Annotated in this window: 47 protein-coding genes and 1 riboswitch; of the genes, 25 read left to right on the top strand and 22 right to left on the bottom strand. The window is 66.6% G+C overall.

Annotated elements, in window-relative coordinates; all coding sequences use genetic code 11:
- Nucleotides 1-123 precede the first annotated feature (123 nt).
- From BM214_RS11330 to BM214_RS11310, 5 genes are read left to right on the top strand one after another with little or no spacing between them, the layout of a single operon-like run.
- Nucleotides 124-795 carry an FmdE family protein gene (locus tag BM214_RS11330; RefSeq protein WP_143096392.1) on the top strand — a complete coding sequence of 224 codons (672 nt, stop codon included), beginning with the start codon at nt 124-126 and terminating at the stop codon, nt 793-795.
- A gap of 6 nt (nt 796-801) precedes the next feature.
- Nucleotides 802-1563 (top strand): MotA/TolQ/ExbB proton channel family protein, encoded by a 762-nt coding sequence (locus tag BM214_RS11325; RefSeq protein WP_090487258.1) that lies wholly within the window; start codon nt 802-804, stop codon nt 1561-1563.
- Nucleotides 1553-1948, top strand: a complete 396-nt coding sequence (locus tag BM214_RS11320) for an ExbD/TolR family protein (RefSeq protein ID WP_090487239.1) — start codon at nt 1553-1555, stop codon at nt 1946-1948. Before BM214_RS11325 ends, BM214_RS11320 begins: the two co-directional genes overlap by 11 nt.
- Before the next feature lie 4 nt (nt 1949-1952).
- A complete protein-coding gene (locus tag BM214_RS11315; protein ID WP_090487236.1) occupies nt 1953-2384 on the top strand; it encodes an ExbD/TolR family protein in 432 nt (143 codons plus the stop codon).
- Nucleotides 2385-2386: 2 nt separating this feature from the next.
- Nucleotides 2387-3211: an energy transducer TonB gene (locus tag BM214_RS11310; RefSeq protein WP_090487254.1), complete on the top strand. Its 825-nt coding sequence runs from the start codon at nt 2387-2389 to the stop codon at nt 3209-3211.
- On the opposite strand, the gene BM214_RS11305 is transcribed toward BM214_RS11310, so the two are convergent.
- Complete coding sequence (locus BM214_RS11305) at nt 3198-3854, bottom strand: ABC transporter ATP-binding protein (RefSeq protein ID WP_090487233.1); 657 nt, start codon at nt 3852-3854, stop codon at nt 3198-3200. The genes BM214_RS11310 and BM214_RS11305 overlap by 14 nt on opposite strands.
- Before the next feature lie 174 nt (nt 3855-4028).
- On the opposite strand from BM214_RS11305, the gene BM214_RS11300 reads away from it, so the two are divergent.
- Entirely contained in the window at nt 4029-4352 is a 324-nt protein-coding gene (locus BM214_RS11300) for a high-potential iron-sulfur protein (protein WP_090487230.1), read from the top strand.
- Nucleotides 4353-4403: 51 nt separating this feature from the next.
- Here BM214_RS11300 and BM214_RS11295 read toward each other — a convergent pair whose 3' ends face one another.
- Nucleotides 4404-4925, bottom strand: coding sequence for a GspH/FimT family pseudopilin (locus tag BM214_RS11295; RefSeq protein WP_177217661.1), 522 nt, complete (start codon nt 4923-4925; stop codon nt 4404-4406).
- Nucleotides 4926-5067: 142 nt separating this feature from the next.
- On the opposite strand from BM214_RS11295, the gene BM214_RS11290 reads away from it, so the two are divergent.
- Together BM214_RS11290 and BM214_RS11285 are read left to right on the top strand one after the other, a co-directional pair.
- Nucleotides 5068-5778 (top strand): hypothetical protein, encoded by a 711-nt coding sequence (locus tag BM214_RS11290; RefSeq protein ID WP_090487228.1) that lies wholly within the window; start codon nt 5068-5070, stop codon nt 5776-5778.
- A 5-nt stretch (nt 5779-5783) separates the two neighbouring features.
- Nucleotides 5784-6029, top strand: coding sequence for a YcgL domain-containing protein (locus BM214_RS11285; protein WP_090487225.1), 246 nt, complete (start codon nt 5784-5786; stop codon nt 6027-6029).
- Nucleotides 6030-6054: 25 nt separating this feature from the next.
- Here BM214_RS11285 and BM214_RS11280 read toward each other — a convergent pair whose 3' ends face one another.
- The 3 genes from BM214_RS11280 to BM214_RS11270 form a co-directional block, all read right to left on the bottom strand.
- The gene (locus BM214_RS11280) at nt 6055-6426 is read right to left on the bottom strand and encodes a cupin domain-containing protein (RefSeq protein WP_090487224.1); all 372 of its coding nucleotides are present in this window, start codon (nt 6424-6426) and stop codon (nt 6055-6057) included.
- An 89-nt stretch (nt 6427-6515) separates the two neighbouring features.
- On the bottom strand, nt 6516-6905 hold the full coding sequence (locus tag BM214_RS11275; protein WP_090487222.1) for a helix-turn-helix domain-containing protein: 390 nt from the start codon (nt 6903-6905) through the stop codon (nt 6516-6518).
- Nucleotides 6902-7159, bottom strand: a complete 258-nt coding sequence (locus BM214_RS11270; RefSeq protein ID WP_090487219.1) for a type II toxin-antitoxin system RelE family toxin — start codon at nt 7157-7159, stop codon at nt 6902-6904. The genes BM214_RS11275 and BM214_RS11270 overlap by 4 nt, the downstream gene beginning before the upstream one ends.
- 167 nt (nt 7160-7326) lie before the next feature.
- Between BM214_RS11270 and typA the strand changes: the two genes are divergently transcribed.
- Nucleotides 7327-9144 carry a translational GTPase TypA gene (gene typA, locus BM214_RS11265; protein WP_090487216.1) on the top strand — a complete coding sequence of 606 codons (1818 nt, stop codon included), beginning with the start codon at nt 7327-7329 and terminating at the stop codon, nt 9142-9144.
- A 74-nt stretch (nt 9145-9218) separates the two neighbouring features.
- On the opposite strand, the gene BM214_RS11260 is transcribed toward typA, so the two are convergent.
- From BM214_RS11260 to BM214_RS11235, 6 genes are all read right to left on the bottom strand, one after another.
- Nucleotides 9219-9524 carry a helix-turn-helix domain-containing protein gene (locus BM214_RS11260; RefSeq protein WP_090487213.1) on the bottom strand — a complete coding sequence of 102 codons (306 nt, stop codon included), beginning with the start codon at nt 9522-9524 and terminating at the stop codon, nt 9219-9221.
- Complete coding sequence (locus BM214_RS11255; RefSeq protein WP_090487210.1) at nt 9505-9888, bottom strand: type II toxin-antitoxin system RelE/ParE family toxin; 384 nt, start codon at nt 9886-9888, stop codon at nt 9505-9507. Before BM214_RS11255 ends, BM214_RS11260 begins: the two co-directional genes overlap by 20 nt.
- A gap of 160 nt (nt 9889-10048) precedes the next feature.
- Nucleotides 10049-11248, bottom strand: a complete 1200-nt coding sequence (locus tag BM214_RS11250) for a tyrosine-type recombinase/integrase (protein ID WP_090487207.1) — start codon at nt 11246-11248, stop codon at nt 10049-10051.
- Nucleotides 11249-11492: 244 nt separating this feature from the next.
- Entirely contained in the window at nt 11493-12356 is an 864-nt protein-coding gene (metF, locus tag BM214_RS11245) for a methylenetetrahydrofolate reductase [NAD(P)H] (protein WP_090487204.1), read from the bottom strand.
- Between the two features lie 325 nt (nt 12357-12681).
- Nucleotides 12682-14097 carry an adenosylhomocysteinase gene (ahcY, locus tag BM214_RS11240; protein WP_090487201.1) on the bottom strand — a complete coding sequence of 472 codons (1416 nt, stop codon included), beginning with the start codon at nt 14095-14097 and terminating at the stop codon, nt 12682-12684.
- 91 nt (nt 14098-14188) lie between these two features.
- A riboswitch (S-adenosyl-L-homocysteine riboswitch) is annotated at nt 14189-14261 on the bottom strand.
- A 138-nt stretch (nt 14262-14399) separates the two neighbouring features.
- Nucleotides 14400-15818: a dihydrolipoyl dehydrogenase gene (locus BM214_RS11235; RefSeq protein ID WP_090487198.1), complete on the bottom strand. Its 1419-nt coding sequence runs from the start codon at nt 15816-15818 to the stop codon at nt 14400-14402.
- Between the two features lie 162 nt (nt 15819-15980).
- On the opposite strand from BM214_RS11235, the gene BM214_RS11230 reads away from it, so the two are divergent.
- The 3 genes from BM214_RS11230 (at nt 15981) to BM214_RS11220 (ending at nt 21156) form a co-directional block, all read left to right on the top strand.
- A complete protein-coding gene (locus BM214_RS11230) occupies nt 15981-19355 on the top strand; it encodes a bifunctional diguanylate cyclase/phosphodiesterase (RefSeq protein WP_143096391.1) in 3375 nt (1124 codons plus the stop codon).
- 487 nt (nt 19356-19842) lie between these two features.
- Nucleotides 19843-20274, top strand: a complete 432-nt coding sequence (locus BM214_RS11225; protein ID WP_090487191.1) for a hypothetical protein — start codon at nt 19843-19845, stop codon at nt 20272-20274.
- Nucleotides 20275-20415: 141 nt separating this feature from the next.
- Nucleotides 20416-21156: a coiled-coil domain-containing protein gene (locus tag BM214_RS11220; protein WP_143096390.1), complete on the top strand. Its 741-nt coding sequence runs from the start codon at nt 20416-20418 to the stop codon at nt 21154-21156.
- 99 nt (nt 21157-21255) lie between these two features.
- On the opposite strand, the gene BM214_RS11215 is transcribed toward BM214_RS11220, so the two are convergent.
- Genes BM214_RS11215 through BM214_RS11205 form a run of 3 tightly spaced genes read right to left on the bottom strand, consistent with a single transcriptional unit; the run spans nt 21256 to nt 23420 of the window.
- Nucleotides 21256-21765, bottom strand: coding sequence for a GNAT family N-acetyltransferase (locus tag BM214_RS11215; RefSeq protein ID WP_090487184.1), 510 nt, complete (start codon nt 21763-21765; stop codon nt 21256-21258).
- A 47-nt stretch (nt 21766-21812) separates the two neighbouring features.
- Nucleotides 21813-22505 (bottom strand): dethiobiotin synthase, encoded by a 693-nt coding sequence (gene bioD, locus BM214_RS11210; protein ID WP_090487181.1) that lies wholly within the window; start codon nt 22503-22505, stop codon nt 21813-21815.
- A gap of 15 nt (nt 22506-22520) precedes the next feature.
- Nucleotides 22521-23420, bottom strand: coding sequence for a phosphoribosylaminoimidazolesuccinocarboxamide synthase (locus BM214_RS11205; RefSeq protein WP_090487178.1), 900 nt, complete (start codon nt 23418-23420; stop codon nt 22521-22523).
- Nucleotides 23421-23569: 149 nt separating this feature from the next.
- Here BM214_RS11205 and purE point away from each other — a divergent pair, with 149 nt between their 5' ends.
- Genes purE through glmS form a run of 3 tightly spaced genes read left to right on the top strand, consistent with a single transcriptional unit; the run spans nt 23570 to nt 27067 of the window.
- Entirely contained in the window at nt 23570-24070 is a 501-nt protein-coding gene (purE, locus tag BM214_RS11200; protein ID WP_090487174.1) for a 5-(carboxyamino)imidazole ribonucleotide mutase, read from the top strand.
- Nucleotides 24067-25194 carry a 5-(carboxyamino)imidazole ribonucleotide synthase gene (locus tag BM214_RS11195; RefSeq protein ID WP_090487171.1) on the top strand — a complete coding sequence of 376 codons (1128 nt, stop codon included), beginning with the start codon at nt 24067-24069 and terminating at the stop codon, nt 25192-25194. Before purE ends, BM214_RS11195 begins: the two co-directional genes overlap by 4 nt.
- A gap of 40 nt (nt 25195-25234) precedes the next feature.
- The gene (gene glmS / locus BM214_RS11190; protein WP_090487167.1) at nt 25235-27067 is read left to right on the top strand and encodes a glutamine--fructose-6-phosphate transaminase (isomerizing); all 1833 of its coding nucleotides are present in this window, start codon (nt 25235-25237) and stop codon (nt 27065-27067) included.
- Between the two features lie 6 nt (nt 27068-27073).
- Here the strand turns inward: glmS and BM214_RS11185 are convergent, their stop codons facing one another.
- The 4 genes from BM214_RS11185 to BM214_RS11170 form a co-directional block, all read right to left on the bottom strand.
- Nucleotides 27074-27628, bottom strand: coding sequence for a DJ-1 family glyoxalase III (locus tag BM214_RS11185; protein WP_090487165.1), 555 nt, complete (start codon nt 27626-27628; stop codon nt 27074-27076).
- Nucleotides 27568-28425: a divergent polysaccharide deacetylase family protein gene (locus tag BM214_RS11180; protein ID WP_090487162.1), complete on the bottom strand. Its 858-nt coding sequence runs from the start codon at nt 28423-28425 to the stop codon at nt 27568-27570. Before BM214_RS11180 ends, BM214_RS11185 begins: the two co-directional genes overlap by 61 nt.
- A 40-nt stretch (nt 28426-28465) precedes the next feature.
- A complete protein-coding gene (locus BM214_RS11175; protein WP_090487248.1) occupies nt 28466-29785 on the bottom strand; it encodes a S41 family peptidase in 1320 nt (439 codons plus the stop codon).
- A gap of 74 nt (nt 29786-29859) precedes the next feature.
- Nucleotides 29860-31023: a murein hydrolase activator EnvC family protein gene (locus BM214_RS11170; protein WP_244887983.1), complete on the bottom strand. Its 1164-nt coding sequence runs from the start codon at nt 31021-31023 to the stop codon at nt 29860-29862.
- A gap of 119 nt (nt 31024-31142) precedes the next feature.
- Between BM214_RS11170 and BM214_RS11165 the strand changes: the two genes are divergently transcribed.
- The 5 genes from BM214_RS11165 (at nt 31143) to BM214_RS11145 (ending at nt 33900) form a co-directional block, all read left to right on the top strand.
- Complete coding sequence (locus BM214_RS11165; protein ID WP_090487156.1) at nt 31143-31466, top strand: ArsR/SmtB family transcription factor; 324 nt, start codon at nt 31143-31145, stop codon at nt 31464-31466.
- Nucleotides 31467-31547: 81 nt separating this feature from the next.
- Nucleotides 31548-31976, top strand: a complete 429-nt coding sequence (locus BM214_RS11160) for a rhodanese-like domain-containing protein (protein WP_090487153.1) — start codon at nt 31548-31550, stop codon at nt 31974-31976.
- A gap of 10 nt (nt 31977-31986) precedes the next feature.
- Nucleotides 31987-32277 carry a glutaredoxin 3 gene (gene grxC / locus BM214_RS11155; protein WP_090487150.1) on the top strand — a complete coding sequence of 97 codons (291 nt, stop codon included), beginning with the start codon at nt 31987-31989 and terminating at the stop codon, nt 32275-32277.
- An 86-nt stretch (nt 32278-32363) separates the two neighbouring features.
- The gene (secB, locus tag BM214_RS11150) at nt 32364-32885 is read left to right on the top strand and encodes a protein-export chaperone SecB (RefSeq protein ID WP_090487147.1); all 522 of its coding nucleotides are present in this window, start codon (nt 32364-32366) and stop codon (nt 32883-32885) included.
- A gap of 7 nt (nt 32886-32892) precedes the next feature.
- Entirely contained in the window at nt 32893-33900 is a 1008-nt protein-coding gene (locus BM214_RS11145; RefSeq protein ID WP_090487144.1) for an NAD(P)H-dependent glycerol-3-phosphate dehydrogenase, read from the top strand.
- A 44-nt stretch (nt 33901-33944) separates the two neighbouring features.
- Here BM214_RS11145 and BM214_RS11140 read toward each other — a convergent pair whose 3' ends face one another.
- Nucleotides 33945-34409 (bottom strand): tRNA (cytidine(34)-2'-O)-methyltransferase, encoded by a 465-nt coding sequence (locus BM214_RS11140; protein ID WP_090487141.1) that lies wholly within the window; start codon nt 34407-34409, stop codon nt 33945-33947.
- On the opposite strand from BM214_RS11140, the gene BM214_RS11135 reads away from it, so the two are divergent.
- Entirely contained in the window at nt 34408-35358 is a 951-nt protein-coding gene (locus tag BM214_RS11135; protein ID WP_090487138.1) for a dihydroorotate dehydrogenase, read from the top strand. The genes BM214_RS11140 and BM214_RS11135 overlap by 2 nt on opposite strands.
- A 30-nt stretch (nt 35359-35388) precedes the next feature.
- Here the strand turns inward: BM214_RS11135 and BM214_RS11130 are convergent, their stop codons facing one another.
- The gene (locus BM214_RS11130; protein WP_090487245.1) at nt 35389-35808 is read right to left on the bottom strand and encodes a secondary thiamine-phosphate synthase enzyme YjbQ; all 420 of its coding nucleotides are present in this window, start codon (nt 35806-35808) and stop codon (nt 35389-35391) included.
- Nucleotides 35809-35972: 164 nt separating this feature from the next.
- On the opposite strand from BM214_RS11130, the gene BM214_RS11125 reads away from it, so the two are divergent.
- Nucleotides 35973-37139, top strand: coding sequence for an aldo/keto reductase (locus BM214_RS11125; protein WP_090487135.1), 1167 nt, complete (start codon nt 35973-35975; stop codon nt 37137-37139).
- A 65-nt stretch (nt 37140-37204) separates the two neighbouring features.
- Here BM214_RS11125 and BM214_RS12445 read toward each other — a convergent pair whose 3' ends face one another.
- The gene (locus BM214_RS12445) at nt 37205-37468 is read right to left on the bottom strand and encodes an integrase (RefSeq protein ID WP_143096389.1); all 264 of its coding nucleotides are present in this window, start codon (nt 37466-37468) and stop codon (nt 37205-37207) included.
- A gap of 172 nt (nt 37469-37640) precedes the next feature.
- On the opposite strand from BM214_RS12445, the gene BM214_RS11120 reads away from it, so the two are divergent.
- The 3 genes from BM214_RS11120 to BM214_RS11115 all read left to right on the top strand — a co-directional run bounded on the left by BM214_RS11120 (nt 37641) and on the right by BM214_RS11115 (nt 40988).
- A complete protein-coding gene (locus BM214_RS11120; protein WP_090487132.1) occupies nt 37641-38699 on the top strand; it encodes a ParA family protein in 1059 nt (352 codons plus the stop codon).
- An 8-nt stretch (nt 38700-38707) separates the two neighbouring features.
- Complete coding sequence (locus BM214_RS12440; protein ID WP_143096388.1) at nt 38708-39622, top strand: hypothetical protein; 915 nt, start codon at nt 38708-38710, stop codon at nt 39620-39622.
- Nucleotides 39623-39713: 91 nt separating this feature from the next.
- Complete coding sequence (locus tag BM214_RS11115) at nt 39714-40988, top strand: RelA/SpoT domain-containing protein (RefSeq protein WP_090487129.1); 1275 nt, start codon at nt 39714-39716, stop codon at nt 40986-40988.
- A gap of 25 nt (nt 40989-41013) precedes the next feature.
- Here the strand turns inward: BM214_RS11115 and BM214_RS12595 are convergent.
- Nucleotides 41014-41326 (bottom strand): site-specific integrase (locus tag BM214_RS12595; RefSeq protein ID WP_218149065.1); only part of this gene is annotated, 313 nt, incomplete at its 5' end.

The following is a 41326-nucleotide window of genomic DNA, read 5'->3' as shown; positions in this document are numbered from 1 at the left end:
AGCTGGGACATTAGGGCTAACCTCAAATGCTCCAGCTATAGCGCTTCAGGCTAAATTAATCAAATGCGACTCATTTCGTGTCTACAATTGCCCTGGCCTGAAACCCCGATCGGAGACAGATCCATGCCCACTGTTCTAAGGTATGTCTTGACCCTGCCCCTGTTCACGGCCCTGCTGCTGGTGCACGCCCCCCTGCAGGGCAAGGAGGCCACCGAGGCCAAAGCCGCGGGCGGGACCCTGCCCATGGAGATCATCGCCCTCGATGGGGCGATGCGCACGGTGACCCTGGAGGATGTCTACCGGCACCACGGTCATCCCTGCCCGCCGGTCACGGTCACCTACCTGGCCCTGCGGCATGCCCTGGACCGGCTGTACGATGAGGGGGAGACCCCCCGTGCCGGGGATCTGGCGGTCCTCACGCCGGTGTTTTCCCGGGGCGCGGCGGACGTGCTGGAACGGGTCCTGGGGATGCAGCCCGCCAACGGAGCCGATGCGGGACCTGCCCCGATGACTTCTTCGGCCGATCTGCAACTGCGGGTGATGCGTCTGTCCACCGGGGAGGGGGTGAACCTGCGCCTGGCGCCGGGGGTCTGGCCGGAGGGCTGGTTCCCGTTGCGGGCTCGCCGCATGCAGGGGGAGATCACCCCGGAGGAGACCCGGCGCCTGCGCCAGGGATGGACCGAGGTGGTGCAGGGGTTCCCCGGGCGATCCCCTCAGGACCTGTTTGTCGAATCCCCGGTGACACGGGTGGGGCTCTGGTTGCCCGCCGGGTCAGCGGCTATTGATGATGAGTAAGCGATGATGAACGAGATCAGCCAAGACGCCGCCGGCCCCCTTGCGGGGCTCGGGTCCCTGGTGGAAGTGGGGGGGCCGGTGGTGGCCATCCTCCTGGGGATGTCTGTCGTGGCCCTGACGGTGATCCTGGCCAAGCTCTGGCAGTTCGCCTGGCTGCGGCTCGGGGACCGACGCAGCCTGGACGCGGCCCTGGACCACTGGGAGGCGGGACGCGCCGAGGCGGCCCTGGATGTGCTGGCGGGGTCCCGCAGTCCGGCGGCGCGGGTGGTGGAGCGGGCCATGGGCGGCTGCATGGATGCGCAGATGTCCGAGGCCCTGCTGCGGGAGGAGGTGGCGCGCCTGGCCGGGGATTGGCTGGAGACCCTGCGGGGGCAGTTCCGCACCCTGGAGGTGATCGGCAGCCTGGCGCCGCTGCTGGGCCTTCTGGGTACGGTCCTGGGCATGATCTCCGCCTTCCAGGCCCTGGAGGCGGCGGGCAGCCAGGTGGATCCGGCGGTCCTCTCCGGCGGCATCTGGGTGGCCCTGAGCACCACGGCGGTGGGGCTGGCGGTGGCCATCCCGGTGGTGGCGGTGCTCCATGCCCTGGAACGCTGGCTGGAACGTTTCCGCCACCGCATGCAGGATGCCGTCACCCGGGTGTTCACGCTCCGCTGTGCTGCCGCGCCGGTACGCAACGCCCCCGCGCGGCTCCATCCGGTGTCCGGCGAGGACGCCCCGGGCGGCGGCAGGCAGGACGACCGGAAACGGACGGGTTCCCATGGAGATTGAGGCCCCGCCCCCGCGGCGGCGTGCCCTCATCGGCCTCACGCCGCTGATCGACGTGGTGTTCATCCTGCTGGTCTTCTTCATGCTGGCCTCCAGCTTCCTGGACTGGCGGCTGCTGCCGCTGCACGCCACCTCGGGCACGGCCCTGGCCGCGGCGGAACAGGCCCCCCTGCGGGTGCACGTGGCCGCCGATGGCGGCATCCGCCTGCAAGATCGGGCGGTGGAACCCGGCGGGCTCGCCCGTGCCCTGGGTGCGCGGCTGGCGGAGGCGCCGGGGCGGGCCGTGGTGGTGCAACCCGAGGGGGATCTGCCCCTGCAGCGGCTGGTGGCCGTGCTGGATCAGGTGCGCGCCGCCGGGGCCTCCCAGGTCACCCTGGCGGGGGAGTGAGGCCATGCAATTGCCCCCCATGCCACCGCGCCGCGGCGAGGACGACTCCCATCTGATCCCCCTGATCAACATCGTCTTCCTGCTGCTGATCTTCTTCATGCTGGCCGGGGCCCTCACCCGGCCCGATCCCTTCGCCGTGGAGCCGCCGGCCTCCGCCCGGGCCGGGGAATCCCCCGGAGAGGCCCTTCAGATCCTATTGAATCGGGAGGGGCGCCTGGCCCTGGATGGCCAGCCCCTGGAGATGCAGGCACTGAAGACACGCCTCGCCCGGGCGGTGGAGGCGGCGGCCGAGGAAGGGGAGGGCGTCACCGTGCATCTGCGGGCCGATCGCCGCGTCTCCTCTGCCCGGCTGCTGGATCTCACCCGGCAGATGCAGGAGACGGGGGTGGAGCGGATCTTCCTCCTGACCCTGAAGGCAAGGGGAGAGACCCCGTGAGCCTGCGCCCGGGACACTGGGCCGTGGCCCTTACCGTGGCCCTGGCCCTGCATGCCGTGGCGGGGTGGGTATGGGTGCGCCAGGACTCGGATCCCCGGGGTCAGCCGGGGACGGCGGATACCGGCATGCGGATCCAGGTGGCGGGCCGGGATGGGGGAGGTGTGGGCGGTCCCTCCGGACAGGAAATGACCGAGCCCGAGTCGGAACCCGAGCCCGAGCCGGAACCCGAGCCCGAGCCCGAGCCGGAACCCGAACCCGAACCCGAACCCGAACCCGAACCCGAACCCGAACCGGAACCGGAACCGGAACCGGAACCGGAACCGGAACCGGAACCGGAACCGGAACCGGAACCGGAACCGGAACCGGAACCCGAGCCGGAGCCGGAGCCGGAATCCGATCAGGAAACCGAAACCCTGGACGATCCCCGGTCCTCCCCGGCCGCCTCCCGCTCCCCAGGAACATCCGGTGCAACCCCTTCGGCGAATGATGCATCCGGGGCCCCTGCCCAGGACACCGCCGGCGGGGCGGCGGGAGAGGACGCCCGGCGGGACTATGCCCGGCAGCTACAGGCCTGGTTGGAGCGGCACAAGCGCTACCCGCGCCAGGCCCGTTTCCGGCGTCAGGAGGGGACGGCGACGGTGCGTTTCGTGGTGGACCGGGAGGGCAATGTGCGCTCCCACGAGGTGGTGCAGTCTTCGGGATATCCTGCCCTGGATCGGGAGGTGGAGGCCATGCTGGAGCGGGCCCGGCCCCTGCCGGCGATGCCGGAGGATCTCCCCGGGGCGCGCTTCACCGTGGTGATGCCCGTGCGCTTCAGCCTGCGTTGAGGCTGGCCTGCGCCGCCGGGGAGGCCGCGTCCGCGGGGGCGGGCACGAAGCGGCCGGATTCCATGTATCGGGGCGTGCCGCCCAGCCGCTGGCGCTGCGCGGCGTCGTGGCTCACCCACAGGGCCGCGGCGTGGTGGCTGGCCAGGTAGTCCCGTACCAGGGTCTCCACCCGCCGCGTGTTCTCCGGGTCCAGGTTGGCGGTGGGCTCGTCCAGCAGCAACACCCGGGGCCCCAGGGCCAGGAGGCGCACCAGGGCCAGCCGCTGGCGCTCGCCGCTGGAGAGCCGGTCCACGCCCCAGTCCGTCACCGTTGCGGGGAATCCCAGGGCCTGTAGCCAAGCCGGGTCCACCCGCTCCAGGTGTGCCCCCACCGTGTCCGCCCACCAGGCCGGCTCCGCCGGCAGGTAGCCCACCTGTCTGCGCCAGCGGGAAGGGGGGAAGTCCTCCCGTGGCCGGCCCTCCAGGGCCACCCGCCCGGTGTTGCGGTCCAGGTCGGCGATGGCCCGCAGCAGCAGGGACTTCCCCGCCCCCGAGGCACCGGCGATCTGCACGACCTCCCCGGCATGCAGTTCCAGTTGCACCGGACCCATGCCGGCGAAGCGCAGATCCTGCAGGGACAGCAGGGCAGAAGTGATGTTGGTCATGGGCAGCGATGATATCCGCCCCGGACCCGGCCCGTCTCGGTTGCAGTGCCCTTGAGGATTGTATACGGTCAATCCGGCGGCCTTCCCGGGGGCGGATGATGCGAGACCGAGGAGAACCACGCCCCATCCGGGGCGGCCGCGGAATCGATCATCACCATGACAGGAGCCGAGAATATGAGCGATCACCCCATCAGCCGTCGCAAGTTCCTCAAGGCCGGCACCTGCGGTCTGGCCGCCGTGCCCGTGGCCGGACTGTTCTGGAGCGGCAATGCCCAGGCCCAGGAACGGCTCAAGGAGAATGACCCCTCGGCCCAGGCGCTGGACTATGTCCACAACGCCGCGGATTCGGACCACGCCGACTATCAGCAGGGCCAGAACTGCCTGAACTGCGACCTGTACACCGACCCCAATGCAAAGGACTGGGGCCCCTGCGCCGTGTTCCCCGGCAAGCTGGTGGCCGCCGAAGGCTGGTGCAGCGCCTACGTGCCGCGCAGCTAAGCACGGCCCCATGCCGTTGCCGCGCCCCCCTGGACACGGCAACGGCGGCCTTTATTGTGAGCCGCACGGGAACTGTTCCACGCGAACGCGCCCCGTGCGGCTGATGATCACCTGCCGTCCCCGCTCCCCGTGACAGAGCCGGAAGCTGCCCATTTGCAGGGCCCCGTTCAACTGCCGGGTCTGCCCGTCCGGCCGGTAGGCCACGTAGCGCGCCAGGCCTGCGCCGGTGTGGATGGCCACGGCCCCCGAGGGCACGGCCCAGGCGCGCAGCACCGGGGCCTGGGTTTCCAGGGCGGAGACGGTCTTTGGGGCCGGGCGCAGGAGCCAGCCCCGATGGTAGGGGGTTTCGGCGCAGGTACGACCATCGGCGGAGGGGCAGAGCACAACCCCTTCGCCCCGCTTCACCGCCTCGAAGCGCGCCGCGGTCAGGGCCTGTACCAGGGCGTTGGTGGTGGCGGCGAGCCGTTGTTCCCCCAGGAGTGCGGCCCACCCCGGAAGCACCAGGGTGGTCAGCACCACCACCAGGGTCAGGGTGACGAGCAGTTCCATGAGGGTGTATCCCTTGGTGTGCATGGACATCCTGTCCTCCGTTTTCCGTTCCCTGATTCAAGGGTAGTCCCGTGATGAGGCCCGAACAATCCGCATGGGGGGTGCGCCTGCCGCCCGCGCTATACTGGAAGTCCGTGGTCCGCTCGGTGTTTCGGTGGAGGAGTGCATGAACCTGGTGAACGGCGCCCTGCTGGTGGGTCTGGGTCTGTTTCTGGCGGGGTATGTCCTGGTGGCCCGCCAGGGGTTCTGGCGGGGCTGGCTCTGGGGGCTGGTGACTCTGGTGCCGGGGCCGTCCCTGGCCTTCGTGCTGCTCTACTGGCGCGTGGCGCGCCTGGGTTTCGTCCTCGGGATCATGGGGCTGGTGGTGGTCGCCGGGGCCCTCTACGGCGGCGCGGACCGGACGCTGGAGCGCCTGATGGGGCGTGCCGGCATGGAGACGGAGATCGCCATTCCCGTGCCCCGGCCCCAGGATCTGGATGTGCCCAACGAGGCCCAGGTGCGCCGCCTGGAGGAGCAGACGGGGGAGCCCCTGGAGATGCTGGATTTCGATCCCTATGCCCTGGAGCGGGTGCAGCCCCTGCCCCCTGAGGACAGCCTGGAACTCCGGCCGCCGCAACAGTGGGCCTTCCGTCCGGCGGAGATCGCGGAGCTGCCCCGGCTGGAGGGGGAGCGTCTGCGGGTGACCCTGGAGGGCGGCGAGGTGCTGGAAGGCGTCCTGGACCGGGCCGATGTGGATTCACTCCATCTGCGGCGGGCCTACCGCGGGGGCTCGGCCACCTTCGAGTACGCCTATGGGGATATCCGCAGCATAGAGGTCTGGGCGGTGCGGGGGGGCGCGCCCCGTTCCGCCGGACCGGCCCCGGAAGGGGAGGGATGACAGGTATGCAGTGCTACGTCTACCGCAGCCCGCGACGGGCCGACACCTACATCTATCTGCCCCGCCGGGACGGGTTCTCCGCCGTGCCGGAGCCGTTGCTGCAGCTCTTCGGCCCGCCGGAGCTGGCTCTGGAGATCGTCCTCACGCCGCAGCGGAAACTGGCCCGGGAGGAGGCCGGTCAGGTCCTTGGCAACCTGTTGCGCCAGGGCTTTCACCTGCAGATCCCCAGCGAGAACGAACGCCCCGCCTGAGGGCACCGCTAACCGCCTCGCCCCTTCAGCCCCCGCCGTTCTCCAGGATGTCCGTGTCCTCGTGGCTATAGGCGGGGGTGCAGGCGCAGAGGATGCGCAGGGGCACGCTGCCGGTGTTGCGCACCCGGTGTGGGGTGCCCGGCGGGATGCGCACCGTATCCCCGGTGGTGACGGGGAACTCCTCGGCATCCAGACGCATCATCCCCTCCCCCTGGGTGAAGTGATAGATCTCCTCGGTGACGCGATGGCGGTGCAACTCCGTGCGCGCCCCCGGCTCCACCCGGGCCTCGGCCAGACTCTGCCCGCCTTCACCGTGCAGGCGGGGGTGCATGAGTTCGCGGATCTCGGAACCGTCCAGGGTGCGGTAGGGGGCGATCTCCTCGTAGCGCGTCTTCATGGTGGCTGCTCCTCGCGGCGCCCGTGGCTGGCGTTTCAGTGTGCCGCCCCCCGTCCCCGGCGGCAAGCGCGGCGCTGCGGGGTGCTGTATCAATCGATCGGCATCAGGTCGTCGATATCCACGGACAGGGCTCGTGCCAGGGCGTGCAACACACTGGCCGATCCGGTCTTGTGGCCGGCTTCGATCTGCGAGAGGTAGGACTTGCCGATCCCGGCCCTCTGGGCCAGGTCTACCTGGGTAAAGCCTCGATACTCCCGCCACACCCGCAACGGATGCTCGTCGCCCTGGAGCAGGCGGCTGGTGACGGCATGGGGGATCAATTCTTCTCGACCTTCATCCAGTTCACGCACTGTGGTGTCGAAGTCGTGAAGGTCCTGCGCCATCTCGGCCAATTCCACCAAGCGACGGTACTCAGCGAATGGTACGACCGCGTATTCCGGTTTGCCGTCTTTTTCGATGATTTGGGTATGCATGCTCATTTGTATACGTCCCCTCGCGGGCCGACCTTCAGGATCAGAAGAATCAGTCGTTCGTTCTCCAGACGGTACAGTGCTCGCCAGTGGCCCACTCTCAAGCGGTAGCCATCACGGCCTTGCAGGGGTTTGGTGTCCAGGTCGTTCCGATCCGGGTCCTCGGCCAGCATGTGCAGGGCTGCTTGCATTCGGCGGCGATCCTTGCGGCACATTTTGCGTAATGCCTTTACCGCTGCCTTCGTGTAGTGGAGCTCGTGCATCCACTAAAGTTTACAAGATGGTTTGCTTTTGGTAACCCCTCCCTTGCAAGGTGCGCGCGGTATGGTCCACCACGGCGCTGCGGGGCGTGTGTATGCGCGCCACCGGCCAGAGGGTATAATCGGCGCCCCTCCTTGTTGCAATCGCCTCCCCGGAAGGCCGATACCCCATGACGGACAAGCTTCGGAATATCGCCATCATCGCCCACGTGGACCACGGGAAGACCACCCTGGTGGACAAGCTGCTGCAGCAGTCGGGCACCCTGGACGCCCGTGCCCAGGTGGTGGAGCGCATGATGGATTCCAACGCCCTGGAGAAGGAACGGGGCATCACCATCCTGGCCAAGAACACGGCCCTGGACTGGAACGGATACCGCATCAACGTGGTGGACACCCCCGGCCACGCCGACTTCGGCGGCGAGGTGGAGCGGGTGCTGTCCATGGTGGATTCGGTGCTGCTGCTGGTGGACGCGGTGGACGGCCCCATGCCCCAGACCCGCTTCGTGACCGCCAAGGCCTTCGCCATGGGCTTCAAGCCCATCGTGGTGATCAACAAGATCGACCGCCCCGGGGCCCGGCCCCACTGGGTGGTGGACCAGATCTTCGATCTCTTCGACCGCCTGGGGGCCGACGAGGAGCAGCTGGACTTCCCGGTGGTGTACTGCTCCGCCCTCAAGGGCTTCGCCGGGCTGGAGCACGACGTGACCGAGGGGGACATGACGCCCCTGTTCCAGACCATCGTGGACCGGGTGCCGCCGCCGGCGGTGGATCCGCAAGGGCCCTTCCAGCTGCAGGTCTCGTCCCTGGACTACAACACCTATCAGGGGCTTCTGGGCATCGGCCGCATCACCCGGGGCAAGGTCCGGACCAATACCCCCGTCAAGGTGATGGACCGGGAGGGCAACGTGCGCAACGGCCGCATCCTGCAGATCCTGGGTTTCCGCGGCCTGGAGCGGGTGGAGGTGCCGGAGGCGGGCGCCGGCGACATCATCGCCTTCACCGGCATGGACGAGCTGTACATCTCCGACACCCTCTGCGACCCCGCCGCCGTGGAGCCCCTCAAGGCCCTGACCGTGGATGAGCCCACGGTGAACATGACCTTCCAGGTGAACACCTCGCCGTTCGCCGGCCGCGACGGCAAGTACGTCACCTCCCGCAACCTGCGCGAGCGGCTCATGGAGGAGCTCAAGCACAACGTGGCCCTGCGGGTGGAGGATACCGACGATCCGGACAAGTTCCGGGTGTCGGGCCGGGGCGAGCTGCACCTGTCCATCCTCATCGAGAACATGCGCCGCGAGGGCTACGAGCTGGGGGTGTCCCGGCCCGAGGTGATCGTGCGCGAGAAGGACGGGGTGAAGGAAGAGCCCTACGAGATGGTGACCGTGGACGTGGAGGAGCAGCACCAGGGGGCCATCATGGAGAAGCTGGGGGCCCGCCGCGGCGAGATGCTGGACATGATCCCCGACGGCAAGGGCCGGGTGCGCCTGGATTTTCGCGTGCCCTCCCGGGGGCTCATCGGCTTCCAGACGGAGTTCCTCACCGCCACCTCCGGCACGGGGATCCTGCACCATGTCTTCGACAGCTACGGGCCCTACCGCCCCGGTGCCGTGGCGCCGCGCAACAACGGCGTGCTCATCGCCAACGGGGCCGGCAAGGCCCTGGGGTTCGCCCTGTTCAACCTGCAGGACCGGGGGCGGCTGTTCATCGGCCCCGGGGAGGAGGTGTACGAGGGCATGATCATCGGCATCCACAGCCGCGACAATGACCTGGTGGTGAACCCCCTCAAGGCCAAGCAGCTCACCAACATCCGCGCCGCCGGTTCCGACGAGAACATCATCCTCACGCCCCCCATGCGGCTGTCCCTGGAGCAGGCCCTGGAGTTCATCGAGGACGATGAGCTGGTGGAGGTGACCCCGGGGGCCATCCGCCTGCGCAAGAAGCTGCTGCTGGAGCACGAGCGCAAGCGCGCGGCCCGGGCGGCGGGCTGAGCCCATAAAAAAAGACCGGCGTCAAGCTTTAAAGCCAAGTTGGCTTGAAGTGTAAAATCTCCGTCGTACACTCATCAGATAATGGCCTGCAAGCCTTTGTCGGCGATGACGTTGAGCAGCTTGAGCGCCGGGCCGGCTGGACGCGTTTCACCCTGTTCCCACTTGCGTACTGTCGAGGCGGAGGTATGCAGGTGATGGGCGAACACGGGCTGGCTGAAGTGCAGCGCCTCACGCAGACGTTTAATGTCGCCGGCACTGAACTCGCGCACTGGCGGCGGACAGATCTCGTCGAACTGACGCATGGTCACCTTGTTGATCGCGCCAGCGTCGTGCAATGCAGCCAAGTCACCACGCAAAGATTCAATGATTTTGCTCGTCACAACACACCTCCAGTAGAACACCAGTCTGCAATGCCTTCACCAACTCCTTGGCCGATAACTCTAGAAATACCTTGCCGGCATATTGCAGCGCTTTTTTCTCGTCCCGCGTGATGTTCGCCTTGTCGCTTTTCGGGAACCCATGCAGGAATACATAACGGTGGCCAACACGGGCTGATAACAAGGTACGGTAGCCACCGCTCTTACCCGCACCAGGGCGGGCGACCCGCTTCTTGTAGAGGTGGCCGCCCAAGTCGGCATCAATCAGCCCACTTTCCATTTCCAGGACCGCCTTGCACAGAGCCGCATCGGACAGTTTCTCGCCAGCTTGCCACCGCGCAAAGTCCTTTCGCTTCAAGACTTTCATATCCGTCCACCTTCAAAACTATACCCGCAACGGGCATGATTGTCTAGCCCTTGCAAGTGGCAGGTCGCCACCCGCCTCCAGAGGCCGTCCATGTCCAATAGTCGCAACAACGTTGCGACTATTGGGTCGGTAAACCCAGACGCCGGGATACTGAGCCTGTTCATACGGAAGCCCCCTTGGCGTGTGGCGTCCCTATAATCGTCTTGCGCCGGTTTGCCACCAGTTCGGCCGCCTCACGCACCGGATCATCCTCGGTGTGGATGTAGCGCATGAACATGGTCACCGTCTTATGCGCTGTCAGCACCATGCCGACCTTGACCGGGATGCCTGAGTTGGCGATATCTGTGGCCGAGCGGTGGCGGATGCCATGCGTGCCAACGTGAGGTACGCCAGCCGCTTTGAGCGTCCGGGTCCAACCGCCGTAATACTCCCCATAGGTCAGGTGGGTGAGCGGATTACGTGGCGACGGCAGCACATAACGCGCACCGGGCTGCCGAGGGGCCGAGGAAAGCAGCTGATAGGCTTCCTCGCTCATGGGCTTGGACATACCGCCGGTCTTGCTGTCGGGCCAGACCACCCGGCGGTTCTCCAGGTCAATCCACTCCCATTCGAGCAGCACGATTTCAGAGCGACGGGCTGCGAACTCGAATTGCAGGCGGATCGCCAACGGGACGACATGGGGCACCAAGCCCTCAGCCTCGATTTGATCAAGGAGCTTGAACAGTTTGGCCATTTCTTCGTCTGTGATGAGGCGAGTGGTCTTTCCCCCGGTATACAGCGGAACGTGTCGGCACGGGTTCGAGCCATCAGGTCGATAGCCCCAAATTTCAGCCAGGTTGAACATCTTACGCAGGACAGACAGGGCCTTGTTCGCCTCACCCGGCTTGTAGTCCAACTTCTTCATCATCGCCGCCACATCGGCACGTTTCACATCTTGGACCTTCATTCGTCCCAGGATCGGGATGATGTTGCGGTCCATATTGCCCTGGTAGCCTTTCTGGGTGCTGGGCTTGTTACGATGCTTGGAATAGTCCTCCATGAACTTTCCACACAGCTCCTTGACCGTCGGCGCTTTGCGCGCCTCGGCTTTGGCGGCTCCCGGATCGCCGCCCCGGCGAACCTCGGCCAGCCAACTCTGCGCCAATGAGCGGGCCTGATCGACCGTCAGTTCTCCGTACAGGCCCAGTGCCGGCTTGCGCCGCTCACCGGCATTCGTCCGGTACTGGAGCATGAAGACCTTGCGGCCGGCCGGTGTGATCTTGCACAGAAAGCCGGGAACGAGGGTGTCACGCAGCTCAATCGGCTGCGCCTGGGGTTTTGCCGCATCGATTGCGGACTTGGTGAGCTTGATCTTGGCCATTGCTGACTCCTTGGAAAGACCCGTTTCCAGGAGCCTGTTAGGAGCCAAGCGGGTGGAAGCCGGGTCAAGTTTCGGAAAGCACCGGCATATGATGAATTCGCCTAAGTTATTGATAAACCTGCTGTAGCGAGCTTAGGCGTAGTCCAGCGAAGTACGGTGCTGGAGTCATGGTGAAATAAAAAAGGCCCCGCCCCCGCGGGCGGGGGTGGGGCCGGAGGAGGGTGCTGCGCCGTACGGCCGGGGCTTATTTCGGTTCCGGCTTCAGGCCCAGGTTCTTCCAGATGGCCTGGATGGGGCCGGCCTGGTTCATGGTGTAGAAGTGCAGGCCCGGGGCGCCGGCCTCCAGCAGGCGGGCGCACAGGTCGGTGACCACCTCCTCGCCGAAGGCGCGGATGGAGGCGGTGTCCTCGCCATAGGCCTCCAGGCGCTTGCGGATCCAGCGGGGGATCTCGGCGCCGCAGGTGTCGGAGAAGCGGGCCAGCTGCTTATAGTTGGTGATGGGCATGATCCCCGGCACGATGGGGATGTCGATGTCCCGTCGCTCGCAATCGTCCACGAAGCGGAAATAGGCCTCCGGCGCATAGAAGTACTGGGTGATGGCGGAGTTGGCCCCGGCCTTCACCTTGCGCGCGAAGTTGTCCATGTCCTTGAAGGCGTCGGGGGCCTGGGGATGGATCTCCGGATAGGCGGCCACCTCCAGGCTGAAGTGATCCCCGGTTTCCTTGCGGATGAACTCCACCAGCTCGTTGGCGTAGCGGAACTCGCCGGGATCGCGCATGCCCGAGGGCAGGTCGCCGCGCAGGGCGACGATGTGGCGCAGGCCGTTGTCCTTGTACATCTGCAGGATGCCGCGCATCTGCTCCGCGGTGGAGTCGATGCAGGACAGGTGCGGTGCCGCGTCCACGCCGGAGCTCTTGTGGATCTCCAGCACGGTCTCCAGGGTGCGCGCCTGGGTGGAGCCGCCGGCACCGTAGGTGACGGAGAAGAAACGCGGATTCAATTGGGCCAGCTGGGTCCAGGCTTCACGGACCTTGCGGGCCCCTTCATCGTTCTTGGGGGGGAAGAACTCGAAGCTGAAGGTGCGCTCGAATCGCTTCTGGGATTTCATGGTTCGTTCCTCGCAGTGTTGCGGGGTGAGGCTTCATCCCGCCGGTTGCCGGGCCCGTGCGCCTTGCATCCAGAGCGGCCGGATGTTGGCCCGCTGGATGGGTGCAGCCGGTCCCGGGGATCGCCTTGTGGAGCGGATCACCGGTCGGGTGAATACGAAAAGGGAAGAAGGACAGCGTCGGGGCAGGGTACGGCATGTGCCGCGGACAATGAACGGCCCCAGCAGGATGCCGGGGCCGCCCGAGGGCACCGCCCGGGTGGGCGGCGCCCGGCTCGCGTGCCGCGCCCGGGGTGCACCAGGTGACCCCAAGCCCACGGCGCCGCGATCAGTACCGGTAGTGTTCCGGCTTGAAGGGCCCTTCGATGGGCAGGCCCAGGTACTTGGCCTGCTCTTCGGTGAGCTTGGTCAGCTTGGCGCCGATCTTGCCCAGGTGCAGCTCGGCCACCTTCTCGTCCAGGTGCTTGGGCAGGATGTACACGTCGTTGTCGTACTTCTCGCCGTACTGCCACAGCTCGATCTGGGCCAGGGTCTGGTTCGTGAAGGAGTTGGACATCACGAAGCTGGGGTGGCCCGTGCCGCAGCCCAGGTTCACCAGGCGGCCTTCGGCCAGCAGGATGATGCGGTTGCCCTTCGGGAAGATGATGTGGTCCACCTGGGGCTTGATGTTCTCCCACTCATACTTGCGCAGACCGGCGACGTCGATCTCGGAGTCGAAGTGGCCGATGTTGCAGACGATGGCCTGGTCCTTCATGCGGGACATGTGATCGGCGGTGATCACGTCCTTGTTGCCGGTGGCGGTGACGAAGATATCGGCCTTGTCGCAGGCCTCTTCCATGGTCACCACGCGGAAGCCTTCCATCGCCGCCTGCAGGGCGCAGATGGGGTCGATCTCGGTGACCCACACCTCGGCGGACAGGGCACGCAGGGACTGGGCGGCGCCCTTGCCCACGTCACCGTAGCCGCAGACCACGGCGCGCTTGCCGGCCACCATCACGTCGGTGGCGCGCTTGATGGCGTCCACGGTGGACTCGCGGCAGCCGTACAGGTTGTCGAACTTGGACTTGGTGACGGAGTCGTTGACGTTGATGGCCGGGAACGGCAGGGAGCCTTCCTTGGCCATCTGGTACAGACGGTGCACGCCGGTGGTGGTCTCCTCGGTGACGCCCTTGATGTTCTTCAGGACGTTGGAGTACCAGCCGGGCTGGGTCTTCAGGCGTTCCTTGATCTGGGCGAACAGGACGCGCTCTTCCTCGTTGGTGGGGTTTTCCACCACGGAGGGGTCCTTCTCGGCGCGGGCGCCCAGGTGGATCAGCAGGGTGGCGTCGCCGCCATCGTCCAGGATCATGTTGGGCGTGCCGCCGTCGGACCATTCAAAGATGCGGTGGCAGAACTGCCAGTACTCTTCCAGGCTTTCCCCCTTGTAGGCGAACACGGGGGTGCCGCTGGCGGCGATGGCGGCGGCGGCATGGTCCTGGGTGGAGAAGATGTTGCAGGACGCCCAGCGCACGTCGGCGCCCAGGGCCTTCAGGGTTTCGATGAGCACAGCCGTCTGGATGGTCATGTGCAGGCTGCCGGCGATGCGGGCGCCCTTCAGCGGCTGGGACTTGGCGTATTCTTCACGGGTAGCCATCAGGCCGGGCATTTCCGTCTCGGCGATGGCGATCTCTTTGCGGCCGAAGTCGGCCTGGTTGATGTCGGCGACAACGTAGTCGGGGTTGCGGGTATCTACGACTGCGTTCATGAACACACTCCTCTTACTTGGGCGAGTGCGATGCGCGGTCGGAGAGGAGAAGAAGGTAAGGAACTCGACTCGCCGACCACTTGCATCGCGGGTACAGCGAGCGCCGTTTTGGAGGTGTCTGAGCCTGGCGGATTCGAAGACCCGTTGCAGCGCTCCTCAGACAGAGCAAATTATTATAGCGCAAAGTGATGAATATTTCATGTCCGGCCCTGGGGGTTTCCCTGGGCGGGACGCAGGAGGCGGCTTTTCCCGCCGCCTCCTGGTTCACTAAAAAGGGGCGCAGGCCCTTGGGTGCCGGGTGTTCAGGCCTCCGGCTCCAGACCGGCGGGCAGGTCCCCGGATGCGGGCAGTTGGCCGACGAGATCCTGCAGGGCCTCCTGCACCACCTCCTCCACCACCGGGTGATAGAAGGGCAGGGCGAGCAGTTGCTGCGCCGTCTCCCCCCGCTGGATGGCCCAGGCCAGCAGATGCCCCAGGTGTTCGCCGCTGGCGGCGGAGAGGGCGGCGCCGCGCAGACGGCCGGTGTCGGCGTCGGCGTAGAGGCGCACCATGCTGTCCTGGGCCCCCAGGATCACGGAGCGGCCGTTGCCGCTGCCCTCGGCGGTGCCCACCACCACCCGTTCCGGGTCCAGTTCCGACAGGGGCGTGCCCACGGAGACGATGTCGGGCTGGGTGAAGGCGATGGCCAGGGGGGTGCGGCGGCGGAAGCGCTGGGATGCCCCCCGGGCGGCGTTGTAGCCCGCGATGCTGCCCTCGTCCCCCGCCTCGTGCATGAGCAGGCGCCGGCCGTTGGCGTCGCCGGCGACGAACACCGGCAGGTCGCCCACCTGCATCGTCGCCGGATCCACCGGAGGCAGGCCGTCCTCCGCCAGGGGCAGGACATGCCCCTCCGGATCCAGGGTGTCGATGTTGGAGCGCCGCCCCATGGCGGCCAGGATGCGTTCCACCTTTTCCTGGCCCTGGGCGGTCTCCATGCGCACGCCGTCCGCCTCCGGGGTGAGCCGGGCGGCCTCCTCCAGCCACATGGGCAGCTCCCCGGAGAACTGCTCCACCACCCGCTGGCCCAGTTCCGGGTCCGTCAGGCCGGCGGGCCAGCGGGCGATGTCCGAACCCACCACATGTACGCCGAGGCGGGCCAGGGCCAGTCCCATCTCCAGGCCGATGGCCCCCAGGCCCAGGACCCCCAGGGAGCGGGGCAGGGTCTCCAGCTCGAACAGCTCATCGGTGGTGATCACCCGATCCCCCAGGGCATCCAGCCACTTCGGCTTCACCGGGCGGGAGCCGTTGGCGATGATCACCGCCGCGGCGCGCACCGTACAGGGGCCCTGCGGTCCCTCCACCTCCACCACCGTGGGCTCCCGCAGCCGCGCCGGGCCCTCCAGCAGGTGTTCCCCCATGGCCTTGCGCGAGTTCTCCGCCGTGCGTCCGGCGAAGCGGTCGCGCATGGCCCGCACCTTGGCCCAGGCGGCGTCGGGGTCCACGCTCAGGTGCTCCGTGCCCCGCACCCCATGCTCCGCCATGGGTACGCGGTCGGCCCAGAGGTGGGCCGCGTGCAGGGCCACCTTGGAGGGCATGCAGCCCACCCGGGCGCAGGTGGTCCCCAGGGGGCCGGGATCGATCATGACGAAGGATTTGCTGGCGCGGCGCACCTGACGCATGGCGAAGAGGCCGGCGGTGCCGGCGCCGATGACGGCGACGTCTACTTGGATTTCACGGGTCATGGGGATGGATCCGGTTGGGTTTATTGGGATCATTCCAAAATAAGTGTTGGCTGATGGGGATGCAATGACCCCCGATGGGCGTCGACGCGCCCGGGATCAGGGTACTGTGCGCCGACCGGGGAACGCGCTACCCTTGGGATTCTTCAACGCCCGGACATTCCCGTGACTGAGAAGCGCTTGCGCGAAAAGGCCCAGGCGATCCTGCGTGATCATGCCGTGCAAGGGATTGGACCGGAGATCGAGCGGGGCGAACTGGATATCGAGGCCCTCCTGGAGGAGCTGCACGTCTACCACGCCGAACTGCTGATGCAGAACGAGTCCCTGCGCCAGGCCGAGGGAGAGGTGGAGCAGTCCCAGGTGCGCTTCGACCGTCTCTACAGCGGTCTGCCCCTGGCCGCCTTCGTGGTGGATGACCAGGATGCCGTGCGCCAGCCCAATGCCGCCGCCCGGGAGCTGCTGGCCCTGGACCACCACCTCCTGCCCCATCTCGCGGCGGAGGAATCCGATCGCGGGCCCCTGCGCGCGGCCCTGGAACGGGCGCGCACCCAGGGCCGCGGCCAGTGCCGCGGTCTGTCCCTGCGGGGTGCCGGCGGGCGGACCCTGGTGGCGGACCTGCACTTCCTGCGCCTGCCGCCCCGGGAGGACGGCCCGGGGGAGATCGTCTGCAACGTCATCGATCAGACCGAGCAGGCGCGTCATGCCCGTGCCCTGGAGGAGGCCAATCGTCGCCTTACGGAGGAGCAGGAGCGCTACCGCATCCTGGCCCTGTTCGCCCCGGACTGGGAGTACTGGATGGGGGGGGACGGGACGTTTCTCTATGTCTCCCCCGCCTGCGAGCGGGTCACCGGTTACCCCGCCGCGGATTTTCTGGAAGATCCGGGGCTGATGATCCGCATCGTCCATCCCGAGGACCGCCCGCTGTACGAGGCCCATGCCCATTCCCGGGACCGGGGCGGATGGGCCCTGCTGCGCTTTCGCATCCTCACCCGCGGCGGCGAGGTGCGGCGCATCGAACACGACTGCCGCGCGGTCCACGACGAGGAGGGCCGCTATCGCGGCCACCGCGGCACCAACCGGGACATCACCGCCCGCTGGGAGGCGGAGGATGCCATGCGCCGCAACGAGGCGGTGCTCACCCAGCTGCTGGACAACGTCCCGGACGTGGCCATCCAGGGCTTTGACCCCGACGGGACGGTGTTCTACTGGAATGCCGCCAGCGCCCGCCTCTTCGGCTATACCGCCGAGGAGGCGGTGGGTGCGAGCCTCTTGGATCTGGTGGTGCCGCCGCAGCGGCGCGACGCGTTCGCCGCCCGGCTGCGGGAGATCGCAAGGACCGGGCATCCCGAGCCCTCGGGACTGATCACCCTGCGGCACCGGGACGGTCACCCGCTGACCATCTATTTCTCCAAGACGGCGGTGCACTACCCGGGCGAGGCCCTGCGCATCTTCTGCATGAACATCGACCTCACCGAGCGCAACCGGGACCGGGAACGTCTGTGGGAGGCGGTGCGCGGGGGCAACGTGGGGCTGTTCGAGTGGCGCCCCGGCAACCGCATCTACCTCTCCCCCGAACTCAAGGCCCAGCTGGGCTATCTGGATCACGAGCTGGACAGCGAGATCGGTGTCCTGGAGTCGTTGATGCATGCGGATGACATGGAGGCGGTGCGCCGGCGTTTCGGTGCCTTCATCCGCCATCCCGTGGGCCGTTTCCGGGCGGAACTGCGCATGCGCCACAAGGAGGGCGGCTGGCGCTGGATTCTTTACCAGGCCTCGCCGGTGCACGACCCCGAGGGCCGGTTGAGCAAGATCCTGGGATCGAGTCTGGACATCACCGAACGCAAGCAGGCGGAGGAGACCAGCGAACGCCTGGCCTATGCCGTGGAGCAGAGCCCCAGCGTGGTGGTCCTCACCGACACCGACGGCGTGATCGAATACGTCAACCGCCACTTCTGCGAGATCACCGGTTTCACGAGCGAGGAGGTGATCGGTCAGCGTCCGGCCTTATTGCGTTACGGCGAGAAGAACGTGGCCAAGTACCGCGACCTGTGGCAGACCTTGGCCCGGGGCGAGACCTGGGAAGGGGAATTCAACAACCGCAAGCGCAACGGCGAACCCTACTGGGAAGAGGTACGCATCTCCCCCATCCGCAATGCCCGCGGCGAGGTGACCCACTACATCAAGCTGGCGGAGGACATCTCCGACAAGAAGGCCCTGAGCGAGCGCCTGGAATACCTGGCCTTCCACGACCCCCTCACCGGCCTGCCCAACCGCGCCCTGATGATGGACCGCATCAGCCAGGCCCTGGCCCAGGCCCGGCGGGACAGGCACCCCCTGGCGGTGGTCTTCATCGACCTGGACGACTTCAAGGTGGTCAACGATTCCCTGGGCCACAGCCAGGGGGACCGCCTCCTGGTACGCATCGGGGAGCGGCTGCGCGCCCTGCTGCGGGAGGGGGATACCCTGGCCCGCTTTGGTGGGGACGAGTTCATCCTGCTCCTGTCCCGGCTGGAGCACATCCAGGACGCCATCCGCGTGGTGGAGCAGATCCAGACCGCCCTGGCCCCGCCCGTGGACCTGGACGGCAAGGAGGTGGCCGTGAGCGTGAGCATTGGCGTGGCCTTCTATCCCAACGACAGCGACGGCCCCGAGGAACTGGTGCGCCACGCCGACGCCGCCATGTACCGGGCCAAGGCGGAGGGGCGCCGTTGCTACCACTTCTACACCCCGGAGATGGACAGTGCCCTGCGGGACCGCCTGGAACTGGATCAGTCCATGCGCCGGGCCCTGGAGCAGGGGGAGTTCTTCCTCGTCTACCAGCCCCGGGTGGACCTGGCCAGCGGCCGTACCCTGAGCCTGGAGGCCCTGGTGCGCTGGCGCCATCCCGAGCAGGGGCTCATCTCCCCCGGCCGCTTCATCCCCCTGGCGGAGGAGACCGGCTTCATCCTGTCCCTGGGGCCCGAGGTGCTGCGCCAGGCCTGCCGCCAGATCCGGCAGTGGAAGGCCTCCGGTCTGGAGGGCATCCCCGTGGCCGTGAACCTCTCCGCCCGGGAGTTCCGCCAGCCGGACATCTTCCAGCGCATCATGGAGATCCTGGAGGAAACCGGCGTCACCCCGGCGGATGTGGAGATCGAGATCACCGAGAGCGCCGCCATGGCGTGCATCGAGGACACCATCCGTATCATCACCCAGCTCAACGACCGGGGCCTGCGCATCTCCATCGATGATTTCGGAACGGCCTATTCCTCACTGAACTATCTCAAGCGCCTGCCGGTGCACGCCGTCAAGATCGATCAATCCTTCGTGGCGGATCTGCAGGAGGATCCCGCGGCCCACCCCGAGGATGCCGCCATCATCCGCGCCATCATCGGCCTGGGGGAGACCCTGGGGCTGCAGGTCATCGCCGAGGGGGTGGAGAACACGGTGCAGAGGGATTTCCTCACGGCCCATGGCTGTTATACGGGGCAAGGGTTCCTCTTCAGCCGCCCCCTGGAGGCCGGGGCCATCCTGGAATATCTCGGGGGGCGCCGCGGATCCTGAGCCGTTGCCCCTTGCGGCGACGGCCCGTGGCATCCCTGCGTTGCACGCTTGCCTTAGGTGTTGGCGATTGCGGCGGAAGGATTCAGCGGCGAGGTTTTAGGTATTTCCTTTATGGCGTTATACCCGCACGCGAGGTGAAACCCGCCGCGGTTTCTCCGCCGGGTCCCGCCGCACCCTTTTTGCGTTTTCGTATAAAAAGGGATGTGAAAATATGCGGCCGCTTATGTCATAATCGGTCTTTGGAAAACGCAGTGGGTTCCGCTCGCCTGTCCGCATGCGAACGACCCCAGGGGTGCGGGTTGTGATGCAGCAATTCCGTACCCGCGTGCGCACACGGATCCCCCGTGCCCGTGGTCAAGACCCGGTTCCCCGGGTCGTCCATCCGCAATGGGTGTCTCCCCGCTGGGGGATGTCCTAATCGTATCTTCGATCCGTCCCGGGCCTTGGGGTCCGGGTGTCGTCGTTTTTGTTATCACGGGAGTACTGAATGAACGCAATCGTCAAGAATCCGCAAGAGATGAGCGCCGAGGAGCTCTATGCCCTGGCGCGCCAGCGCGAGGAGCAGGAGGCAGCGGAGCAGGAGGAGGCGCGCCGCCAGGAGCGGGAGGCCCTCAAGCAGAAGCGCCGCGAACTGATCAAGCAACACCGCCGCGAACTGGCCCAGCTGGACCGCGAGATCCGCAAGCTGGGCGGCCGCGTCCCCCGCGCGGGGCAGGGCGGGGGCAAGCGGGAGACCGGCCCCAGCCGGATCCTGTGCGAGATCGTCGCCAACAATCCTCCGGAGATGACCACCAAGGAGATCCGCGAGCAGGCGCAGCAGGCGGGGCTGAACGTGAAGAACCTTAGCCAGACCCTGGGCTATCTCAAGCGCCAGGGCAAACTGACCTCACCGCGCCGCGGCGTGTACAGCGCCCCGTGAGCCCGTACCGCGTTCCGCCGCACCCGTCGGGGTGGGCTTGACTTTGGGTGCAGCATTCGGTCCGCAGATCGGCTAGAATGCGCGCCCACGAATGCGACCCCCCGTCCAACCGCGATATCCGCGATCGAGCAGGAGTGATATGTGAACCAAGCAGAAGCAGAAATACAGTTGAAGGTCTGGAAGGAGCTTGCCGTCAGCAAGCAGATGTTGATGAAGGGGGCGACGGATGCCCTGGGGCTGGACCCCGACTGCAGTGCCGACGAACTCAAGGCCGCCATGGATGCCGCCATCCAGAAGGGCCAGGAGGCGGACCGCAAGATCAAGCAGGCACAGGACGAGGCCCGCGCCGCCATCGAGGAGATGGAAAAGAAGGTGAAGGCCAGCGAGAAGGCCCAGAAGGCCGCCGAGGCCGCCAAGGAGGAGGCCCTGGCCAGGCTGGAGAGCGGCGAACAGGACATGGCCGCGGAGCGCGTCGCCCACACCAAGGAGATGAAGTCCATCAAGGCCGCCCTGGCGGAGAAGGAAAAGGCCCTCAAGGCCATCAACAAGGCCCTGGCGGACACCCCGGAGAACGTGGTCAAGAAGCTCCGGCAGCTGAAAAAGCAGAAGAGCGACGAGGCCGAGGCCCGCAAGCAGGTGGAGGCCCAGCTCGGCACCCTGCGCAAGGAGAAGCGGGAGGTGGACGAGAAGCTGGCCGCGCTGGAACCGCTGCGGGAGCAGGGGGCCGACCTGGCGGCGCAGTACCGTGAACTGCGGCGGACGGCCGAAAGCCTCCATGCCCGTCTGCAGGAGGGTGGTGCCGAGGTGGAGGCGTTGCCCGAGGCTCCCGAAGAGAAGGTCCTGGAGGCCCTGGAAGGGATGGCCGAAACCGACAAGGTCTGATCTGATCCCCCGCACGCAGACCCGGTCCTGATCGCCGGTCTTTCGGTGGATGCCCCCGTGCGCCGGCGGGGCATCCCCGGTGGCTGGCCGTCCCGCGCCTCAGAGCCGGCGCTGCAGGATGTAGTCGTCCATGACGAAGCCGCCGCCGATGTCGTCGCAGCGGGTCTCCCGGAGGCTGAAGCCGCAGCGTTGGTAGGCGCGGATGGCGCGGGTGTTCTCCCGGTTCACCCGCAGCAGCATGAGGCGATGGCCCGCCGCGGCCGCATCCGCGCAGGCCCGCTCGATCAGGGCCCGGCCCGCGCCCCGGCCCTGGTGTTCCGCGAGCACGTAGAGTTTGTGCAGCCAGGCCTGCCCGTGGCCGCAGGCATCGGGTCCGCAGGCGGCGAACCCGGCGGGTCGTTCCCCGTGCAGCAGACGGTAATAGGTCACACCCTGGGCCAGGTCCCGGGCCAGGGTCGGCTCCGAGTACATGCGCGCCAGCATGTACTCGATCTGCTCCCGGGAGATGATCCCGGGATAGCACTGATGCCAGATGCGCCGGGCCAGATAGGCGATCTCGGACAGGTGGTCCTGGGTGGCGATATGGATCTCGAAGGGGGTGCGGGTCATGGCGCGCCTCCGGGGGTCTGCACTGGACTGCGGGTCCGGGGGGGGATTCACGGGTCCAGGCGGCGGCTGAGCACTCGTTCGAGCCAGGCATCCAGTTCCGGCGGCGGTTGCGGCCGGTCCGGGTGCGTGCGCCCCAGGCGCAGCAGCGGCACCTGCAGCCGGGCCTGCAGGTCCGCGGCGTTGTCCATGCCCTCCGGACCGGGCTGCCCCGGATCGTTGAGCACCACCCCCGCCAGCGTGAGGCCTCGCCGCAGGGCGGCCTCGGCGGTGAGCAGGATGTGGTTGAGCACCCCCAGCCGGTCCGGGGCCACCAGGATGAGGGGGAATCCCAGGGCCACGGCCAGATCGGCGTTCAGGGCCCCCTCGGCCAGGGGGGAGTAGAAGCCGCCGGCCCCCTCCACCAGCACCAGGTCATCGGGCGTTCCCGGGCGGCAGGCGGCGGCCAGGGCGCCCAGGTGCAGGGGGGTGCCGGCGAGGCGGGCGGCCCGGTCCGGGGCCAGGGCATGGGGGAAGCGCCAGGGGGTCACCCGGTCCAGTGCGTCGCGCCCGGCGGCGTGCAGCAGGTGGGCGCCGTCCTCGGGCCAGAGGATGCCGCCGCGCCGTTCACAGCCGGATTCCACCGGCTTGCGCGGCAGCACGGAGCACCCCCGTGCCCGCAGGCCATGGATCAGGACACAGCCGGCCACCGTCTTGCCCACGCCGGTGTCGGTGCCGGTGATGAACAGACCGGGGATCGTCATGGCCGTCTCCTGCCGTCAGTCCGTCTCCAGGGATTCCCCCGTGAGCCGCTCCAGGGCCTCCAGGTAGCGGGCGCGCACCTGGGCCACCACCTCCTCCGGCAGGGCCGGGCCGGGATCGTTCTTGTCCCAGTCCAGGGTCTCCAGGTAGTCCCGCAGGTACTGCTTGTCGAAGGAGGCGGGGCTCTGCCCGGGGGCGTAGCGGTCGGCGGGCCAGAAGCGGGAGGAGTCGGGGGTGAGGACCTCGTCGATCAGGTGCAGCATGCCGGTCTCGTCCACGCCGAACTCGAACTTGGTATCGGCGATGAGGATGCCCCGTTCCCGGGCGTAGTCCGCGGCCTCGGCGTAGAGGCGCAGGGCGATGTCCCGCACCTGGGCGGCGACCCGTGGCCCCAGTTCCCGTTCCGTGTGGGCGTAGTCCACGTTTTCATCATGGCCCCCCACCTCCGCCTTGGTGGAGGGGGTGTAGATGGGCTCCGGCAGGCGCTCGGCCAGGCGCAGCCCCGAAGGCAGGGGGATGCCGCACACCCGCCCCTCGGCCTGGTAGCTCTTCCAGCCCGAACCGATGAGATAGCCGCGCACCACCGCCTCCACGGGCAGGGCCCGGAGGCGCTTGACCACCATGCTGCGCCCCTCCAGCGGTGCCCGTTCCTCCGGGTCGGGGACGGCCTGTTCCAGGGTCATGTCCGAGAGCTGGTTGGGGACCACGTGGGCCAGGCGCTGGAACCAGAATTGCGAGATCCGCGTCAGCACCCGTCCCTTGTCCGGGATGGGGGTGGGCAGGATCACGTCAAAGGCGGAAAGGCGGTCGGTGGTGACGATGAGCATATGGCGCTCATCCACGGCATAGATGTCCCGTACCTTGCCCTTGTGGATCAGGGGCAGACTCTTGAGGTGGCTTTCGTGGAGGACAGACATGGCGCGACGATCCGGATTCTGGGTGTACGGCGCCAGAGTGTACGGTCTGGCGGGGCGTGATGCACGTCCGTGCCCGCGGACGTGTACCCCCCGCCGGTTATCTAGTATCTTCTGCCCTTTCAACCGATCCTGAAGCGTTTCCCAGGCCGATGCAGAACCAGACCCCCCTCGTGGGCGTGGTGATGGGCAGCCAGAGCGACTGGCCCGTCATGGAGCACGCCGCCCAGCAACTGGACGCCTTCGGGGTGCCCTACGAGGCCCGCGTGGTCTCCGCCCATCGCACCCCCGATCTGCTCTTCGAATACGCCGAACAGGCCCGGCAGCGGGGCCTGCGCTGCATCATCGCCGGAGCCGGCGGGGCGGCGCACCTGCCGGGCATGCTGGCGGCCAAGACGACGCTGCCCGTGCTGGGGGTGCCGGTGCCCTCGCGTCACCTGCAGGGGCGGGACTCGCTGCTGTCCATCGTGCAGATGCCCAAGGGGGTGCCCGTGGCCACCTTCGCCATCGGCGAGGCCGGGGCCGCCAACGCCGGGCTCTTCGCCGTGGCTCTGCTGGCCCACGACCACCCCGGCCTGGCCGGGGATCTCGAGACCTTCCGCCGGCAGCAGCGGGAGGCGGTGCTGGCCCAGACCCTGCCGCCGGCATCATGATCCTGCCCGGGCACACCCTGGGCATGCTGGGGGGCGGCCAGCTGGGGCGCATGTTCACCGTGGCCGCCCGCACCCTGGGCTATCACGTGGTGGTGCTGGACCCGGATTCCGGCAGCCCGGCCGGGCGCATGGCGGATGATCACCTGCACGCCGCCTACGGCGATGCCTGGGCCCTGGACGAGATGATCGCCCGCTGCGACGCCGTCAGCACCGAGTTCGAGAACATCCCCGCCGATACCCTGCGCGCCCTGGCGCGGCACCTGCCGGTGCGTCCCGGGGCCGCGGCCCTGGAGCAGGCCCAGAACCGCATCCGGGAAAAGGGCATGATCCGCCGCGCGGGCCTGGAGACGGCCCCCTTCCAGGTGGTGGAGCGCCCGGAGCAGGCGCACACGGCCTTTGCCGCCGTGGGGGCGCCGGCCATCCTCAAGCGCGCCGCCATGGGCTACGACGGCAAGGGCCAGGTGCCGGTGGATTCCCCTCAGGCCTGCGCCGAGGCCTTCGAGGCCCTGGGGCGCGTGCCCTGCGTGCTGGAGCGCCGTGTGGACCTGGAGCGGGAGATCTCCGTGGTCCTGGCCCGGGGCAGCGATGGCCGCTGCCTGTGCTATCCCGTGGCGGAGAACATCCACCGCGGCGGTATCCTGCACATGAGCATCGTCCCCGCCCGGGTGCCGCAGGCCACCGCCCAGGCCGCCTGCGAGGCGGCCACGACCCTGGCCGGGGCCCTGGACTACTGCGGCGTGATGGCGGTGGAGTTCTTTATCACCGCCTCGGGGGCGCTGCTGGTGAACGAGATGGCCCCCCGGCCCCACAACAGCGGCCATTACACCCTGGATGCCTGTGTCACCTCCCAGTTCGAGCAGCAGGTGCGCGCCCTCTGCGGCCTGCCCTTTGGCGACGTGCGCCTGCTCACCCCCGTGGTCATGGTGAACCTGCTGGGGGACCTCTGGGCGCACGGCGATCCGGACTGGGGCCGGCTGTTGTCCCATCCCGCCGCCAAGCTGCACCTCTACGGCAAGGAGCAGGCCCGCCCCGGCCGCAAGATGGGGCATTTCTGCGTGCTCGATCCGGACCTGGCCGCCGCCGTGGAGGCGGCGGAGGAGCTGTTCAACCGCCTGGCGGCCTGAGCCGTCCCGGCATCCCGCCCACTTCGAGGAGTTCACCGGCATGTGCGGAATCATCGGTGCCATCGCCCGGCGCGACGTCCAGCCCATCCTCCTGGAGGGCCTGCGCCGCCTGGAATACCGCGGTTACGACTCCGCGGGGCTGGTGGTGCTGGATCCCGGCGGCGCGCTGCGGCGGGAGCGGGCCGTGGGCAAGGTGGAGGCCCTGGCCCGGCGGCTGGCGGAGCGGCCCCTGGCCGGGCAGCTGGGGCTGGCCCATACCCGCTGGGCCACCCACGGCGGTCCCACGGAGGCCAATGCCCACCCCCACCTGAGCGGCGATGACATCGCCGTGGTGCACAACGGCATCATCGAGAACCACCAGGCCCTGCGCACCGAGCTGGAGGCCCGGGGCTACACCTTCACCTCCGACACCGACACCGAGGTGATCGCCCACCTGATCATGGACACCTGCCGCCAGGGCCTCGACCTGCCCGAGGCGGTGCGCCGGGTGGGGCATCGTCTGCAGGGCGCCTATGCCCTGGGGGTCGTGCGCCGGGACGACCCGGACCGGCTCGTCGCCGTGCGCCAGGGGAGCCCGCTTATCATCGGTCTGGGCATCGGCGAGCACTTCATCGCCTCGGATATCCAGGCCATGCTGCCGGTGACCCAGCGCTTCATCCACCTGGAGAACGGCGACATCGCCGAACTGACCCGGGATGAGGTGCGCATCCTCGACGCCGATGGCCATGCGGTGACCCGGCCGGTGAGCGAGAGCGCCCTCACCGCCGCCGCCGCCGACCGGGGCCGTTTCCGCCACTTCATGCTCAAGGAGATCCATGAGCAGCCCCGGGCGGTGGCCGAGACCCTGGAGGGGCGGCTGACGGAGGACGGCGTGCCGGAGGGGCTCCTGGGCCCCGGGAGCGAGGATCTGCTGGCGCGGGTGCGCTCGGTGCAGATCCTGGCCTGCGGCACCAGTTACCACGCCGGGCTCGTGGCCCGGTACTGGATCGAGGGGCTGCTGGGGCTGCCCTGCCGCGTGGAGGTGGCCAGCGAGTTCCGTTACCGGCGTCACGCCGTACTCCCCGACTGCCTGCTGGTGACCATCTCCCAGTCCGGCGAGACCGCCGATTCCCTGGCGGCCCTGCGCCAGGCGGGGGAGGACGACTACCTGGCCTCCCTGGCGGTGTGCAACGTGCCCGAGAGCTCCCTGGTGCGGGAGTCGGACCTGGTGCTCATGACCCATGCCGGCCCCGAGATCGGGGTGGCCTCCACCAAGGCCTTCACCACGCAGCTGGTGGCCCTGTTCCTGCTCACCCTGGCCCTGGGGCGCCACCACGGCCTGGACGCGGACCGGCGGCGGACCTTCGCGCAGCATCTGCGGGCCCTGCCCGCCGCCCTGGAGAAGGTGCTGGCCCTGGACGCCCCGGTGGAGCGGCTGGCCATGACCCTGGTGGACAAGCAGCACGCCCTGTTCCTGGGCCGGGGGGCCCACTATCCCATCGCCCTGGAGGGGGCCCTCAAGCTCAAGGAGATCTCCTACATCCATGCCGAGGCCTACCCCGCCGGGGAGCTCAAGCACGGCCCCCTGGCCCTGGTGGATGCGGATATGCCGGTGGTGGTGGTGGCCCCCAACAACCCCCTGCTGGAGAAGCTCAAGTCCAACCTGGAGGAGGTGCGGGCCCGGGGCGGGCATCTGATGGTGTTCGCCGATGATGTCACCGCCCTGGGGGGCGACGGCGGCATCCAGTGCCTGGCCGTGCCCCCGGCGGACGACTGGCTCTCCCCCATCGTCCACACCGTGCCCCTGCAGCTGCTGGCCTACCACACCGCCGTGCTCAAGGGCACGGACGTGGATCAGCCCCGCAACCTGGCCAAGTCGGTGACGGTGGAATAGCGGCCGTCACCCGGGCCGGCACAGCGGCCCTTCCACCTCCCGGCGTTTCTCCGGCCCCGCCAGCAGTTCGATGAGGGCGAGGGCGAAGTCCATGGCGGTGCCCGGGCCGGTGGAGGTGGCCACCTGGCCGTCCACCACCACCGGCTGATCCGTGAAGCGGGTGTCCGGCAGGTCCAGGGCGTTCACCACGCTGGGGTAGCCCGTGGCCGAGCGCCCCTGCAGCAGACCCGCTTCGCCGAGCACCTTGGGGGCGGCGCAGATGGCGCCCACGTAACGCCCCTCGGCGTGCATGCGCCGCAGCAGGGCGTGGATGCGGGGGTCGGCGTTGAGGCGGTCGGCGCCGCCGAGCCCGCCCGGGAGCACCACCAGATCGAAGGATTCCTCATGCACCTCCTCCAGCAGGGCGTCGGGGACCAGCACCACACCGCGGGAGCACTTCACCGGACCCGGTTCCAGGCCGGCGGTGACCACCTGGAATCCGGCCCGGCGCATGAGGTCGATCAGGGTGACGGCTTCGAGTTCTTCGCAGCCGGGGGCGAGGGGGACAAGGATGCGTGCCATTGGGGGATCTCCTCTTGTTGCCAGAGATAGCGGCTCACGGTGACCAGCTCGAACCCCTGGGCCTGCAGCCGGGGCAGCATCGCCTCCAGGGCCTCCAGGGTCTGGGGATGGGGATGGCCGATGCCCAGGGCGTGGCCGCGGGTACGGGCCAGGCGGGCCAGGTGTTCCAGCTGGCGGCGGGCGAAGCCCGCGTCATGGGGGCGGGCGTCCAGGAAGACGTCCCGCCGGGTGTTGCGCAGCCCCGCCCAGCGGGCCACCTGCTGGATGCGGGTCTGCACGTGGGTGCGGCTGTCCAGGACGTAGAGCCCGGGATCCCGGGCCAGCAGTTCGCTCATGATCCAGGCCAGGTGATGGGGCGAGCGGGACAGGCGGCTGCCCATGTGGTTGTTCATGCCCCGGGCCTGGGGCACCCGTGCCAGGGCCTGGCGCACCAGACGGCGCGTCTGGGCCTCGTTCAGACGGGTGCGGATGGCCCCGGGCCCTGGATCATGGTCACCATCCGCCTCCATGGGCAGGTGCAGCATCACCTCGTGGCCGTTTTCCTGCACCAGGTCACCCACCACGCCGGCGTAGGGGGTGAAGGGCAGCACCGCCACGGTGACCGGGGCGGGGAGGGCGGCGATGCGCCGCGCCGATTCCAGGTCGTTGCCCAGGTCGTCGATGACGATGGCGATGACGGGGGCCGCGCCGTCGCCGCCCCAGGCGGGGCCCCAGGCCGACCATGCCCACAGCGCCAGCAGCAGCACCCAGGCCGTGGCGGCACAGCGCGGGCGCGGCATGGCGCCGCGGCGGTTCATGGGCGGTCCGGTCCCATCCGCCGCACCGGTGTCTTCCCCATCAGCGCCGGGCCTGCAGGATGGTGAGCCCCTTGAGCAGGTTCAGGGCCTCATAGAGCTGGTAGTCCCGCACGGCCAGGGAGGCGGCCTTGTCCTCCTTGTCCTCTTCATCGGAGGCATCGCCCGCATCCTCGTTGGCGCCGGGCAGGTGGCCTTCCAGCTGGGACTCGGTGACCGGCTGCAGCACCGTGTCCTCCGCCTTGGCCAGGTTCACCTGTTCCAGCTGGATATCGGGCTGGATCCCGTCCGCCTGGATGGAACGGCCAGAGGGGGTGTAGTAGCGGGCCGTGGTGAGCTTCAGGGCCTTGCCCCCCTCCAGGGGCAAGATGGTCTGTACCGAGCCCTTGCCGAAGGTGGAGGTGCCGATGATGATGGCCCGCTCGTGGTCCTGCAGGGCGCCGGCGACGATCTCCGAGGCGGAGGCCGAGCCCTTGTTCACCAGCACCACCAGGGGCGCGCCGTCCAGGAGGTCCCCCGGCGAGGCGCTGTAGCGCAGCTTGGCTTCGTCCACCCGGCCCTCGGTGTAGACGATGAGCCCTTCCTTCAGGAAGGCATCGGAGACCCCCACGGCGCCGTTGAGCACGCCACCGGGGTTGTTGCGCAGGTCCAGCACCAAGCCCTTGAGCCCGCCGCTTTCCTTCTGCAGGGCCTTCAGTTCCTCCACCAGCATCTGTGCCGTGCGGGATTGGAAGGTGGTGATGCGCAGGTAGCCAAAGCCCGGCTCCAGCATCTCGCTGCGCACGCTGCGTACTCGGATGATGTCCCGGGTGATCTCCACCTCGAAGGGGGCGTCCTCGCCCTCGCGCATGATGGTGAGGGTAATCTTGCTGCCCTCGGGACCGCGCATGCGGTTCACCGCCTCCTGCAGGGACAGGCCCTTCACGGGGGTGTCGTCCAGGCGAATGATCAGGTCCCCGGCCTGGATGCCGGCGCGGCTGGCGGGGGTGTCGTCGATGGGGGCGATGACCTTGACGAAGCCGTCCTCCATGCCCACCTCCAGGCCCAGGCCGCCGAATTCGCCCTGGGTGCCGATGCGCAGTTCGGAGAACTCGTCCGGGGTGAGGTAGGTGGAGTGGGGGTCCAGGCCGTTGAGCATGCCACGGATGGCGTTCTCCAGGAGTTCGCTATCCTCCACCTCCTCCACGTAGTTGCGCTTGATGCGCATGTAGACATCGGTGAAGGTGCGCAGGTCCTCCAGGGGCAGGGCCTCGGGGACGGCGGCGTCCTGGCGCTCGGCCATGACACCAAAGGACAGGCTGAGCGTGACCCCCAGGATCACGCCCAACAGCAGGCCGATGCCTGCCCGGGTTTGCATTCTCATCATCATTCACTCCACGGACTGAGCCGTTCCCGCAGGCTTTGGTTATCCCCGTATCGCGGGCCATATCGCGGGGTTCAACGGGTAAAGCCTATCATTGGGCGCTTAGAGTCGCACCACCTTAGGGGGTTCACGGGGGCCCCGTCGTGGCGGATCTCGAAGTAGGTCCCCTCCCTGCGGCCGCCGCCGGCGGCGCGGGCGATGACCTCTCCCGCCTGCACCCAGTCCCCGGGGCTGTGGTAGAGGGTCTCGTTGTCGCCATAGAGGGTCATGTAGCCGTCGCCGTGGTCCAGGATCACCAGCATACCGTAGCCCCGCATCCAGTCGGCGAAGGCCACCCGGCCGGGATGCACGGCATGCACCGGGTCCCCCGGGTCGGCCTTCAGGATCACCCCGCGGCGGCGGTGTTCGCCATCCGTCACGCCGTCTTCGTCGAAGCCCCGCAGCACTTCCCCGGCGGTGGGGAAGGGCAGGCGGCCCCGGCGCTGTGCGAACGGGTGGTCCATGAGGGAGCGGTCCGGGATGTCGCTCAGGGTGGCATCCAGGGTCTCGATCAGTTCCTCCAGGGCCTTGCGGCCGGCCTGCAGTCCTTGCAGGCGTTCCCCGGCCGCCTCGATCTCGGCCTCCAGGGCCGCCACGGCCTCGGCCCGCTTGCGGCGGGCCGCCTCCAGGGCCTTGAGGCGATCGGTGCGCTCCGCCCGCTGGCGGGCCTGGCGCGCCTGCAGGGCCTGCAGTTCGGCGCGGGCCTGTTCCAGCCCCGCCAGGGCCTGGCGCGTGGCCTCGATGCGTGCCTCCCGGGCATGCACATAATGGCGGTGATAGGCCATCATGCGCCCCAGACGGGCCGGGTCCTCCTGCTGCAGCAGGACCTTCAGGGGACCGCCCCGGCCGTTCTGGTAGGCACTGCGCAGCAGCGCCGCCAGGATCTCACGGTGGCCCTGCAGCCGCACCCGGGCCTCGTCGGCCCGCACCCGGACCGCCTCCAGCCGCTGCTGCGTCTTGCGCAACTCGGCCTCGCTTTGGGCCAGGGCCTGGCCGGCCCGGTTCAGGTCCTTCTCGGAGGCGCGCAGGGCCGCCTCCAGGCGCCCGCGTTCGCCCCGGGCCGCCTCCAGACGGGATTGCAGCCGGCCGATGGCCTCCTGCACCGCCTCCAGCCGCCGGGCCGCCTCTTCCCGCTCGTCGGCCGCCCAGACGGGGGCGCAGCACAGGGCCGCCAGGAGGGTGGCCCAGGCCGTGCGCATTGCAATCCGTTTGATAAAGATCATAATCGCTTCATGGAGTGCTAATATACAAATTCATCCACCGGCCCAACGGGATTCCATTGTCCAGGTCCAGAGCGCATACCAACACGAACCATCCCATGTCGCCCGAACCCCAGACCGATACCGATCTCATGAACCGGGAGGAGGACATCGAACGCGCCTCCCGCTCCCTGAAGGCCATGGCGCATCCCCTGCGCCTGAAGATCCTCTGCGTCCTGGGGGACCGGGAGGTGAGTGTCCAGGAGATCGTGGACCGTGTCGGCACCTCCCAGAGCAACATCTCGCAGCACCTGGCCATCCTGCGGGACAAGGGTATCCTCATGGCCCGCAAGGATGCCAACCGGGTCTACTATCGTGTGGGGGACGGGCGCACCCTGCGCCTGATCGGCATGATGCAGGACGTCTTCTGCCGCACCCTGTAACCCGCCCGCACCGGCTTGCCGGGCCGGGCGCGACGGGTCAGAATGCGCCCCTCCCGTTGACGCAACCGTCCCGAGCGATTCATGGACCAATATCTGGAATTTGTGGGCAATCATCCCCTGCTGGTGGGCCTGCTGGTGGCCGTCGCCGTGGCCATCGTCTACACCGAGTTCGCGCGCCTGACGCGCAAGTATGGGGTACTGGGGCCGGCGGAGGCGGTGCAGGTGATGAACCGCGAACCCTCCCTGGTGCTGGATGTGCGCAGCGATGCCGAAGCCCGCAAGGGTGGACGCATCAGCGGCGCACGCCATATCCCGATGAACCGGCTCAAGGACCGCCTGAGCGAACTGGACAAGCACAAGGACAAGCACGTCATCGTCTACTGCGAGAACGGCAGCCGTTCCGCCCAGGCCTGCAACACCCTGACCAAGAACGGGTTCGAGAAGGTGAGCAACCTGCAGGGCGGGATCAACGCCTGGCAGGCCGCCAACCTGCCCCTGTCGAAGAAATAGGATCCCGGCCATGGACGATGCCCCCGGCGATGCCGTGCCCGTGGTGATGTACGCCACCGGCGGCTGTGTCTTCTGCCTCCTGGCCCGCAGGCTGCTCAAGAAGAAGGGCGTCGCCTTCCAGGAGATCCGGGTGGACCGGGATCCGGAACAGTGGGACGTGATGGAGGCCCGCTCCGGGCGCCACACCGTGCCCCAGGTCTTCGCCGGCGAGCGCCACCTGGGCGGATACAGCGATCTGGCCGCCCTGGACCGCGCGGGCGAACTGGATGCCGCCCTGGGGCTTTCCCGCCCGGGCGGCTGAAGATCCCGGAAAAGTCATGGTCCTGTTGCTGTCCCGCCTAGTATGATGGCGCGCGGCGATCCCATCATCCCGATGACGGAGTGGACATGACCGAAAACACAGCATCCGGCGCGCGCCTCGACGGCGCCGCCCAGGGTCAGCAGGCCCAGCAGGAATTCGGCCTGCAGAAGATCTATACCAAGGACATCTCCTTCGAGGCCCCCAACACCCCTGAGGTGTTCCTCGGGGAGTGGAAGCCGGAGACCAACGTCCAGCTCAATACCCAATCCCGGGCCCTGAAGGATCCCGGTGTCTATGAGGTGGAGCTGACCCTGACGGTGACCACCCAGTCCCAGGGCAAGACGGCCTACCTGGTGGAGGTGAAGCAGTCGGGGATCTTCCTGCTGCGGGGCATCCCGGAGGACCAGCAGGGTCCTCTGCTGTCCGCCTACTGCCCCAATATCCTCTTCCCCTTCGCCCGTGAGGCGGTATCCGATCTGGTCACCCGGGGCGGCTTCCCGCAGCTGCTGCTGGCGCCGGTGAACTTCGACGCCCTCTATGCCCAGCGCCTGCGGGAACGCCAGGCGGCCCGGGGGGACGGCGACGACCGCGCCACGCCCGCCAACTGACACCGCCATGGCCGTGAGCCCGATGCACGACGTGGCCGTGGTGGGGGCCGGTTCCTGGGGGACCGCCCTGGCCATCCATCTCGCCCGCAAGGGGCTGGACGTGGGCCTGTGGGGGCGCGACGCCGCCCAGGTGGCGGCCATGGCCGCCGAGGGCCGCAACGCCCGCTACCTGCCGGACTGCCCCTTCCCGCCGGGGCTGCACCCCGAGACGGACCTGGAGGCCCTGGTGGGCCGTGCCCGCCGGGTGCTCCTGGCGGTGCCCAGCGGCGGCTTTCGCGAGACCCTGGCGCGCATCGCCCCGGGGCTGGGCCCCGGCGGGCTGGTGTGGGCCACCAAGGGGCTGGACGAGGCCAGCACCCGCTGGCTGCACCAACTGGCCCAGGAGATCCTGCCCGTCACGGTCCCCTGGGGGGTGGCCTCGGGGCCTTCGTTCGCCGGCGAGGTGGCCCGCGGCCTGCCCACGGCCCTGACCCTGGCCTCCCCGGATGCGGACTTCGCCGAGGCGGCCCGGGACTGGCTCGCCGGCGGCACCCTGCGGGTCTACACCAGCGACGACGTGGTGGGGGTGCAACTGGGCGGGGCCTTCAAGAACGTCCTGGCCATCGCCGCCGGCGTTTCCGATGGCCTGGGCTTTGGTGCCAACGCCCGCGCCGCCCTGATCACCCGCGGCCTGGCCGAGCTCATGCGCCTGGGGGAGGCCGCCGGCGCCCGCAGCGAGACCCTCATGGGCCTCTCCGGCGTGGGGGATCTGGTGCTCACCTGCACCGACGATCAGTCCCGCAATCGCCGCCTGGGCCTGGCCCTGGGCCGGGGGCAATCCCGGGAGGCGGCCATGGCCGCCATCGGTCAGGCGGTGGAGGGGGCGCGCACGGCCCGCATGGCCGTGGCCAAGGCGGACGAACTGGGGGTGGACATGCCCATCTGCCAGCGGGTCTACCGCATCCTCTACGAGGACCTGCCCCCCACCCGGGCGGTGGAGGAACTGCTCAGCCGGGACCCCAAGCCGGAGTTCTGAGCGGCGGCCGTGGGGCCTCCGCCCGCGCCCCGCGAAGCCGAGCCTCAGGCCCGCCCCCGGTAGCCGCACTGGCGCCAGGCCTCGTAGACCGTCACCGCCACGGCATTGGAGAGGTTGATGCTGCGGCTGCCGGGGACCATGGGGATGCGCAGGCGCTGTTCGGGGGGGATGTGCGCCAGCACGTCCTCCGGCAGGCCCCGGGTCTCGGGGCCGAAGAGCAGGGCGTCGCCGGGTCTGAACCCGCAGGCGTCCAGGGCGCGGCCGCCCCGGGTGGTCAAGGCCAGCAGGCGCGCCGGGGCCACGGCTTCCGAGAAGGCCCCCAGGCTGTCATACTCCGTCACCGACGAAAGATCCCGGTAGTCCAGCCCGGCGCGGCGCAGGCGCGCGTCGTCCAGGGTGAATCCCAGCGGATGGATCAGGTGCAGCCGGCAGCCCGTGTTGGCCGCCAGGCGCATGACGTTGCCGGTATTGGGCGGGATCTCCGGTTGATACAGGACGATGTGAAACATGCCACTCGATACCCCTCATACCCAGGCGCTGGCCGTGGATTTCTGCGGGCTTTCCTTCGCCTCCCCCCTGGTGCTGCTCTCCGGCTGCGTCGGTTTCGGCGAGGAGTATACCCGCGTCGCGGGCTTCTCCAACCGGCAGGTGGGGGCGGTCTGCCTCAAGGGGACCACCGGCGATCCGCGCCCCGGCAACCGGCCCCACCGCATCTATGAGACCCCCCACGGCATGCTCAACGCCATCGGCCTGCAGAACCCCGGGGTGGATCACGTGGTGGACGCCATCCTGCCGCAGCTGGATTTCGACGAGACCCGCTTCATCGCCAATGTCTCCGGCTCCACCATCGAGGAGTACATCCGCGTCACCGAGCGCTTCGACGACTCCCCCGTGGACGCCATCGAGATCAACATCTCCTGCCCCAACGTGAAGGAGGGCGGGGTGGCCTTCGGCAACGATCCGGACATGTCCGCCCGGGTGGTGGAGGCCTGCCGCCGGGCGACGCGCAAGCCCCTGATCACCAAGCTCTCCCCCAACCAGACGGACATCGCCGAGAGCGCCCGGCGCTGCATCGAGGCGGGCACCGACGCCCTCTCGGCCATCAACACCCTCATGGGCATGGCCATCGACGTGGAGCGTCGCCGCCCGGTGCTGGGCAACAACCAGGGGGGGCTCTCGGGGCCCGCCATCAAGCCCGTGGCCCTGCTGCGGGTGCATCAGGTGTATCAGGTGGCCCGGCCCCACGGCATCCCCATCATCGGCCAGGGGGGCGTCACCGGCCCGGAGGATGCCATCGAGTTCCTGCTGGCGGGGGCCACGGCGGTGGGCGTGGGCACCGGGCTGTTCTACGACCCCCTGGTGTGCGGGCGCATCAACCGGGGCATCGCCGACTACATGGCGCGCCACGGCTTCGAGCGGGTCTCCCAGCTCACCGGCGCCCTGGAGCTCAACGGCTGACGACGCCCCCGGGGTCCGGTCCCCAACCCTTCAGCGCCCCAGGCAGGTGATCACCACCTCGCGCTCATGCCGGCCCGTGCGGTGCTCCCAGAGGAAGATCCCCTGCCAGGTGCCCAGGGCCAGGCGGCCGTCGGAGAAGGGGACGCTGAGGCCCGCGCCGGTGAGCACGCTGCGGATGTGGGCGGACATGTCATCGGGCCCCTCCATGGCGTGGGCGTACTGGGGATCGCCGTCGGGCACGCTGCGGGCCATGTGGCCCTCCAGGTCTTGCAGCACCGTGGGGTCGGCGTTCTCCGTGATGGTGAGCGAGGCGCTGGTGTGGCGGCAGAAGCAGTGGCACAGCCCCGTGCCCATGCCGGAGGCGGAGACGACCCCGGCCACCTGGCGGGTGATCTCCCGGGGGCCGCGGCCCCCGGGTTCGATGCGGATCAGCTGCTGGAAGATGTCCATGGCGATGCACTCGTGCTGGGGCCTGGGATCGCGGTCGGGGTTGTCGCGCAGATGGGGGCCGACGGCCCGCCCGAGCCGCACCCTCGGCCCCGGGGGTGTTGTCCTGGCTAAGGTTATGCTTTGATAGGCATACTGCCAAGCCACATCCATGGATCCGGAACCCCTTGCGCGAAGGACATCCCCTCATCCCCGGCGCCGCCACCCGCGCCGCCACCCAGGCCTACGCCGAGGCCCATCAGCGCACCGGTGACGTGGCCGAGGGGCACTACAGCGACTTCCCCCGGGAGCACCTGCAGCTGTCCAGCCTGGGCGTGGGCAGCTTCGGCGGTGAACCCAGCCCCGCCGTGGACGCCCGTATCGGCGCCCTCGTGGCCCGGGCCCTGGGGGCCGGCATCAACGTCATCGACACCGGCGCCCACTACCGCTACGGCCGCTCCCTGGCCGCCGTGGGGGCCGGGGTACGCACCGCCCTGGAGGCCGGCGTGCCCCGGGAGGCCATGTTTCTGGTCTCCAAGGGCGGCTTTCTCACCCTGCGCGGCGGTCCGCCCCCGGACATGGCCCAGTGGTTCGACCAGGAGATCACCGCCCAGGGCCTGGGCAGCCGCGAGCAACTGGCCAAGGGCGCCCACCTGCTCACCCCCGAGTACCTGAACTACCAGCTGGAACTTTCGCGCCACCTCATGGGCGTGGAAACCCTGGACGCCTTCCTGGTGGACCAACCCGAGGTCCACATCCCCGAGCGCGGCAAGGAGGCCACCCTGCAGCAACTGGAGCCCGTGTTCGAAATGCTCGAACGCGCCGTGCAGGAAGGCCGCATCCGCCGCTACGGCCTCTCCACCTTCGAGGGCTTTCGCGTGGAGACCGACGCCCCCCTGTTCCTCTCCCTCACCTCCCTGGTGGGCCTGGCTGAACGTGCCGCCCGCAGCGTCACCGGCGACCCCCAAGCCCGACATCATTTCAAACTGGTGATGATGCCCTTCAACCAGGTGATGCTGGAGGGCTTCACCCGCTTCAACACCGCCACCGGCCAGGGCAACGTGGCCTCCCCCATCCAGGCCGCCCATCAGCTCCAACTCTATGTGATGGCATCCCACTCTCTGCTCAAGGGCCACCTGGCCACCCAGTGCGTGGACACCGTCACCCGAGCCCTGAACGACCTGCCCAATCCTGCCCAAAGAGCGCTGCAGTTCAACCGATCCACACCCGGCGTGGGCACGAGCCTGGTTGGCATCAGCACCCCGGAGCACCTAGAGGATGTGCTGGCCGTGGCGGGGTTGCCGTTGATGGCGAGGCAAGCTTACTTGGGGATGTATGAACGGGTGGGGGAGTGAGGGGGTTGGGGAGAGATTTGATGCAGTCCCAGTCCAACGTTTCACTCCATTCCGTGTGTGCCAACTTATACAGAATTTGTATAGCTGTCCATGACCTGGAGGTACTGCCAGGGCTTCAGGTTAGGGGATTCGCCCGCCTTGAGTAGATAGCCCGAGACGTCGTCAGGGGTGAGGGAGGCCAGTCGTCGGCGCGGGAAAGCACGGATGAACTGCTCCGCCCGAATCCGGTACCAGCGCACCGATTCCGGCTTGATTCCTTTTTGAATCAGATGTTTGCTAAAGCGGGACCAGAAAACGCGCTCTTTGTCCGTAAGAGGAGGGTTGGCCATGTCCTTGGCTCCAATCAGGGTCTGACGAAACGGTACCGGGATGGTGCAATACTTTGGGGATGGGTGGCAAGGTCTGAAGGATTGCAGGCATGCTATACAGAATCCGTCTTTCCTGGGGAAGGCCGATTCTGTCGAATATACTGTTAGCCCTGAACTTAGTAGGAGAAGATGGATGGCGACAACGATTTCAGTGTTTAATAACAAAGGTGGGGTCGGGAAGACGTCGATAATTTGGAATCTTGCCGTTTCGCTTGCGGACAAAGATCTCAGCGTTCTGTTAGTGGACTTTGACCCTCAGTGCAATCTGTCGATTGCTTGCCTAGGAGATGAAGAGTTTTCGGAGCTTCTGGAATCGACGGATGAGCGCCCATTTGGCGAGACAATAAAAGCATTTGCATTGCCGTATATCCAACAGAATAGAATGGGTGATGTTTACACGTATTTGCCGAAGACCGAACCCACAAATGGCACTCTTCATCTCGCGCCTGGGGACTTCTGGCTAAACACATTTTCGGACATCTTGAATGTCGGCACCGATGTCATTAGTGGCTCGGGGTTGTATCGCTTTATACTTCCTGAGTTGATTGCTCAGGAGGCGGAGCGCGTAAATGGTATCGAGTATGATTATGTGTTAATCGATTTGCCGCCCTCATTCAATACGTTAGTTCGCTCTGCGCTATATTGCTCTGACTATTATCTTGTCCCATGTACTCCCGACCTTTTCTCGGCCTATTGCATAGGCCTAATCGGGGAAATGCTGCCGTCGTTTATTCGCGACTGGGAACAAGGTAAGGAGCGATATTTGGAAGGAAACCCTCGAGACAACGTGATTGGTGAAAAGGGAGTTCCTAAATTTGGTGGCTGGATCTTTAATGGCTTTGATACACGGAAGCGAGATGGCGTTAAGCATGAAGTTGGGGCCGATGCTGAACACCACCGCTCGATTAGCCGGGCAATCAGAGATCGCATGCTCCCCCAACTTCACTCTATTCGTTCCTACGGCGCTGTCCCGGATTTCGTCGATATCGAACCTGTCGCTGCGATAGAAGATCTGAACGTAATGGCGCCCGATAGCATTATTCAAAATGTGCCTATCCGGTATCTATCCGAATTTCGGCCAACAAATGCTCTTAGAGGTCGCGGACAGTGGGCACCGAATCAGATTGAACTAATGAATGAAATGGCCGACGAGTACGATGGTTTAGCCCAGCATATCATAGATAACTTCTAGGCTAACAAGTGCATGCAGCCGATGCGCTAAGCGCACGGCTGATGCTGCCGTTGGGCCGATTGAATATGAGAGACGTAGAGGTAAATTTCTATTTGGACTGGGTTTCGGAGCGCCGCCAAGAGCTTTCTCATCTTGGTTACGAGGTTTCGTCGCGACCTGATGAGGATGTTGTCCACATATATTTGAACTTGCAAAAGCGTTTAGTCGAGCCAAAGCCCAGGCAAATTCATCGTTCGAAAGAATTTCAATGCCCGGCTGAATTACAACAAGGTTTATCCTGTATCGAATCCGCAATCCGGAACGGAGACGATCTCACACCTTACTTGAGCAGACTTATCAAGCGGGCCGACTATGATGATCCTCTTCTGAATCATTGGGGGATCCATCATCTTCATCTGGGTGCGAGGGTAGACTCTGATCATTTTGTAGAGAGAACAGGACCTCTTCTTTTTGTAAGGTTCGACTCAAAGTGCGCCTATCTGATTAATATTTTCTCGCATGGGGCATGGGCTATGCAGGATATGATTCGTATCTTGCATGAGAATTGGCCTGAGAGCATTGAGTCGTATCGACTGAATGGCGTTATTGGCTTGACAAGGAGTGTGAGTGATCAAGATGTTAAGGTGCTGCGCAGGAAAAATATTAATACCTTTGTTGAGATCGGTCCAAATATTGTGTACGCGCCAATTGGCGGTGGTGCTGCTTCGTCTGGAATCAGTGTTGACGTCGTGAGACAAGCTGATTACATAAAAGATCAGCTGGAATCAATGGAGCAGGCAGTTGTAGAAAATATTGAGCAAATTGCCGATAAAGCTCGTGAGAAAGGTATCATGCTGCCAGATAAACCCCGCTTCGAGCTAAAAGAGCAGGATGGTAGGTCTTACGCGGTAGAAGTGCATACGAAGATTGGGGTACCACTTTAAAGGGGTTCTTTGGGTAAGGCCCAACAATGCCATCCAGCCGGCGCTCGTACCTCGCGCGTCTGATGACTGGCGTTAGCTGCCTAGAGGAAAAATGAAACTCTCGAAATCAAAAATCGACCGAGCTGGTGTCGGCCTCGCGAAGGAGAACTACCGAGACGCTGATGAATGGATCGAGTATGAATACATTCTCGATGAGTACCGAAAAGCCCATCTGCAGCCGCTTACAGAAACGACACTTGAATTGCAGCAATGGTTGACTGGTTATGAGTCTGATTACTACGTCGCTCAGCGTCTCAAGAGGAAGCCCCAAATCACCCGCAAATTGGGGCGGCTTAGTGTTCGCCTCACCCAGCTGCAAGATATCGGAGGCTGCCGGATAATCGTCGAGAAGAATGCTGACGTTGATCGGCTGCTCAACTTCATCGAACAACGCGTTGCGGAGCAATCCAGCTTGTCAATTGACAAGATTACTGATTACCGCGATCGGGGAAGAGATGTCACTGGTTATCGGTCCCTGCACATCCTGCTTTCTCGGGGGGGATACAAACTCGAATTGCAGGTGCGAAGCCGGATTCAACACTATTGGTCCGAAAGCATTGAGCGGACGTCTGTTGTGTACGGCCATTACCTGAAGGAAAGCGAAGGCGATCCGGCCGTCATTGGTTACTTCCAACGGCTATCTGATGCGTTCTTCGAACTTGAGTCGGGACGCGAGCCTTCCGCAAAGGAAAGGCTCGAGATTGACGAACTGAAGATACAAAGCGAAGCGATTATCGCGGCCTCAGAAAAGGGGCGTGTGTTAAGCAGTCATGTGAATGAAGGGATTATCAAAACGCTGGTTGAGAAGGAAACCAGAAACCCCAATCCAATCAATAACTGGATCATAATTTTTGATTGGAGTACTGGGGCTTTTGTTTCATGGGACATCGTCGGGCGAAGCCCCGAAGAAGCGATGGATGCATACGTCAGGAACGAGAACCTGTACCCAGTCGACAAGGACTTCGAGGTGGTGTTAATCGGATCTTCGAAGATTGCAACCGTCCGACGTACGCATAGCCACTATTTCGGGATCGAAACCTATGACAATGTGTTGGAGAACATAGAAGAATCAATCATCGGATTCTCCAAGCGAATGGATATTGATGTTGGAGCTCGACAGATCCTGCTAAAGCTCCACACAAAGCACTTCTGGGGTGATAAGGGGGTGGCAACGAGCACATTGAAGAATCACTTTTGTCAAAACGTTCTGACGTTCGATTCATCTTTAGAGGTTTTGCTGCAGAAGGGTTTGGTGTATCAGAACGGCCCAAACGGCCCAGTGTCGCTTAATATCAAGATGCGAAATGAAGTCGAGCAGTACGTCTAGCCCGGCAGCTAATATACTCCTGAATTCAGGGGCCAATATCGCCAAGGGGTTTCTCAAGCACCTTACTGAACAGGAAGGCCAGCGCGTTCAAGGCTTGCTTCTGAGTACTAATGGAGACATTGCGTGTGACCGCAAGATACTGGAGGAAATCAGCCACCTGAGCACCACCCAGACTGGAAGGCGCCTGTCCATCGCAATGGTGGATGAATCTGCAGATCCAGCCCATATAGGATTTTTCCGTCCCCCCCCCTGTCAGGATAAGTGTCGTCTGGTTTGATAGAGTATTTAAAACACCCAGGGGGCGAGAGAGGAGCGCCCAAGATGCCACGATATCCTGA

This window comes from Ectothiorhodospira mobilis (assembly GCF_900114895.1).
Taxonomy (GTDB): domain Bacteria; phylum Pseudomonadota; class Gammaproteobacteria; order Ectothiorhodospirales; family Ectothiorhodospiraceae; genus Ectothiorhodospira; species Ectothiorhodospira mobilis_A.
The sequence above is the reverse complement of the archived record's forward strand: the minus strand, read 5'-3'. Positions and strand labels throughout refer to the sequence as shown.

Excerpts from the sequence above, each read along its gene's own strand:
- BM214_RS11330 (WP_143096392.1), top strand. The coding sequence starts at position 124 with ATGCCCACTGTTCTAAGGTATGTCTTGACCCTGCCCCTGTTCACGGCC.
- BM214_RS11325 (WP_090487258.1), top strand. The coding sequence starts at position 802 with ATGAACGAGATCAGCCAAGACGCCGCCGGCCCCCTTGCGGGGCTCGGG.
- BM214_RS11320 (WP_090487239.1), top strand. The coding sequence starts at position 1,553 with ATGGAGATTGAGGCCCCGCCCCCGCGGCGGCGTGCCCTCATCGGCCTC.
- BM214_RS11315 (WP_090487236.1), top strand. The coding sequence starts at position 1,953 with ATGCAATTGCCCCCCATGCCACCGCGCCGCGGCGAGGACGACTCCCAT.
- BM214_RS11305 (WP_090487233.1), bottom strand. The coding sequence starts at position 3,854 with ATGACCAACATCACTTCTGCCCTGCTGTCCCTGCAGGATCTGCGCTTC.
- BM214_RS11300 (WP_090487230.1), top strand. The coding sequence starts at position 4,029 with ATGAGCGATCACCCCATCAGCCGTCGCAAGTTCCTCAAGGCCGGCACC.
- BM214_RS11295 (WP_177217661.1), bottom strand. The coding sequence starts at position 4,925 with ATGCACACCAAGGGATACACCCTCATGGAACTGCTCGTCACCCTGACC.
- BM214_RS11290 (WP_090487228.1), top strand. The coding sequence starts at position 5,068 with ATGAACCTGGTGAACGGCGCCCTGCTGGTGGGTCTGGGTCTGTTTCTG.
- BM214_RS11285 (WP_090487225.1), top strand. The coding sequence starts at position 5,784 with ATGCAGTGCTACGTCTACCGCAGCCCGCGACGGGCCGACACCTACATC.
- BM214_RS11280 (WP_090487224.1), bottom strand. The coding sequence starts at position 6,426 with ATGAAGACGCGCTACGAGGAGATCGCCCCCTACCGCACCCTGGACGGT.
- BM214_RS11275 (WP_090487222.1), bottom strand. The coding sequence starts at position 6,905 with ATGAGCATGCATACCCAAATCATCGAAAAAGACGGCAAACCGGAATAC.
- BM214_RS11270 (WP_090487219.1), bottom strand. The coding sequence starts at position 7,159 with ATGCACGAGCTCCACTACACGAAGGCAGCGGTAAAGGCATTACGCAAA.
- typA (WP_090487216.1), top strand. The coding sequence starts at position 7,327 with ATGACGGACAAGCTTCGGAATATCGCCATCATCGCCCACGTGGACCAC.
- BM214_RS11255 (WP_090487210.1), bottom strand. The coding sequence starts at position 9,888 with ATGAAAGTCTTGAAGCGAAAGGACTTTGCGCGGTGGCAAGCTGGCGAG.
- BM214_RS11250 (WP_090487207.1), bottom strand. The coding sequence starts at position 11,248 with ATGGCCAAGATCAAGCTCACCAAGTCCGCAATCGATGCGGCAAAACCC.
- metF (WP_090487204.1), bottom strand. The coding sequence starts at position 12,356 with ATGAAATCCCAGAAGCGATTCGAGCGCACCTTCAGCTTCGAGTTCTTC.
- ahcY (WP_090487201.1), bottom strand. The coding sequence starts at position 14,097 with ATGAACGCAGTCGTAGATACCCGCAACCCCGACTACGTTGTCGCCGAC.
- BM214_RS11235 (WP_090487198.1), bottom strand. The coding sequence starts at position 15,818 with ATGACCCGTGAAATCCAAGTAGACGTCGCCGTCATCGGCGCCGGCACC.
- BM214_RS11225 (WP_090487191.1), top strand. The coding sequence starts at position 19,843 with ATGAACGCAATCGTCAAGAATCCGCAAGAGATGAGCGCCGAGGAGCTC.
- BM214_RS11215 (WP_090487184.1), bottom strand. The coding sequence starts at position 21,765 with ATGACCCGCACCCCCTTCGAGATCCATATCGCCACCCAGGACCACCTG.
- bioD (WP_090487181.1), bottom strand. The coding sequence starts at position 22,505 with ATGACGATCCCCGGTCTGTTCATCACCGGCACCGACACCGGCGTGGGC.
- BM214_RS11205 (WP_090487178.1), bottom strand. The coding sequence starts at position 23,420 with ATGTCTGTCCTCCACGAAAGCCACCTCAAGAGTCTGCCCCTGATCCAC.
- purE (WP_090487174.1), top strand. The coding sequence starts at position 23,570 with ATGCAGAACCAGACCCCCCTCGTGGGCGTGGTGATGGGCAGCCAGAGC.
- BM214_RS11195 (WP_090487171.1), top strand. The coding sequence starts at position 24,067 with ATGATCCTGCCCGGGCACACCCTGGGCATGCTGGGGGGCGGCCAGCTG.
- glmS (WP_090487167.1), top strand. The coding sequence starts at position 25,235 with ATGTGCGGAATCATCGGTGCCATCGCCCGGCGCGACGTCCAGCCCATC.
- BM214_RS11185 (WP_090487165.1), bottom strand. The coding sequence starts at position 27,628 with ATGGCACGCATCCTTGTCCCCCTCGCCCCCGGCTGCGAAGAACTCGAA.
- BM214_RS11180 (WP_090487162.1), bottom strand. The coding sequence starts at position 28,425 with ATGAACCGCCGCGGCGCCATGCCGCGCCCGCGCTGTGCCGCCACGGCC.
- BM214_RS11175 (WP_090487248.1), bottom strand. The coding sequence starts at position 29,785 with ATGAGAATGCAAACCCGGGCAGGCATCGGCCTGCTGTTGGGCGTGATC.
- BM214_RS11170 (WP_244887983.1), bottom strand. The coding sequence starts at position 31,023 with ATGCGCACGGCCTGGGCCACCCTCCTGGCGGCCCTGTGCTGCGCCCCC.
- BM214_RS11165 (WP_090487156.1), top strand. The coding sequence starts at position 31,143 with ATGTCGCCCGAACCCCAGACCGATACCGATCTCATGAACCGGGAGGAG.
- BM214_RS11160 (WP_090487153.1), top strand. The coding sequence starts at position 31,548 with ATGGACCAATATCTGGAATTTGTGGGCAATCATCCCCTGCTGGTGGGC.
- grxC (WP_090487150.1), top strand. The coding sequence starts at position 31,987 with ATGGACGATGCCCCCGGCGATGCCGTGCCCGTGGTGATGTACGCCACC.
- secB (WP_090487147.1), top strand. The coding sequence starts at position 32,364 with ATGACCGAAAACACAGCATCCGGCGCGCGCCTCGACGGCGCCGCCCAG.
- BM214_RS11145 (WP_090487144.1), top strand. The coding sequence starts at position 32,893 with ATGGCCGTGAGCCCGATGCACGACGTGGCCGTGGTGGGGGCCGGTTCC.
- BM214_RS11135 (WP_090487138.1), top strand. The coding sequence starts at position 34,408 with ATGCCACTCGATACCCCTCATACCCAGGCGCTGGCCGTGGATTTCTGC.
- BM214_RS11140 (WP_090487141.1), bottom strand. The coding sequence starts at position 34,409 with ATGTTTCACATCGTCCTGTATCAACCGGAGATCCCGCCCAATACCGGC.
- BM214_RS11130 (WP_090487245.1), bottom strand. The coding sequence starts at position 35,808 with ATGGACATCTTCCAGCAGCTGATCCGCATCGAACCCGGGGGCCGCGGC.
- BM214_RS12445 (WP_143096389.1), bottom strand. The coding sequence starts at position 37,468 with ATGGCCAACCCTCCTCTTACGGACAAAGAGCGCGTTTTCTGGTCCCGC.
- BM214_RS11120 (WP_090487132.1), top strand. The coding sequence starts at position 37,641 with ATGGCGACAACGATTTCAGTGTTTAATAACAAAGGTGGGGTCGGGAAG.
- BM214_RS11115 (WP_090487129.1), top strand. The coding sequence starts at position 39,714 with ATGAAACTCTCGAAATCAAAAATCGACCGAGCTGGTGTCGGCCTCGCG.